Here is a 57671-nt window from a genome sequence, read left to right on the forward strand (position 1 = left end):
GGCTTACTGGTGGCGGTACCGCTCGCACTACTTGTCGGTTGCGGGGAAGCAGACGAACTGAAGACGACGGCGACGGATACGGAAGAAGTGGTAGAGGCGGAAGCGAACGTACCAGAGGAGACGACTGTTGAAGAGACGGACGTCCAAGAAAGTGAACTCGGTACGAACAAGATCTACATGAAGAATAAGGCACTCACGATCACGGAGACGATGGGTCCGATTCAATTCGCCATCGACAAAGTACAGACGTCACGCCTCACGGTCGCAGAAGCTTATAGCGACTCATTCGATGGACAAGAAGAGGTGACGGTCGTCGCGATGAACATGTTGGTCGAGAATACGGTCGACGAGACGATGAGCTTCCATCCGAACCAGGCAACACTGGTGACGAACACAGGGGAACAGGTGTCTTCGGACTTATGGTTCTCAGATGACGTCGGTGGAGAATTTTTAGGAAAGGTGAAGAAAGAAGGGAACGTCCTCTTCTTCGTGAAAGCAAAACCAGAAGAGCTGACGGACTTGAAAGTCGTCATCGATGGACCATTCAACGAGAACTTCGACAAAGTGGCAGAAGACCGCTACGAATATACACTTAACGTGACAAAATAAGAGTAGGCGTGCCGAATAAAATCGGTACGCCTAGTCTCATGGTTGATTATTACTACACAATAAGCATAGTGGTTAGCATAGAGAATATAAGAAGGGATTCTCATATTTTGAGAGTTCCTTGTATCTTAATTTTTTCATTTTGTAAAATCTTAATTCTTAATGGGTACATATAAATCGACTTTAGATTTTCCGTCGGGATCTTCAGCTGGATTGTTCAAATTGAACTCCAAGGTATTTCTAGATTCGTCCACTGAATATTCGCGTTCTAGTAACCATTCTTCAAAAATATATTTATACGTCTCACTCAGTTTTTCTGGAGTATCGTAGAAATGGTGCACGATGTATTGACCACCTTCTAGCATTTTAAATTGTATCTCCCCGTGCCCTGTTTTATCAAAGTTTTTAGGAACTGTGACACAAGCATCATGTCTACATTCATGAGGATCAACATCGTTCGGATTATCTAATGAAATACCGATAAATTGACTTGATGGAGGGTAAAGGTTGTGTTCCGTCGCCCAATGTATTAATTTCCCCTAATGTTCTTGTGGTTCAAAATAGCTACCCGTACGTCTGATAAATGCAATTTCAGTTTCAGGCAATTGCTTTAAAGTCATATCCATTTTGTAACCCCCATTAAAGTTGACTGATTCAATTGTCTTGATGTCCAAAAAAGTGCTTCATTGAAATAATATCTCGTTGAAGTGTTGCAACAGGAATTGTTATTTACGCTGATGCGGCAACGGAATCGACAACACATCCCAGTCGCTCCCGGCGAATAGCTTCGACAGATAGACGATTTGTCCGACATGATACCCATAATGCGACACTTGGCGTTCGATCGCGTCAATCACGGAATGGGCTTCCCCTCGAATCATCACGTTCTTCCCTAAGTCATCTGGTGTCAAATCAGCTAAAACATTATCCAACAGTTGCCAACGCTTGTCCCAAACCTCCATGAGCTCCGCACGGGATAGCTGCTGGTCCTCGAACTCGGCGTCCCGGTCACGGTCCGGCTTCTCGCCGTCTGTCGTCAAAAAATCGGTCCAACGCGACTTCATGTTATTCGCCATGTGCTGGATGATCAAGGCGAGCGAGAGTGTGTCCGGCGCAAGTGTCTTGTGCAGGTCCTCTTCACTCACTTGGACGAGCGCACGCTCAGCGAGTTGTTTCTGGCTTTTAAACGTAGCACGTACGGTATCGAGATATTGCGTTTCAAACATGAAAAGATCCTCCTCTTCGTATGTATCTGCTTTGAATATACCCCATATCTATCCCACTAAAAATTAAATTAATGTTATAGCAATTGAGATTCCATGGGATACATCCTGCAAGACGTCACCGCATAGTCGACATGAGGGTACTGGGTAGTCAATGTTATGTGGATCTCTTATTCATCAATTGTGCCGATTGCGTTTGAATGTGAGTGGATGAGTGCGATTTTTTGTATTCAAAAAGTGTGAGACACAAGGTCCCACACTTCTGATTAGGCGTGCTCCAATCGAAACTCTTCCCAATGATCACGGGCCTGGTTCCGGATGCGTTCCGATACTTCCTTACTGCTGAGGAGAATCCCATACCAGCGACGCGCGTCCTCGTAGTAGTCAAGCGCGGCCGACAAATCGGCAATCCGCAACATGAGCTGGTCGTACGGTAATCCGGTCCGAATCGGGTCTGTATACGCTTCTTGCACCTCATTGTATTTATCGAGCGTCCGCTGCATCCATTCCTTTTCAGACGCTGCATCCCCAATCAATCGGTACATCCATACGATTCGCATCCCGAGCATAGCGATGACAGATGGTTTTTGTCCGCTCAACTGGGCCGTCATGATGGCGAACTTATAGAGAAGGATGACGTGCTCATATGAACGGTCGCCTTTCAACACATCCGGATTCACTTGATTGAAGTAGTTCGTCTCAAGCGCTTCTCGGTTATGTTTGCGCACCTTGTCGAACGAGTCGTGAAAGACGAGGTGACAATGGTCACAGACGGTCGGTTCGTATAAATAAGGATTCGGTCCATCATACGTTGTGTAGCCATCCTTCTCAACTTCGAGTGGACGGATGTGACGTGATAAGACACGGTTCGTCTTACTTTCTTGTAAACAATACGGACATTTGACTTTCTTCAAAAACAAATGTTCTGCCATCTCGACACCTCACACATAGACATTTACGAGCAATCCGCGAATTTCACCGACTTGGTCGAGTAAGGAAAGGCGAGAGGCCTCACCCGAGATGACCTGATCTGTCAGCGCGAGGAGTTTTTGGTCGACTTGTTCGACGACCTTATAAATCTTCGCGCGCCCGCGGCGATTGAATCCGCGTTTATCTTCGAGACGGAGTGCCGCGTCAACGGCCTCTTTCATAAAGTCTTTAATCATTTGTTTGTATTCGGCAAGCGCTTCGACGGTCTGACTCTCGGCGAGCAGTTCTCCTTGTTCATGAATCGCGGCGATTTGACGTTGGAAGCGTTCATGCTCCCGGTCTTCGCGCTTCTGACCGATCACATTTTGGAAGGAGACACCGGGTTCGACTTCGGCGCGCTTTGCCTTACTTGAGCCGAGGAGCGATTGCGTCTCCATGATGCGACGAATGTCCATATGGGCAACCGTCCTTTCTTTAAGTTAGTTCAATAATTGTAACACGCCTTGCGGCAAAGCGTTCGACTGGGCAATCATCGCCATGCCGGACTGGTTCAAAATGTTTAGACGTGCGAAGTCCATCATTTCACGGGCCATGTCGGCATCACGTATTCGTGACTCAGACGCCGTTAAGTTTTCTGAGCCGATGGCGACGACGCTGACGTTCGCCTCGAGCCGGTTTTGGATGGCCCCGAGTTTTGAACGTTCGAGCGACACTTTGTTGATGGCCGCATCAAATTTCGCGATTGCTTCTCCCGCTTTGTCTGGCGTCAACACGCTCAGCGCGTAGTATGTTTCAGACGCTGTCGCCTGATCATTGTCGTGATCGACGGCAGGAAGTTCCCCACCACCTGCTGACGTCGTCGTGATGTCGAGCGCGTGCGCCCGTATGTCTTCGACGTTCAAGATGACGGCCTCGTTATTACCGGCACCGATTTGGAAGAATAACGTGTTCTTGCCTTCTTTGTATTCTCCGTTCATGATTTTCTTCGAGTTGAATTCGGTCGTTTCCGCGATGCGCGTCACTTCGGCAGTCAACGCGTTAATTTCTTCCTGGACAGCTTTGGCGTCGTCCTCACTGAGCGTCCCGTTCGCCGCTTGGACAGATAGTTCGCGCATCCGTTGGAGAAGGGCGTGTGTCTCGTTCATCCCACCTTCAAGCGTCTGCGTGAGCGAGATGCTGTCGAGCGTGTTGCGTTCTGCCATCGAGAGCGAGTCGAGGCGCATTCGCATCTTCTCGGAGATGGCGAGACCTGCCGCATCGTCAGACGCCTTGTTGATCCGAATCCCACTCGAGAGACGATCCATCGTCTTTTTCATCGATGCTTGGTTCAGTGAAAGGGAAGTATAGGCTTTTAATGCTTGAACGTTATTGGTAATTTTCATAGCGGTTTCCTCCAGTCGGGACAGGTTGTAATTTCGCACGCTCCATCGCTTCACTCCACGTTTGATCGAGATCGCTTGCGAGCGTATGTAGTTCGGCGATTTTTTGCTTGTCCTGATCGATGATCGCTTCGACACTGGCGTTCGCCATGTAGAGATAAATTTCATCGAGTTGTGCCGCGATAATCCCACCGCCGTCATGGAGTCCTTGATGGAGCTTGACTAACAGCTCACGGGCTTGACGAAGGTGGCGATTCCGTTCCGCGATCGTCGAGTCTTGGGCACGTTTGTAATGATAAACGAGCGCGTGTAACATCGCCTGCGTCAGTTCTTCAGGCCTCATTTCATATAGCTGGGTTGAATTCATCTTTGGTCTCCTTTGATTGAATCAAGTTCTTCTATTAACAACAACACTTCTGCCATCACGTCATATAGCTGGGGTGGGATGGCGTCCCCTAAGTCAAGGTCGAGCAGATGTCCGAGCAAGGAATGGTCGTTCTCGACCGCCACGCCTCGGGCACGTGCTTCCTGTAAAATCTTTTCCGCGACGGCACCGGTCCCGCGGGCGACGACGACGGGCGCTTTGTCCGTCGACTCGTCATAGCGGACGACCGCGGCCGTCTTTCGTTTCGTCAAATCCATGCGTTGGTACATCGGGACCTCCTAAATTCTAAAGTCATAACCGGTAGTCGGTGCCACCTTCGGTTCTTCGGTGACACGTTCGGCTTTCGTGAGCGGTTTGAACTGGGTCGTCACACTCTTATATCCAATCGTCTCGAGCGTCTGTTCAATCTTTCCAAGAAGTGGACGGGCGATTTGCTCGACCGTCGCATCGTCGTGTTCGAGCGTGAGTCGGAGGTTCCGATCTTTCGCTTCAAGCTTGACGCCGATTTCTCCGAGGCGCGGTGTCTCTAAACGGATGTAGAGGACGCTATTCTCCCAGTCGACGACGTCTCCTGCTTCCCGGTTTTGGATATGGACGTGGATGCCGGTGTCAATCTCTTGTACTTTAGCCGGTAGGGCGAACAAGAGCTGATGGAGCTGACCACCATCGAGGCGATTGAGCGTCTGTTGTACTTGGAAGAACGAGGCGAGTCGTTGTGCCTCGGGGTTCGTCGTATCCGCTCGTACTGACAAAGCCGATGCCGGCGCGTTAGAGGTCGTATGTGCAAGTTGTTGGGCCTGGACGCGTTGCGTCACTTCCTGCACGTGTCGACCAGACAGCGTCGAGTCGAGTTTGAGCGGAGCAACGGAAGGGATTTCTCCGGCGCGTGTCGCCCCGTGCGGGATATATTCGATGCGCACTTGGTTCGGAGCGTATCGGAAGTCGTTCAACGTCGCCCGTACTTCTTTGACGAGTGTCGCACTTTCTTGTGGCTTAGTCGCAAGTAAAGATAAAGCGAGGTCGAGCTTGGCCGTCATGGTGACGAGCTGCTTCTCTTGAGTGATATCGGTATGAAGTAGGGCGTCCGTCTTTTGGACGAGTTGCGTCAAACGGGTCGATACGGTCTCGAGGGCAGGGCGTGCCGCATGCGGGTTCGTCTCAATCAACGCGGCGACTTGTCCGAGTTGTTTCGTCACCGTTGCCTGTTCGCTTCGGAATTTGTTCGTCACCGTCGCGAGATGGCTCGTCACTTCCTTCACCATGACCTGTCGTCCGTTGACGAGAGGGAGCGTCATCGGTTCAGAACGCTCCATCTTCGGCGGTGCAGGCAGGTCGCGGATGGTACGGTCGACCGTATCTGGTGTCGGTATGACGCGTTCGCTCACGGGACGTGATAGGTTGACGAGCTCGACGTACCGCTCTTTTTGCGGGTACGGGGCGTTCTGTGCCGGTGGTGTAAGCTGTTGTCTCGCTTCATTCAAGGAGAGGACAGCGATCTCCCGTGCCATCTCACGAGGGAGGACTTGCGTGTCGAGCGTCTTCAAATGAAGGATGACGTCTCGCATGTCCCCTTTGAATGCCGTTTCGAGAAGGCGCACCGTATCCTCGTTCATCGGTAAGCGTCCGGATTGTAGCAGTCGACTGACCGCGCTTCGCACTTCCGGTGGAAGGGAAGCGAGGAGCGTCTGGATCTTCGCGTCAAGCTTTGACGACGCGGAAGCAGGTGGCGCGGATTCAAGCGTCTCTTCCTTTTGGGGAATGACGGTTGCCATCAACATGCCATCCTGTTCGGCAAGCGTCACGTGGAACGGGTTCGTTTTTGGAAGCCCATCTTTGAATGTGACCTCGACTTCTTCACCGTTGATTTTGACGATTGCGGAGTCGGGGCCGGTCTGTTTGACGAGTTCGGCCTTATACGTCCGGTTCGTCTGAATGCCTGGCAAGACCGAACTGACAGCGGTCGCTTGGGCTTGAATTTGCATGTTTGTCACCTCGACCATAATATCGACCTCTTTTTAAAAAAATGAAGCGAACAATAGAAAAAAACCTTCCGTCTTTTCGACGGAAGGTGAGTCATGATTCGAGCACGGGGCCCGCATTCATTTGTTGGAACCGGGCGACGAGTTCGCCTGTCGCTTTCAGCTGGTTCCGAAGGACGTACGGTGTTGCGTTCGTTTGGATTTGATGTCCATTCGTTGTGAGGAGTAGCCCGTTTGGCTCTTCCTCGATGTTCAGTATGTCTCGAATATGGGACCAAGCATACCATTCACAATCGTCTCGCTTCGGAGACTTCGTCGGGAAGAAGACGAGTCCGGTTGTCGGTTCGATCACGACAGGGACTTTCCCTTTTACGCCGGCGACGCGTTTGGCGATGAAGATTCTTTCCTCGATCGAGCTGTTGTACTGGCGGCAAGATAGTTGCAACAACTGGTACGGCCGGAGCGGGGTTGAAATCTCGGTGCCATCCTCGAGAATGATCCGTGACTGCTTCATGATATCAAAGCAAGGGAGAATCGCCACGGTTCGCTTTGTGATGCGATATTTTTCCTCAGAATAGTAGGAGCGCATACGCTGCACCATCCTCCTCGTATTAGATTTTCAGGATCGGCTAAAGACAAACGGCACAAACCTAAATCATCCCTTCAATGATATATCACAAAAAATGTAAATTCAATAAGGCAATATGAAAAGTAGGGAAATATAATTCCAATGAAAGCCAAATGACGAAACGTTTACAATAATTCGAGAAATTGTTTGTCACGCTTCCAAGAAGGTGGTAAGATTAGCCGTAGAGGACAAACCTCTGTATTCTCCAATGGTGAAAGGAATGGATTTACACATGGTAGGTAAAGTAAAATGGTTTAACTCAGAAAAAGGTTTTGGATTCATCGAAGTTGAAGGCGGCAAAGACGTGTTCGTACACTTCTCAGCAATCCAATCTGAAGGTTACAAATCACTTGACGAAGGTCAAGAAGTAGAGTTTGAAATCGTTGATGGCGAGCGCGGCCCACAAGCGGCTAACGTTACAAAATTATAATTTCAGACCACGAAGCCGGTTCCCTTGGGAGCCGGCTTTTTATTTTGTCTATATAATTAAAAAAGGCGTTTAAAAATGAGTGGAATGGGTATTTTCTTTCTATACCTTTCGCTCGTTCTAGGAAATGTTACATTAGGAACAAAATTGTCATTATTTTCTGATGATAACGTTTTCAAATATAGCGATTTCGGGGTATAATATTAATGAGCCACCTGATTCCACTTTCTTTTTAGAAACGAAGCAGGAGATTCCGTCTCGTTTGACGAATCAATGGTTCAAGCGGTTATTTTAAGGAGGAGTTCAGATGATTTATAACATTCGCGGCGAAAACATTGAGGTCACACCAGCAATCAAAGACTATGTCGAGAAAAAGCTGGAGAAGTTGACTCGGTATTTCACAACTCCTACGGATGCACAGACGGCTTACGTCAACTTGAAAGTGTATAACGAGAAACAAAAAGTGGAAGTGACGATCCCGATGCCGAACTTGTTGCTCCGTGCCGAGGACATCAACCTCGACATGTATGCGGCAATCGACCTCGTCGTCGATAAATTGGAACGTCAAATCCGTAAACACAAAACGAAGCTCAACCGTAAAGGACGCGGAAAAGAAGGTGGCGTCGGCGAGTACTTCAAGTCCCTCGAAGGAATTGATGATGCATCGGCCGTCTACGATGAGGACGAGGCAGAACTCGAACTCGTACGGACGAAACGTTTCACATTGAAACCGATGGACACGGAAGAGGCGATTCTTCAAATGGACATGCTCGGTCACAGCTTCTTCGTCTTCTCTGACGCAGAAACGGGCAACACGAACGTCGTCTACCGTCGTAAAGATGGAAAGTACGGCTTGATCGAACCTGAATAATGAACTTGACCTTACACGACCCTCCGGCTTCGGGGGGTCGTTTCATTTTGCCTTTCCTTGAAAGGTGGCACCACTTCGGTTAAACTGTACATTAGGGAAAAAACATGCATTTTTTAGTGAATGCAGAGGAGATATGAGTATGGCGAACTTTTTGAAAGAGTTATTTGCTCCACAGAAACGAGTGTTGAAAAAAGCAGAGAAAGCGGCCGACTTGATCGAGTCGTTCGCCGAACCAACCAAAGCATTGTCAGACGAACAGCTTCAGGCGAAGACAGAAGAGTTCCGAGCCCGTCTCGATAAAGGCGAAACGCTCGACGACATCTTGCCAGAGGCGTTCGCGGTCTGTCGTGAGGCATCAGAGCGCGTGCTCGGAATGCGTCACTACCCGGTCCAACTCATCGGGGGCTATGTGCTCCATAACGGTGACATCGCCGAAATGAAAACAGGTGAAGGGAAGACGCTCGTCGCGACACTTCCTGTCTATTTGAATGCGCTCACGGGCCGTGGCGTACACGTCGTAACGGTCAACGAATATTTGGCAAAACGAGATAAAGAACTCATGGAACCGCTCTATTTCGCTCTCGGTCTTTCGGTCGGTCTCAACGTGTCGAACATGGACCGCGTCGAAAAACAAGCGGCTTACAATTGTGATATCACGTACTCGACGAACAACGAGCTCGGATTCGACTACCTCCGTGACAATATGGTCCTCTATAAGGAAGACCGTGTTCAACGTGAACTCTATTATACGATCGTCGATGAAGTCGACTCGATTCTCGTCGATGAGGCGCGTACCCCGCTCATCATCTCGGGATCGGCACAAAAGTCGACCGAGCTCTACACACGTGCGGATGCGTTTGTTCGTACATTGAAAGAAGAAGAGGATTACACGGTCGACGTGAAGACGAAATCAGTCCTCTTGACGGACCAAGGGGTCGACCTCGCCGAGAAGTTCTTCGGTATCGATAACCTGTTCGCCATCGAACACGTCGCGGTCAACCACCATGTTGGGCTCGCGCTTCGTGCGAATGCGGTCATGCACCACGATATCGACTATATGGTGCGTGACGGACAAGTCATGATCATCGACCAGTTCACAGGGCGTGTTATGGATGGACGCCGCTACTCGGAAGGTCTTCACCAAGCGATCGAGGCAAAAGAAGGCGTCGAGATTCAACGCGAATCGATGACGCTCGCAACAATCACGTATCAGAACTACTTCCGTATGTATGAGAAGCTTGCCGGGATGACCGGTACGGCGAAGACAGAGGAAGAGGAGTTTCGTAATATCTACAACATGCAAGTCGTGACGATCCCGACGAACAAACCGATTCTTCGCGACGATAAGTCGGACCTCATCTTCAAATCGATGGAAGGGAAGTTCAAAGCCGTCGTCGAAGAGATCTCTTCAGTTCACACGACAGGACAACCGATTCTTGTCGGTACGGTCGCCGTCGAGACTTCAGAATATTTGAGCAAGCTCTTGACGAAGAAGAAGATTCGTCACGATGTCTTGAATGCGAAAAACCACGCGCGTGAGGCAGAAATCATCGAGAATGCTGGTCAAAAAGGGTCGGTCACGATCGCGACGAACATGGCCGGTCGTGGTACGGATATCAAGCTCGGAGAAGGCGTCGTCGACCTCGGTGGTCTCTACATCATCGGGACAGAGCGTCACGAGTCACGCCGGATTGACAATCAGCTCCGTGGTCGTTCAGGTCGTCAAGGGGACCCGGGTAAATCCCAGTTCTACTTGTCACTCGAAGATGAGCTCATGCGTCGTTTCGGGACGGACAGCCTCCAAAGCATGATGGAACGTCTCGGTATGGATGACACACAACCGATTGAGAGCCGCATGGTCTCAAAAGCGGTCGAATCGGCTCAGAAACGCGTCGAAGGAAACAACTACGATGCGCGTAAACAGCTTCTCGGTTACGATAACGTCATGGCCGACCAGCGGAAGGTCATGTACAAGGACCGTGCGAGCATTCTCGAGAACGAGTCGGTCACGGATATCGTCCGTTCGATGATGGCCCAGACGGTCGAACTCGGAGTCGGGCAATATACGCCGATCGAACTCGTACCGGAAGAGTGGAACATCGACGAGCTCGCGCACTGGTCAAACCAGACGCTCGCGCTTGAAAAACCGGTCGAAGGCAAAGACTTCTACGGAAAAGAACGGGAAGAAATCGTTGAACTCCTCATGGAACGTGTGAACGAGCAGTATGAAGCAAAACGTGAACTCGCACCACCTGAGCGCTTCAACGAATTCGAAAAAATCATCGTACTCCGTGCCGTTGACTCGCACTGGATGTCCCATATCGATCATATGGATCAGTTGCGTCAAGGGATTCATCTCCGCGCTTACGGGCAGAACGATCCGCTCCGTGAGTACCAAGCGGAAGGGATTAGCATGTTTGACGCGATGAACGCGGCAATTTCAGAAGAAGTGACAGGCTTCGTGCTTCGTGCCGAAGTCGGGGACAACCTCCGACGTGAGAAAGTCGTCGAAGAGGAAGTTGCCGTCTCTGGAAAGGACGATGCACCAGTCAAGAAAAAACCGGTCCGTCGTTCGAAAGAAGAGAGCATCGGCCGGAACGATCCGTGCTGGTGTGGCTCTGGTAAGAAGTTCAAGAACTGTCATGGTAGACAACAGGCTTAATTATTGAAGAGGCGGGTCCGCTCGCCTCTTTCCTACGGAAAGGTGAATCACACTATGGAAATTTCAGATATTCGGAACGAACTTGAGGCAATGGCGAAGCGCCTCGAAAATTATAGAGCTTCTCTCAACTTGACGGAGAAGGAAGCGCGCATCGCCGAGCTCGAGAATGAGATGACGTACCCTGACTTTTGGGACAACCAAGAGAAGGCACAGAAAGTCATCGATGAGTCAAACGGGCTCAAAGCGATGGTCGACAAATATCAAGACCTCGCAAGCAAACACGAGGACGGCGAAGTGACGCTTGAACTCATCAAGGAAGAGCCGGAGGCAGAGATGCAAGAAGAGCTCGGAGAAACGATTCAAGCGCTCAAAAAAGAGTTCGATGACTTCGAACTCGAAATCCTCTTGAACGGACCGTACGATGCAAACAATGCAATTCTTGAATTGCACCCGGGTGCGGGCGGTACTGAGTCACAAGACTGGGCATCGATGCTCCTTCGCATGTACCAACGTTTCGCCGATAAACAAGGCTGGAAAGTCGAGACGGTCGATTACCTTCCGGGTGAGGAAGCTGGTGTCAAATCTGTCACGCTTCGCATCATCGGACACAACGCTTACGGTTACTTGAAAGCGGAAAAAGGGATTCACCGTTTAGTCCGAATCTCTCCGTTTGACTCGTCAGGTCGTCGCCACACATCGTTCGTTTCATGTGACGTCATGCCGGAGTTCGATGACGACATTGAGATCGAAGTACGGACAGAAGACCTCCGCGTTGACACGTACCGCGCGTCAGGTGCCGGTGGACAGCACATCAACACGACAGACTCGGCTGTCCGGATTACGCACGTGCCGACGGGCGTCGTTGTCTCGTGTCAGACCGAACGCTCACAAATCAAGAACCGTGAATCGGCGATGAAGATGTTGAAAGCGAAATTGTACCAACGCGAACTCGACGAGCAGCAACGCAAACTCGACGAAATCCGTGGCGAGAAGACGGATATCGGTTGGGGTAGCCAAATCCGTTCGTACGTCTTCCATCCGTATTCGATGGTCAAAGATCACCGGACGAACCACGAAGTCGGAAATACAAGTGGTGTCATGGACGGCGACGTCATGCCGTTCATCGATGCTTACCTTCGTAAAACAAATATGTGATGCATGTGGCTCAAAGACACCTGTCTTTGGGCCATGTTGTGTGTAAAGGAGAAATTCTTTAATGAAGCAAATCGTCAAAGACTATCTGTATTTGTTGACCGGTTCGGTGTTCGTCGCCTCGGCCTTCAGCTTATTTCTATTGCCGAACAATTTGGCGTCAGGTGGGGTGAGTGGGATATCGGTTATCACGTATGAACTGTTCGGGATTTCACCGGGGGCATTTCAGCTCGTGGCGAACGTACTACTTCTCATCATTGGGTGGACCATCCTCGGTCTCGGATTCGGGGTGAAGTCGCTCGTCGGCTCCATCTTCTTACCGGGTGTCATTCTTTTCTATGAAGCGATCGATGCAGGGGCTGCCGTGAACGACACGCTCCTCGCCGCCATATTTGGCGGTGTCGGTGTTGGAGTCGGGCTAGGACTCATCTTCCGGGGACGTGCCTCGACAGGTGGAATGGACTTGATTGCGCAAATCTTACATAAGTTCACGCACATCCCGCTTTATTTATGTATCGCGCTCCTCGACGGCATGGTCGTCTTGACCGCCGCCCTCACGTTCTCGTTCTCGACCGGACTTTATGCACTGATCGCCCTATTCATCACGGTCAAGATGATCGACTTCGTCCAGCTTGGATTCACGCAGGACAAGATGGCTTATATCATCTCGGAGAAGCGGGACTTCATCGTCCGTGCCGTCTTTGAGGAGCTCGATCGTGGAGCGACCGAGATTCAAGCAATCGGGGCTTATTCTCGTCTCGATCGTCCGATGCTCATGATCGTCGTCCGTCAGAGCGAGGTGAGTCGTCTGAAAGAGATCATTCGTCGGATTGACCCCGATGCGTTCCTCGTCTTCAGTGAGGCACATGAGGTGCTCGGACAAGGGTTCACGTCGGACAAACGCTATATCAACGTTCCGTAAGTTGTGGAATCTTTGTGTACTTTTCGTGAGATTAGGTTAGAAAGTATACGTGAAAGGCTATAATGGTAAATGTAGGTCATTTCTACAACTTAGGAGGGGAACGTGGTTATGAAAAAATGGATGATGGCGATTGGCCTTGGTGCCATGCTGACACTCGGCGCATGTGGCGGCGGTGAAGAGGAAGATACGTCGAGCAACGGGGATTCGGGCTCGAACACGGCATCGGTTGACGCGGAAGCGGTGTACGCACAAAACTGTGCGGCATGTCACGGTGCGAACCTTGAAGGAATGAGTGGTCCGTCACTCGAGCAAGTCGGCGCTAATCTGTCGGCAGAAGATATTGAGAACGTCATTCGTAACGGTCAAGGTGCAATGCCTGCGAACGTCATTGAAAAAGACGAAGAAATCACGGCGGTTGCCGCTTGGCTCGCTGAAAAAAAATAAGATAGGCACCACAGGAATAGCGTTGACTATCCTGTGGTTTTTTTGATTAATTGTTGCAATTTTCTGTTTTATTGGTATGGTAATAAGAGATTACAGAAATGGAGTGATATGGTTTTGAGGACAAAATTAATAGACTGGCCAACATTTATTGGATCAGTAATCTTACTGTTAGCAGTGACGTTACCTCTTATTTTCTTCCCGGAAACAGGTAAGGCTTTAGTCGGGATGGCAAATGAGTATATGACATCAAACTTTGGAATATTATACTTAGCGCTTGGGCTTGGCGCATTCGGATTTTTGATCTACGTTGCCTTCAGTAAGAACGGGCACATTAAGTTGGGCGACGAAGATGAGGAACCTGAATTTAGTAACTTTTCATGGGCGGCGATGTTGTTCGCTGCTGGGATTGGGTCAAGTATTCTTTACTGGTCGGTGATTGAATGGGTTTACTATTACGAAGGACCACCGTTTGGTCTCACACCAGAATCAACAGAAGCCATTCAATGGTCGACGGCATATGGAATGTTCCACTGGGGACCGATTGCGTGGGCGATTTATACGCTGCCTGCACTCCCGATTGCCTATTTCTATTATGTACGACGCATATCCGTGTTGAAGGTGAGTGAAGCGGTCCGTCCGATTCTCGGTGATCGTTCAGACGGTCCACTTGGAAAAGTGATTGATATTTTATTCATCTTTGGTCTTCTTGGAGGCGCAGGGACAACACTCGCCCTCGGTACGCCGATGATTGCCGAAGGAATCAGTGAATTGACGGGAATCCCTGTATCACTCGGGATGAAAGCAGTGATTATGCTAGTCTGTACGGTTATTTTTGCAGTTAGCTCTTATGCTGGATTGAATAAAGGAATCAAATTACTGAGTGACTTGAACATTTGGCTTGCATTAGGAATTTTAACATTTGTATTTGTATTTGGACCGACACGCTTTATCTTAGAGACAACATTCAACGGTGTTGGGATTGTTATGGATAATTTCTTCCGAATGGCGACGTGGATGGAGCCATTTGGTGATTTTGGTGGCTTTACTTCAACGGGATTCCCTGAGTCGTGGACTGTATTCTACTGGGCATGGTGGCTTGTCTATGCTCCATTCGTCGGATTATTCGTGGCACGGATCTCGCGTGGTCGGACGATTCGTGGCATGATCATCGGAACGATGGTTTATGGGACGTTTGGGTGTGTACTGTTTTTCGGAGTTCTCGGAAATTATGGACTATACCTTCACCTAAGTGGAACATTAGATGTCATCTCATATATGGCTACTTACGGACCGGCCCCGACAATCATTGCGATTATTAGTCAATTGCCATTTGGAAGTGCGGTAGTTGGGGTGTTCACTGTCCTCGCCATTATCTTCTTGGCGACGACGTTCGATTCTTCGTCATATATTTTGGCATCAGTCACTCAAAAGCATGTGGAAGATGAACCACTCGTATGGAATCGACTGTTTTGGGCATTCGCACTATCGATCATGCCTCTCACACTAATGTTCCTCGGAGGACTTGAAACTTTACAAACAGCAAGTATTGTCGGTGGTTTCCCCCTCATATTTATCATGATTTTACTCGGATGGTCGTTTATGCGTGTCTCAAGCAGCGACATCCGGGCGCAAGATGAATATGAGTCACCGACGATTCATATTCAGTACCGAAAGAAAAAGCGTACCCCGTTCGATGTATTGAAAGACAAGGCAGATTGATAGAAGAAAACATCTGTATAGTGAACCGCCCCATAGAAGTTGGACATGGACATCCAGCTTCTACGGGGTGTTTTTTATCTAAATTATGCGAGAATACTCCCGCTTCTAAACGTTAAGGACAGGGCTTGCGTGAAAGTGGGAGATGAATCGCCAGCCTCTCTTTCGGGTAAAATATCTTCAAAGGGGTGAACGTCACATGGTGAAGCACAAGGGCTATAAATTCCGGATCTACCCGACGAAGGAACAGGAGGTCCTGATCGCCAAGACGATCGGCGGTTCGCGGTTCGTGTTCAACCATTTCCTGTCGAAATGGGACGCGGCCTATGAAGCGAATGGCAAGGGACTGTCGTATGACGCCTGCTCGAAAGACCTTCCCATACTCAAGCAAGAATTCAGTTGGTTGACGGAAGTGGACAGCACGGCCGTCCAGAACAGTGTCAAACACCTGGTCGACGCGTATAAGAAGTTCTTCAGGAAGGAGGGAAATCATCCCTGTTTCAAGTCGAAGCGTAACCCCGTCCAATCCTATACGGCGAACATCCAGGGGAAGTCCCAGCTCCCCGAGGTCTCGATTGTCGGGAACACACTCAAACTCCCCAAGCTGAAATGGGTGCGGTTCGCCAACTCGAGACAGGTCGAGGGTCGCATCCTGAACGCCACGATCCGACGCACGGCTTCGGGCAAATACTTCGTCTCCCTTCTCGTAGAGCTGGAGATCGGTGAACTGCCGAAGACCGGCTCATCGGTCGGCGTCGACGTCGGATTGAAGAACTTCGCCACCCTATCAAACGGAACCGTATACAAGAACGACCGTTACTTCTGCACCCTCGAGAAGAAGCTGGCACGGGAGCAACGCAAGTTGTCCCGCCGTCAGCGCATCGCCCGGAACAAGAAAGTGAGACTTTCCGAGGCGAAGAACTACCAGAAGCAGAAGCGGAAAGTCGCACGCATCCATGAGAAAATCGCCAACAGACGCACCGACTTCCTGCACAAGGTGTCGACCGAGATCGTCAAAAACCACGACGTCATCGGCATCGAGACCCTGCAGGTGAAGGACATGCGTAAGAACCGCAAGTTGAGCAAGTCGATCTCCGAGGTCAGTTGGTCGGAGTTCTTTCGCATGCTCGAGTATAAGGCCGACTGGTACGGGAAGACCGTCGTGAAGGTCGGGAAGACCTTCGCCTCGAGCCAGCTCTGTTCGAGTTGCGGCCATCGACACAAAGACGTGAAGCATCTTGGTTTGCGTGAATGGACATGCCCGAATTGCGGGGTCCACCACGACCGCGATGTGAACGCAGGACTGAACCTCAGACAAGAAGCCGAACGCATGTTGGCTTCTTTAACCGTCGGGACGACGGGGCTAGCCTGATCAGGTTCCGACTGTCAGGTCGGATGACTCAGGAATCCTCCACCTCTAAGCGAAGCGTAGGTGGGGGTAGTTCAACTGAATTTCATAATGGAGGTCAAATTGGTGCAATAGAATTTCATGACGACATTTTCCCACTGAACTCAATCGAACTGAAACAATCCTGTAATGGTGTTTTAAAAGTCGGATTGATATAATTGTAGTCGCTTCAACAATGCCCTAGATGATTTTTTGGCAAGGCGATAAACGAGAAATGACTCCTTGACAGAGAGGGGTATTTCCTGTAAAAAAGACTCTAGGCGAAATATACAGTAACTAAAACAAATGATTCCAATTCGTCATAGATGCATAAAAATATTTTAAAAAGGGTAGGGAATACGTTATGATATCGATGCAAAAAGTCAGTAAAGTATATCCAAACGGCGTCGTTGCCATGGATGACCTCGATTTAGAAATTCGCGACGGCGAGTTCCTTTATGTAGTCGGTCCTTCCGGTGCCGGAAAGTCGACATTCATGAAGATGATTTATCGCGAGGAGAAACCGACGGAAGGTCAATTATTGATTGACGGACTCGATGTCGGTAAAATCAAGGATCGTCATGTACCAAAGTTGCGCCGTCAACTCGGTGTCATCTTTCAGGACTTTAAATTACTTCCATCACTTACGGTGTATGAAAACGTTGCGTTCGCATTAGAAGTCGTTGGGGCTGACACGACGTCGATTCGTAAGCAAGTCATGGACGTGTTGAATCTTGTCGGATTGAAAAACAAGGCACGCAACTATCCAGATGAGCTTTCTGGTGGGGAGCAGCAACGGGTTTCGATTGCACGAGCGATTGTGAACAAACCGAAGCTGATTATCGCCGATGAGCCGACAGGGAACTTAGACCCGGAGACAGCATGGGGCATCATGGAAGTGTTTGAAGAAATTCACCGCCGTGGGGCAACAATTGTCATGGCGACACACAACCGTGACATCGTCGATAAGATTCGCCACCGTGTCATCGCGATTGAGAATGGAAGAGTCGTTCGCGATGAAGAGAAAGGAGCATATGGCTATGATGTTTAAGGCTGGATTGCGCCATTTGCGTGAAGGGTTCAAAGGAACGCTTCGAAATGGATGGATGTCGTTCGCGGCAATTAGTGCCGTGACGATCACCTTGTTACTTGTCGGTGTATTTGCACTCGTCATGTTCAATGTAAATGAAATCTCAGACAATGTAGAGAACGATGTCGAGATTCAAGTGTTCATCACCCGTACGGCGGATGAGAGCTCAGTCGAGAAACTCGGACAGAATATTGAACAGGTACCGGGTGTGTCGAAGGTTACGTTCAGTTCGAAAGAAGATGAATTGGCCAAGTTCCAAAACCAACTTGGGGACGATGCGGCTGCTTATGGCACGGTTGAAAAAGACAACCCGCTCCACGCCCGTTATATCGTCAAAGCCCAAGACCCAACAGAACTAGAGGAAGTTGCAAAATCGGTCGAATCATTCGATAACGTCGACGATGTGAAATACGGAAAAGACTACATTGATAAAATGTTCGCCTTCTTCAACGGGATTCGCATCGGTGGACTCGCGTTGATTGTCGGATTGACATTGATGGCGATGTTCTTGATCTCGAATACGATTAAAATGACAATTTTCTCACGTCGCCGCGAGATTGAAATCATGCGACTCGTCGGAGCGAAGAACAGCTTCATCCGCTGGCCATTTTTCATTGAAGGATTGGTTCTCGGAATGCTTGGGGCTCTTGTCCCGATTCTTGTCATTTATTTCGGATATGACGTCGCATATAGTGCTTTACAACCATCGCTTGATCAATTGAATAGTGATATATTTAAGTTGATTGATCCATCGACGCTCACAGTCCAAGTATCGCTTGTCTTACTTGCACTCGGTGCGTTCATCGGGATCTGGGGATCGACGACATCGCTCGGTCGTTTCTTGAAAATCTAACTTAAATAAGGAGGAGTTGGCGGATGAAACGTTCGCTTGCGCTAGGGTTGTGTGTATCATTACTTGCCATGCCTGTCATGGCGACAGAGAAAGACACGTTAAAAGCTCGACAAGATCGATTGTCCAATGAGTTGGAGGAATCGAAAAATGCGCAGGCTGAAACGGATGCCGAGCTTGAGGTCACAGAGGCAGAGCGTGATGCTGTAAAGACAGAAATTCACGTCGTCGATGATCGGTTGAATGATTTAAGCGAACAAATCGCGATTCAACAACACGAAGTCGACACGGCCCGTGGAGAGCTCGAGACGACCCGCCAACAACTTTCTGTTCAAGAAAAATACTTGGAAGACCAGAAGGAACTTTTAAACGAGCGCCTTCGTGTCTTGCAAGTACATGAAGATACGTCCTATCTACAAGTCATTTTTGAGTCCCGCTCTTTCGGCGATTTCGTGACACGGGTCATGACGGCCCGCACAATCGCTGAACAGGACCGGGAGCTCATACATAATTATATGAGTGAGATGGAACGCCTAGAGTCGCTTGAGTCGACGCAACGTACCCAACTCTCGTTCATCAAGCAAAAAGAGCGTGAGCTCGTCATCACGAAGCAAGACCTCGACCGTACAGCCGAGAAAAAGCGTGATCTGTTGGTCGAACTGAACGAACAAGTCGAACAACTCGAACTTGAGAAGATGACACGCAGTGAAGAACAGGCCGTCATGACCGAACAGAATCGAATCATCAGCGAACAGCTCGAAGCGATTGCCGAGCGAGAAGCCGCTGAAGCGGCCGAACGTGCCAAACAGGAAGCTGAAAAGCGTGCTGCCGAAGAACGGGCAAGAGCCGAGGCGGAAGCGCGTGACTCAGAATCGGAAGTGAAAGAGGCGCCTGAGGTGACGGTACCACCTGAAACACCGACGAACGTTTCAACGTCGAACGGATTCGTCCGCCCTGTGTCAGGATATGTGTCGAGCCCGTTTGGTCCTCGAAACAATCCTTTGACAGGTGTCTCGGAGATTCATAAGGGAATCGACCTCGTCAATGCTTCAGGGACACCGATTGTTGCGAGTGCACCAGGTGTCGTCATCAAAGCTGCACCGGCGACCGGATATGGGAATGTCGTGTTTGTTTCACATGTTATGAATGGAGAGGTTTGGACGACCGTCTACGCTCATCTGAATGCAATCACGGTCGGTGCCGGACAACAGGTAGCGGCAGGACAGACAGTCGGGACGCTCGGTAACACGGGTTGGTCGACCGGACCGCATCTCCATTTTGAGTTACATCGAGGGAAATGGGCGCCGGGACAGCCGAATGCGATTGACCCAGCCCCGTATATTGGCTATTAATTCAAGCGGACGCGTCCCAAATATGTGGAACGCGTCCGCTTTTCCTTTCGTTTTTGCTATACTAATGAAAAGACTTACAAAGAGAAATGAGGGACCAACCCGTGAAAAATTCAACCGCAGGACTACTCGCTGGCACAACGTTCGTGGCTGGGGCCGGTGCAGGCCTTGCGACGATGGCATTTACAGACACTTCTCTTCCGATTCAAACGAATGCGGAAGGCTGGGATAAAGTCGATCAAGTACGTGATTTGATTGAGGCGCATTCGTTACAAGACATCTCAGAAGATGACTTATTGACAGGCGCGCTCGACGGTATGACCGCAGCACTGAACGATCCGTACTCTGACTTCTTAGACGCAGAAGAAACATCACAATTTACCGACTCGATTGAATCGAGTTTTGAAGGAATTGGCGCAACTTTGGAGAAGAAAGGAGAAGACATCTTAATTGTCGCTCCAATCAAAGGCGCTCCGGCCGAAGAAGCAGGACTTCGCCCGGGCGACATCATCACAGCGGTCGACGGTGAGTCGATTGAGGGGATGGATGTACAGGAAGCCGTCCAGCTGATTCGAGGAGAGAAAGGGACGACGGTCACGCTGACGATTCGCCGTGGCAGTCAGACGGCGGACTATGAAATCACACGTGACACGATTCCGATTGAGACCGTGTTCTCTGAAGTGAAAGAAATAGATGGTAAAAAGATTGGCTACCTTCAAGTTACTCAATTTTCAGAACCGACAGCCGATGAGTTTCTCGAGCAACTCGAGCAACTTGAAGCAGACGACATCGATAGCTTGATTATCGACGTTCGTGGAAATCCGGGGGGGCTCTTACCTGCCGTCATCGAGATGTCTGAAGGGTTCGTCCCGACATCGAAACCGGTCGTCCAAATCGAAAATGCGGACGGGGATCGTGACGCTCAAAATGGTCGTGCCCGTGAAGCAAAACCGTATGACCTCTTCGTCTTGACGGATGAGGGCTCTGCTTCGGCATCCGAGATTTTGACAGGTGCGATGAAAGAAGGGGCCGGTGCGACAATCATTGGCACGAAGACATTCGGGAAAGGTGTCGTGCAGACGGCGTTCGATTTAGAAGACGGCAGTAACTTGAAGTTGACGACGAGCAAATGGCTCACACCGGACGGGAACTGGATCAACAAAAAAGGGATCGAGCCGGACATCGAAGTGAAGCAACCGGATTTCTTCAATGTAACCCGCGTGCTAACAGAAGAAGAGTCATTAAAAGTTGGGGACTATGGCGACTCCGTGTCGAACTTGCACAATATTTTAACTGGAATCGGCTATGAGCCAGGCGGTCAACCCGGATATTACGGCGATACGATGGCAGAGGCCGTAAAAGCGTTCCAGGCAGACCAAAATCTCACGGCTTCAGGTACAGTCGATGAAGAGACAGCCTCGGCACTCGAATCGAAGCTACTCGAGGCGATTCAAGATGAGGAAAACGATGCTCAACTGAATCGAGCGCTAGAAGAAGCCGCAAAATAACGTTGTATGAAAGAAAGGGTTGGACCGCGTGGAAGTTGTACGAATGAGTGTTACGGCTTTATTGACGTTGTTAGGTAGTCCACTGTTTTGGGTGACGCTCGTCGCCCTTACGTACATATCAATGACCCGAGTCAAACGGGAACGGGCCATGTTTCGTTCGAGACGCCGCTCACCAAAGTCGGAATGGAAGCATTTCATCTGGCCGAGTCTCCTGCTGGCGGTCCTCTCATCAACCGCAACGATTTTACTGGAGACGACCATCACATTTGAATGGGCAGTTTCGTTTACAATTCTTTACACGCTCGTCGTCTTGACGATGCATCCGCGATTCTTTAACCCAGTGTTGCCGCTCCTCATTATATTCGGTGTCGTCATGTTACGTGATATTGTCGCATATGGGGCATTCAGTGATTGGGTGAGAGAGCTTGCCCGAGTCGATTGGACGGTCTATGCATTGACGTTCGGGCTCGTCACACTCGCGGAAGCGATTCTATTACGATGGGATGGACCAAAAGAGACGTCACCGACACTAATCTTGTCCAAACGTGGGCAGTTCATCGGAGGACACGTCGTCAAACGGGTTTGGTTTTTCCCGCTCGTTGTCTTTTTACCGCCGATGTTCGGTCTTGATTTGCCGATGATCCCAATCATTCTGCCGATTCCGATTGGGGTCAGTTTACTGTCGACCGGTGCCTTGCCGGGGACACTTCTCGCACGGTTGAGTAACTATCGTGCGATGCTCGCATTGATCGCCCTTATTTTGTTCGGTATATCCTATACGTGGGAGATTCCGTATATCGACTATGTATTGATTACACTATTCGTTCTCTATGAACTCGGATTACAGTGGATCAAACGAGAAAATCGTGGCACGACACCTGTCTTTATCAATGGCAATCGCGGGGCGGTCATCGTTGACACGCTCCCGAATTCACCGGGGGAAGCGATGCAACTCATCCCGGGTGAATCCATCTACAAAGTCAATGGAACAGTCATCACGGGAGGGCATAGTTTCTATGAGGCGCTCCAGCAACATAAACCTTATATTAAGCTCGAAGTGTTGAACTTGAACGGTGATATCCGATTCGTTCAACGGGCGATGTATGAGACCGATCCGCATGAACTTGGCATCTTGTTCGTCGGGGAACCGACGAGTCCGCGTGTCCGTCTTCGCAAACTGTGAGAGTATCCGTCAAGGGTACTCTTTTTTGTACTGAAAAAGGGCACCCTTTGAGGATGCCCATTCTTCTTATACGTCAAGTTTTGATGGTTTAAATGCTGTTGTTGCTTCGACAGCGTGTTGCCAACCTTTGTAGAGTGCCTCGCGGTGAGATTCGTCCATGTTCGGCTCGAATTTCTTGTCGAGTTTCCACTGCTCTTTGACTTCAGCTTGGTCTTTCCAGAATCCAACGGCAAGACCTGCCAAGTAGGCAGCACCGAGTGCAGTCGTTTCGCTCACTTCAGGACGTTCGACTGGAACGTCGAGAATGTCTGATTGGAACTGCATGAGGAAGTTGTTGCTGACGGCCCCGCCATCGACGCGGAGTGTCTTCAAGTTGATTCCTGAGTCGTTCTCCATCGCCGTGAGGACATCACGTGTCTGATAAGCGAGTGACTCGATTGTCGCACGGACGAACTGTTCTTTTTCCGTTCCTCGTGTGAGGCCGAAGATAGCGCCACGAACGTCAGAGTTCCAATAAGGTGCACCGAGTCCAACGAAGGCTGGTACGACGTAAACCCCCTCTGTCGACTCGATCCGTGTCGCGTATTGCTCCGAGTCTTTCGCTGATTTCAACATCCGCAATCCATCACGGAGCCATTGAATCGCAGAACCGGCAACGAAAATCGATCCTTCGAGTGCATACTCGACTTTACCGTTGTAGCCCCAAGCAATCGTCGTCAAGAGACCATGGTCTGATTTGACGGCTTCTTCCCCTGTGTTCATAAGCATGAAGCAACCCGTGCCGTACGTGTTTTTCCCTTCCCCTTTTTCGAAGCACGTCTGACCGAACAAGGCAGCCTGTTGGTCACCTGCGGCTCCGGCGATTGGTACTTCAAATCCAAAGAAGTGATACGGGATTGTGTTTGCGTAGACTTCACTTGAAGCTTTGACTTCAGGGAGCATCGACTTCGGTACCGTTAAGATGTCGAGTAATTCGTCATCCCACTTCTGTTCATAGATGTTGTACATAAGTGTACGGGACGCGTTCGAGTAGTCTGTCACGTGGGCCGTTCCACCTGAAAGTTTCCAGATGAGCCACGTGTCGATTGTACCGAAGAGAAGTTCTCCGTTCTCGGCTTTTTCACGTGCGCCTTCGACGTTGTCCAAAATCCACTTGACCTTTGTCCCAGAGAAGTAAGCATCGATGAGAAGGCCCGTCTTGTCACGCACCATATCAGAATGACCGGCTGCTTTTAGTTCTTCACAAATGTCAGCGGTTTGTCGTGATTGCCAAACAACTGCGTTATATACAGGGCGTCCTGTTTCTTTCTCCCAAACGACTGCTGTTTCACGTTGGTTCGTGATTCCGATTCCTGCGATCTCGTTCGGATCGATGTCTGCCGAACCAAATGCTTCCGCCATGACGGCGAGGACAGAACCCCAAATCTCATTGGCGTTATGTTCGACCCAGCCTGGTTTTGGGAAATACTGTTTAAATTCGCGTTGTGCGACCGTGACAATTTTTCCGTCATGGTCAAAGATGATTGCCCGTGAACTTGTCGTTCCTTGGTCTAGTGCTAAAATATAACGTTTTTCTTTCGCCATATGTGATTTCCTCCTTCAAAATATTGTGTTACGAGACGAGAAGGCCATAAATGAGTGCGGCGATAATCGCGCCGATAATTGGACCGACGACCGGGATCCATGAATATCCCCAATCTGACGATCCTTTTCCTTTAATCGGAAGAAATGCGTGAGCGATACGTGGACCGAGGTCACGTGCCGGGTTAATTGCATACCCGGTCGTACCACCGAGCGAAAGACCGATCGATACGATCAAGAAGCCGACGATGAGCGGATTAAGTCCGTCCGCGAAGGTGTTTGCCCCGAATGACAATAGACCGAAGACAAGGACGAACGTTCCGATAATCTCACCAATCAAGTTGAAAGGTGTGCTTCGAATACCAGGAGCCGTCGAGAACGTCGCCAGTTTCAAACCTGGGTCGTCCGTTGCATCATAGTGCGGTTTATAGTGGATATAAACCAAACATGCCCCAATGATGGCTCCGATAAACTGAGCGAGGATGTAGAGTGGGACATCCGCCCATGGGAATTCGCCTGCTGTCGCGAGACCAATCGTGACGGCAGGGTTGATGTGTGCACCTCCGTAAATACCGGCTGCGTAGACCCCGACCATAACGGCGAGACCCCAACCCATTGTGATGACAATCCAGCCAGAGTTTTCCGCTTTGGAATGGCGGAGGACGACGCCGGCGACGACACCGTTACCGAGCAGAATCAATAGCATCGTACCAATAATTTCACTGACAAATGCTGACATGTGATACTCCCCTTTCTCCCTTATGCAATTTGACTTACCACTTCATTATATGCCCAAAATGTAAGCGTTTTAAAACAGCGTTTTTCAAAAATCATACTTTTTTCCTAAAAATGTTCACATTTACACCTGTAAACTTCATAAAAATGATGAGTAGAGAGCGGAACTAATAAGAAATAGATGATTCATCATGAAAACTGGGGGGATTTCAATTGAATAGGAATATGGTCCATTGTTTGGTCATTCGTCTCCTATGTTACAAAAGTAACCTTTACAAATTGAACAAATGGATCTTTCTGAACGATTTGAATGTTTCTTTTGAGACGGTTAAGGAAAAATATTAAGCGATGCACAAATGACGTTTCTTCTATAAAGACGTTCTCAGTAAAAGTTGAGAAGCGAATATTTGTTCGTGTATATGGTATAATTAAGACACTTATGAAATGAGAAGGTGAGGAGTATCTTATGGAATCAATTCCGTTTGCATTACAATCTGAATTTCAACCAGGAGGTGACCAACCTGAAGCGATTCGACAGCTTGTCGAAGGTTTGAATCGGGGTGAACGGTACCAGACGCTCCTCGGGGCGACCGGTACGGGGAAGACGTTCACCGTCTCGAATGTCATCCAGGAAGTGAAGAAACCGACACTCGTCCTCGCCCACAACAAGACGCTCGCCGGACAGCTCTACTCCGAGTTCAAAGAATTCTTCCCGAACAACGCCGTCGAATATTTCGTCAGCTATTACGATTACTATCAGCCAGAGGCGTACGTGCCTTCGACCGATACGTTTATCGAAAAAGATGCTTCGATTAACGATGAGATCGATAAACTTCGCCACTCGGCGACCTCGGCTCTGTTCGAGCGCGATGATGTCATCATCGTCGCTTCGGTATCGTGCATCTACGGTCTCGGTAACCCGGAAGAATATAACAGTCTCGTCTTGAGTCTTCGTGTCGGGAAAGAGATGGGGCGCGATCAAATGCTTCGCAAATTGATCGACATCCAATATGAACGGAACGACATCGACTTCCAACGGGGTCGGTTCCGTGTCCGGGGGGACGTCGTTGAAATCTTCCCGGCATCACGTGACGAGCAGTGCTTGCGTGTCGAGTTTTTCGGGGACGAGATTGATCGGATTCGCGAGATGGACCCGCTTACCGGCGAAATCATCGCCGATCGCGAGCATGTATCGATTTTCCCAGCATCCCACTTCGTCACGCGTGATGAAAAGTTACAAAAAGCGATCGTCAACATCGAGGCCGAACTCGAACAACAGCTTGAGAAGTTCCGTGAAGAAGGCAAGTTACTCGAGGCGCAACGTCTCGAGCAGCGGACGAACTACGATCTCGAGATGATGCGTGAGATGGGTTACTGTTCAGGCATCGAGAACTATTCGCGCCATTTGAACTTGACGGAGGCAGGCGCGACACCGTACACGCTCATCGATTACTTCCCGAAAGACTTCTTGCTCATCGCGGATGAGTCGCACGTGACGCTCCCGCAAGTGCGCGGGATGTATAACGGGGACCAAGCACGGAAACAAGTGCTCGTCGACCACGGTTTCCGTCTGCCGTCGGCGAAGGACAACCGGCCGCTCAAGTTCGACGAGTTCGAGAAGAAGTTGAGCCAGGCCATCTTCATCTCGGCGACACCGGGCCCGTATGAGCTCGAACATACGCCGGACATGATTGAACAGATTATCCGACCGACGGGTCTCCTCGACCCGACAATTGAGATTCATCCGATCAAAGGACAGATCGACTACTTGATGGATCAGATCCGCGAGCGCATCAAGCGAGGGGAACGTGTCCTCGTGACGACGCTCACGAAGAAAATGGCGGAAGACTTGTCTGATTACTTACGGGAGGCCGGAATCAAAGTTAACTATATGCACTCTGAGATCAAGACGCTCGAGCGGATTGAAATTATCCGTGACCTTCGTCTCGGAAAATACGACGTCCTCGTCGGAATCAACTTGCTGCGGGAAGGGCTAGACATCCCGGAAGTGAGTCTCGTCACGATTCTCGATGCCGACAAGGAAGGGTTCCTTCGTTCAGACCGGTCGCTTATCCAGACGATCGGACGGGCGGCCCGGAACTCGAACGGGCACGTCATCTTGTTCGCGGATAAGATGACCGACTCGATGACGCGCGCGATTGAAGAGACCGACCGTCGGCGAACGATTCAACAAGCTTACAATGAAGAACATGGCATCACCCCACAGACGATTCGAAAAGACGTCCGAGGGGTCATCCGAGCAACGGTCGAGGCCGAAGAAGAGGCGTTAGAGTCGCTCAGTACGATGAAGCCGGCGGAACGCGAGGCGGCAATTGCCAAGTTGGAAGAAGAAATGAAGCAAGCGGCGCGCGATCTCCAGTTCGAACGTGCGGCCGAATTGCGTGACTTAATCTTGGAGTTGAAGGTAGGGAATTAAATGGCTGAAAAGAAAAATGCGATTGTCATTAAAGGGGCACGCGTCAACAACTTGAAAAATATTGACATCGACATCCCACGTGACCAGCTCGTCGTCTTGACGGGCTTGTCCGGTTCCGGGAAGTCTTCGCTTGCGTTCGACACAATTTACGCTGAAGGACAACGACGTTACGTCGAGAGCTTGTCGGCGTATGCCCGTCAGTTTCTCGGTCAGATGGATAAGCCGGACGTCGATACGATTGAAGGACTCAGTCCGGCCATCTCGATCGACCAAAAGACGACGAGTCGTAACCCGAGGTCGACGGTCGGTACGGTGACGGAAATCTACGACTATCTCCGACTCTTATTCGCGCGAATCGGGAAGCCGGTCTGTCCTAACCACGGAATTGAAATTTCGAGTCAAACGATTTCCCAGATGGTCGATCAGGTGATGGAATTACCGGAACGGACGCGTCTTCAGATTTTGGCACCAATCGTATCGGGGCGTAAAGGAACGCATGTGAAAGTATTTGATTCGTTGAAAAAAGAAGGGTTCGTCCGTGTCCGTGTCAATGGAGAAACGATTGAATTGACAGATGAGATCGAGCTCGACAAAAATAAAAAACATTCAATTGAGGTCGTTGTCGACCGTCTCGTCGTCCGACCGGATGTCGAAGGCCGTCTTGCGGATTCACTTGAGACGGCGTTACGTCTCGCTGACGGACGTGTCATCATCGACAAGATGGATGGCACAGAGCTTCTTTTTAGCGAACATCATGCTTGCCCGATCTGTGGTTTCTCAATCGGCGAGCTCGAACCCCGTATGTTCTCGTTTAACTCACCATTCGGCGCTTGCCCGACGTGTGATGGTCTCGGGACGAAACTAGACGTCGACCCAGAACTCGTCATCCCGGACCCGTCGAAGACGTTAAAAGAAGGGGCGATTGTCGCGTGGCAACCAACGAGTTCCCAGTACTATCCGCAGCTGCTTGCAGCGATGTGTGCACATTTTAATATCGATATGGACGTGCCGTTTGAGCGTCTGTCGAAGCGTGACCAAGAGCTCGTCTTGAACGGGTCAACTGAGGAATCCTTCCTCTTCCGCTACGAGAATGATTTTGGTCAAGTCCGGACGAACACGATTTTCTTTGAAGGGGTTCTTCGCAACATTGAGCGCCGTTACAGGGAGACGACATCCGATTACATTCGTGAGCAGATGGAAATGTATATGGCGACACATGCCTGTCCGACCTGTCACGGTTATCGTTTGAAAGAAGAGTCGCTCGCCGTCAAAATCATCGGCCAGCACGTCGGACAAGTGACGGAGAAGTCGGTCGTGAACGCACTTGCTTTCTTCGAAGGGCTAAATGAACAGTTGAGTGAGAAAGATATCGCAATCGCGCGTCTCATCTTGCAGGAGATTCGAGAACGGCTCAGCTTCTTGAATAACGTCGGTCTCGACTATTTGACACTCTCTCGTGCTGCGGGAACGCTCTCGGGTGGGGAAGCACAGCGGATTCGTCTCGCCACGCAAATCGGATCGCGCCTCACGGGTGTCCTATATGTCCTAGACGAGCCGTCGATCGGTCTCCATCAACGCGATAACGACCGCTTGATCGCCACGCTCAAACAGATGCGGGACATCGGCAACACGCTCATTGTCGTCGAGCACGACGAGGATACGATGATGGAAGCGGACTACTTGATTGACATCGGACCAGGCGCCGGGGAGCATGGGGGACAGGTCATCGCTGCCGGTACACCGAAACAACTGATGAAAAACAAGAATTCGCTCACCGGACAATATCTCGCCGGGAAGAAGTTCATCCCGCTTCCCGTTGAACGCAAGATACCGGACGAACGTTTCTTAAAGATTGTCAAGGCAGAAGAGAACAACTTAAAAGACGTCGACGTGTCGATTCCACTCGGGATGTTCGTCGCAGTGACGGGTGTCTCGGGCTCTGGTAAATCGACATTGATCAATGAGATTCTCTATAAATCACTCGCCCACAATATGAACCGTGCCAAAGCGAAACCAGGGAAGCATAAGAAGATTGAAGGTCTCGATCATATCGATAAAGTCATCGATATCGACCAATCCCCAATCGGTCGTACGCCACGTTCGAACCCTGCGACCTATACAGGTGTCTTCGATGACATTCGTGACGTATTTGCCTCCACGAACGAAGCGAAGATGCGTGGATATAAGAAGGGGCGTTTTAGCTTCAACGTCAAAGGCGGTCGCTGCGAAGCGTGTCGGGGTGACGGAATCATCAAAATCGAGATGCATTTCTTACCGGACGTGTACGTGCCGTGTGAAGTCTGTCACGGGAAACGCTACAATCGGGAGACGCTCGAAGTGAAGTATAAAGGGAAGACGATTGCGGACGTGCTCGATATGACGATTGAAGAGGGTCTTGAATTCTTTGACAAAATTCCGAAAATCAAACGGAAGATTCAGACGATCTTTGACGTCGGTCTCGGCTATATGAAACTTGGACAGCCGGCGACAGAACTTTCAGGTGGGGAAGCACAACGTGTCAAACTCGCATCAGAGCTCCATAAGCGTTCGACCGGGAAGACCATCTATATTTTGGATGAACCGACGACCGGACTTCATGTCGACGACATCGCCCGTTTGTTGAAAGTGTTGCAACGTCTCGTCGAGAACGGAGACACGGTGCTCGTCATCGAACATAACCTCGATGTCATCAAGTCGGCGGATTATTTGATCGACCTCGGACCAGAGGGCGGTGACGGTGGCGGCGAGATTGTCGCGACCGGCACACCGGAAGAAGTCGCTGAAGTCGCGGCTTCTTATACCGGCAAATATTTGAAACCAGTCCTTGAACGTGATGCGGCCCGTGTGAAACCGAAAGCAGGAAAAAAGAAATAAGTATAGAAATGGTGAGAAACGGGAAGTTAATTGACGTGCAATCAAATTGAAGGGGGAAAACGAACGTGAAACAAGAAATGCGTGAACTGATTCTCCAGCAAGTGAAGGAAGGCAAGATGACGATTGAGGAGGGGATGACGCAACTCGAACGTCTCGAGCGACTCGAACCGGAACAAGTTCAAGCGCTTGAAGAACGACAGGATACGGAGAAGGTCGATGCGTACTCGGTCGAATCGCTTACGACGAAACTGACGTCTGCGATGGAAGGGCTCGTGACGAAACTTCGTGACAGTGACTTTACATTCAGCTCGAATTTCGGACCGGAAGTGACGTACTCGAAGTCGTTCCCGTTTACAGGCAGCGATATCTCACTTGATCTTTTCAACGCATCGGCGACGATTGTATCGTCTGATGCCGAAGACTGTGAACTGATTGTAACGGGACGTCCGCTTCGCCAACAAGATGCGGACAAGGCGCTCGAGCAGTTACAGTCGGCCGTCAAACATTCCGTCATCGGCGACCGTCTCGTCGTCTCGCTACGGGACAAGCTTGTCCGGGCCCATGTGGAATTGTACATCCCGCATCACCATTTTAACCATCTTCATGTCCAAACATTGAACGGGGAAGTCCGGGCCGATGGTCTCGACGTCGAGAACGTCCGTGTACAAACCGCGAACGGTCGCGTCGTGCTAAATGACGTGCATGCATCGGAACTACTGTTGAATACTGGCAACGGGACGGTCGAAATCGAAGGCGTAGAAGCGGAACTCGTTCATGTCCGTACCGGAAACGGTGCCGTCATTATCGGCGGGAAATACGACAAAGCTTCCCTTAAGACAGGGAACGGAAATATTCGTGCGGAACTGGCAACGGCTCGTCCTGCCAAGTTCGAACTCGCCTCGCTAGCCGGGAACATTCGACTCGTATTGCCACACGGTGTCGAGGTCGAAGGTGAACTAGAAACGAACTTCGGAGGTCTTCATTGCTTGCTCGATGAACTCGAGATTATCCGTGACCGCAAGGACGTCGCTCAACGTCGACTTGAATTCTTGTCTGGTCGAGGTCAAACACCTCGTATCGAAGTCGAAGCGGGAACACGTACCGGTACCATCGACTTAGAGCATGGTTCGGTGTATACACCATCGACATTCTTAGATGAAGAACAGACAGAGCCGGCTGACCCGGTCGATCCGGTCGACCCAGGCGATTTGAATAATCCGTTCCATCAACAATAAAAAAATCCCGAAGGCGCCGCCTTCGGGATTTTTTTGATTATAGATTCATTTCATACTCGATTTGTTGCCAATCCATCATCTGAGTATCATACAGCGCGAAGGCACTGACCGCGAAGACGATGAAGAGAACTGGCCCGGCAATCAAAAGGATGATTCCGAAGAGGCGCATCGACTTCGAACGAGTCCAGTAGAAGATGATGGCGACAATCATCGAGATGAGCGCACCCGATAAAAAGAATCCGATGATATTCAAGATGAACAAAAGTAAGACCGTCTCGTTTTTCGTCGCCGCATATTCTTTCCACATATCGATCAACGACTTGATGATATAAACGAGCGAACCAATCCCGATCACGATCGCAAACAAGATGGCAATACCAAATAATCCTTCCATAACTACACCTCCCATTATGCTTATACCCTTACTACGATCACAATGTATGAAAGTTTCATCAATTTTTTGACACGTTGTTCATCACTTCTCTAACCTCTCATAGAAAGAGCTATGATACAATAATGAGCGTGAAAGGGGCAGATACTGATGCAAAATATCGTACGCACAGCTCAAGTCGTTGAGCGTTTTAAACTTCAAATTATTGCGGGAGAGGAAGGACTTCATCGTCCGGTCGCAACACCCGACCTAAGTCGACCAGGTCTCGTCCTTGCTGGTTACTATACGCACTATGCGAAAAACCGCCTGCAAGTATTAGGGAAGACGGAATTGACTTTTTATGCGAGCCTATCGGAAGAAAAGCGTCGTGAGCGCGCCAAAATTTTATGTACGGAACACACACCCGGTATTTTAATCACTCGAGGTTTCGATATTCCAAAAGAAATCGAGGAAGAAGCGGAAGCAGAAAACGTTCCACTTATGCGGACGAATGCGGTGACGACTTCAATCGAATCACAAATCACGAACTTCCTCGAGATGGAGCTCGCGCCGATGACGGCGATGCACGGGGTCCTCGTCGATATCTACGGCGTCGGTGTCCTCATCAAAGGGCAAAGTGGTGTCGGGAAATCCGAGACCGCGCTTGAACTCGTCAAACGGGGGCATCGTCTCGTCGCTGATGACTCGGTTGAGATTCGTCAAACCGGCGACCAACTCCTCGTCGGGTCAGCGCCTAAACTCATTCGTCATTTACTTGAGATTCGTGGGATTGGCATCATTGATGTCATGACGTTGTTCGGGGCCGGAGCGGTTCGGTCGCATAAAAAAATCAGTCTCATCGTCAATTTGGAAAACTGGGATCCGGGCAAAGTGTACGATCGTGTCGGACTGGACCACAACGTGATGAAAATCATCGATAGTGAAGTCCCGCTCCTGACGATCCCGGTTCGCCCAGGCCGAAACTTGGCGGTCATCATTGAAGTCGCGGCGATGAACTATCGTCTCCAAAACATGGGAATCAATACGGCTGAAGAGTTTGCGGAACGTCTTGCAAACGCGATTCAGGACACTGAAGGAGACTTGTGATCATGGTAGAACCGACATTTGATCGTGTAGCATTTGAGATTGGATCTCTGCCGATTTATTGGTATGGCATGATTATCGCCTTCGGGGCGATGCTCGGACTCGTTCTTGCTTTATATGAAGCGAAACGCATCAATTACGATTCGGAGCGACTTGTGGATGTCGTCATTTGGTCGATCCCGATCAGTATCATCTTTGCGCGTATTTATTACGTGACGTTCCAGTGGGATTATTACTCAGAAAACCTTGGGCAAATCATCGATATCCGTCAAGGCGGAATTGCCATCCACGGTGCCATCTTCGGGGCACTCCTTGTCGTTATCGTATACTGTATGCGAAAATCGATGTCTTTTTGGAAAGTGACAGACATCTTGGCACCTTCCCTTCTTCTCGGACAGGCTGTCGGGCGCTGGGGGAACTTCATGAACCAAGAGGCGCATGGTGGAGAGACGACGCGTAGCTTCTTACAAGACACGCTCATGTTGCCGGACTGGATTGTCAATCAGATGTATATCGATGGGGCTTACTATATTCCAACGTTCCTATATGAGAGTGTCTGGAACATCATCGGGGTCATCTTCCTCGTCGTTTGGCGTATGGTCGGAAACCCACGACGTGGGTATATCTTCTTGTCCTACCTCGTCTGGTATTCGATTGGTCGCTACTACATCGAGGGACTTCGTACGGACAGTCTCATGTCAGGTGATTTGCGTGCGGCCCAAATGGTGTCTATCGCCTTGATCCTCTTCGGTATCGTCATGATGATTCTTCGCCGCAACGCGAAACGGTACAACGACCCATCAGAGAAAGGACTGTTTGATTAATGGATACGCTCTTATTTGACTTGGATGGAACGTTACTCGATACGAACCCGCTCATCATCGCGAGTTTCCGTCATACGTTCGAATACTATTTCCCAGAAAATACGTATCGGGATGAAGACGTCTATCGATTCATCGGACCGACGCTTGAGAAGTCGTTCCGTGAACTCAACGAACCGGAATGGAAAGAGATGCAGGCGTTCTATCGGAGTTTTAATATCGCGATGCATGATCAACTCGTCGCAGAATATCCCGGTATCATCGAGGGGTTATACCGTCTCCATGCGAAAGGCTATAAGATGGGGATCGTCACGTCGAAAGGGCGTCCTGTCGTCGAGCGGGGTCTTCGATTATTCAACATCGATCATTTGTTTGACGTTGTTGTGACGGCAGATGACGTTGAGAACGAAAAGCCTCACGCCGAACCGGTCGAGCGTGCGCTTCAGGCGCTCGATTCGTCGGCAGAACGCGCGGTCATGGTCGGCGATAACGATACCGACATCTTCAGCGGAAAGAACGCCGGGACGAAAACGGTCGCAGTCGGTTGGGCACTCAAAGGTCGTCCTTTCCTCGAATCGCTCGAGCCAGACGTCATCATTGATACGATGGAACATTTCGAGGCGTGGCTCGATGAGGTAAGCGTCCGTGCGTAAAACGAAGCGATTTCATATCGACGGACCGAATCCGCTTTGGCAGATGTATCGGACGATTCGTTTTTTACGTGTCTTCAAAAACACGGCGGTCGTGCTCGTCGGACGTTATTTTCCTTCAGTAAAGGCGAAGCGTTGGCTCTACCGGACATTTCTCGGCATGAACATCGGAGAGTATAGTGCACTTGCCCTCATGGTCACACCGGACGTCATGTTCCCGGAGAGGATCACGATTGGTCGCAACACGGTCATCGGGTTTAATTCGACGATTCTTTGTCATGAGTATCTCGTGGATGAGTATCGGATCGGGGACGTCGTCATCGGTGATGAGGTATTGATCGGAGCGAATGTGACCATCTTGCCCGGTGTGACGATTGGAGACGGTGCTGTCGTTGGCGCTGGCGCGATTGTTCATCGCGACGTGTTGCCGGGTGAACGAGTCGTCGGGGCGAAACTACAATCGCTGACACATATTTGACACAATTTTTCGCAAAAAGTTTTCGTGCATGTTTTGTATAAGAAGATGAAAGAATACTTGAGCGGTATCACTTTTTTTAAAAGAGATACCGCTTTTTAATGGAAAAAAGTACAGAAATGAAAAAAACATATTTTCGCTCAAAAATAATTTTTGAACCTAGTAAAAAATATTCATTATAGAAGGAATATAGTCGCGATTTTTTTTAACTTTTTCAGTTGCCCTCGTTGTTCGAGTGAGGTATTCTTATCCCTGCAACTAAAAAAAGATTTAAAGATGATGTGGAGGATTTAGAATATGGAAGCGAACTATGAAGCAGTAATGACGCTACCCGAACCAGAATCTCCGCTCGCTGCGGAGCTCCACTACTATAGAGGTCGTCGTGCGTTACGTGAAGGTCGCCTAGATGAAGCGACTTTTTTCATGGCTGAAGCGACAGCGGCAGCCACGCATCGCGTCGACTATCATAAACAGTACGCAGAACTGTTGTTTGAAGTAGGGGAGATCTACCACGCCAATGACGTGTGGAAGCGAGTTTTAGAGCTCGACGAGACTGCGACAGAGGCGCTTTATCACTTAGCGAGTAACTGTGCCTATGTCTCTCAATATGAAGAAGCCGCAAATTATGCATCCGAATATCTCGATCGTGACGCGAAAGGTCACTACACGGAAGCGGTGCAATCCCTTCTTGAACTGATTGAGCTCGAACAAGAGCTCGAGGACGAGGAAGAAGATGAGTTGATTACGTGGCATACAGAAGCACAGCGTCAAATCGACAAAGGACGGTTATTTGCGGCAAAGGCGACACTCGAACGCCTGATCGGGAGATATCCAGAGTTTTGGCCGGCTTATAACAATTTATCGGTCGTCAGCTTTTATCTCGGTGATGATCAAGCGGCGTTCCGGACGCTCGAATATGTACTCGATCAAAATCCTGGAAACTTGCATGCGATTTTAAATACGATTCTCTTGCTTCATGAAGCAGGACACTCGGAAGCGGCGATCCAGTTATCGACACCGCTCACACGTGTCCGTCCGCTCCATTACGACTTGCGTTATAAATTAGCGACGACACTCGCACTCGTCGGTCACTACGACCGTGCGTATGAAGAATTGCGCTTATTGAAGGACCACGGGTTTCGCGGTGACCCATTGTTCGGGCATTGGCTCAGCGTGTCTGCCTACAAGACAGGACGATTAGAAGAGGCAGCCACCTACTTGAACAATGAAGAGATGAAACGATTCGAAGAGAGGCAGAGCTTCGATATTAGGGAAAACCTTGAGTTTCGTTCGGCGCTCGTCCAGGGACTACGTCAAGAAAGCGATTTGGCTCGAGTCGAGATTATTCGTATTATCTCTAACCTTAAAGACGACGAGGCGTTCGAAGCGCTCGCGCTCACGAATGCGGTGACGGAGAACGAGACGGTCCGCGCGTTCGCGGAGATGTGCCGTGCCGACCTCTGTAGTCAATCGTTCAATGGAGACGAACGAATCAAACGTGCGTTTGACGCACTTGTCTTGGCTGAAGCACACGTTTCGGAAGCGGAACGGATGAGTCTTGAAGGTGACTTCTATGAACGTTTTGCCACACTTTTGTTGTCTGATGAACCATTCTTGGACGTAACGGCATCGGCCGCTGCGCTCGTCTGGATGTTTTATACAAAACGAGACGCGCTGATTCTCGAAGACTGTGCGAATGCCTTCCATCTTCCGGTCGATACGTTGACAGAGAAGGTACGTTCTTTCAAACGAACACTCGAACAAGCATAAAGATAGACGATACCCGTACAGGTTTCTTATACTAAAGGCAATCAATTTCTTGCAGAGGTGGAATAAACATGACAGAAGAAAAAATTTATGACGTCATTATCATCGGTGCCGGTCCTGCCGGAATGACCGCTGCGCTATATGCTTCACGTGCAAACCTTTCAACGCTTATGATCGAACGCGGAATTCCAGGTGGTCAGATGGCCAATACGGAAGACATCGAGAACTACCCGGGCTACGATAGCATCCTCGGTCCTGACTTATCGCAAAAAATGTTCGACCATTCGAAAGCGTTCGGTGCGGAGTATGCATATGGGGACGTGCAGCGCATCTCGGATGAAACAGAATACAAAGTCGTGCATGCGCACAACCGAGACTACAAAGCGCGTGCAATCATCCTCGCCTCTGGTGCTCAGTATAAGAAAATCGGCGTACCGGGTGAAGAAGAGCTCGGTGGCCGTGGTGTATCGTATTGTGCGGTATGTGATGGGGCATTCTTCAAAGGGAAAGATTTGTTCGTCATCGGTGGTGGCGACTCAGCCGTTGAGGAAGGTGTCTTCTTGACACGTTTCGCGAACAAGGTGACAATCGTTCACCGTCGCGACGAGCTCCGCGCACAAAAGATTCTTCAAAAGCGTGCGTTCGACAATGAGAAAATCGATTTCATTTGGAACCATACGGTGAAAGAAATTACAGAGAAAGACGGGAAAGTCGGTGGGGTTCGTCTCGTCAACACGGTTGACGGGACAGAGACAGACCATGAAATCGACGGCGTCTTCATCTATATCGGCATGAACCCGATTACGGGGTTCGTCCAAGACCTCGGCATCACGAACGAGCAAGGTTACATCGTCACAAACGAAGCGATGGAAACGAACATTCCAGGAATCTTCGCTGCCGGTGACGTTCGTGAGAAAACACTCCGTCAAGTCGTCACGGCGACAAACGACGGGTCGATTGCCGCTCAAAATGCTCAACACTTCATCGAGGGACTCCTCGAATCGTTGCAAGAACAAAACGCATGATTCAAGAAGCTAGGACTGCGGGGAACCGCGGTCCTTCTCTTTTTTTCGGACGTTCGTTATACTAGATGGAGAGAGCTGCACACACGGCTCGGTTGTCAATTTTAAGGGGGCGTCAGCGAGATGGAAGATTTTAAAGGATTAGAAGAATTGATCATCATCAGTGGAATGAGCGGGGCAGGGAAATCGGTCGCGATGAATAGTTTCGAGGACCTCGGCTATTTTTGTGTCGATAACTTACCGCCGGTTCTCTTGCCACAATTGATTGATGTCATCAGCTCGGTCCGGCCGAAAATCGCGGTCGCTATTGATACACGCACGAGAGATTTTATCGACAGCCTGTTCATCGTCATTGACGATTTAGAAAAGAAAAATGTACATCCACATCTATTGTACTTAGAGACAAGGGAAGACGTGCTCGTTCGTCGCTATAAAGAGACACGACGTTCACATCCGCTCGCACCTGAAGATGCGCCACTCGTTGGGATCAAGATGGAGCGCGAACTGCTAGAAGGATTCCGTGACCGTGCTCATACGCTTTATGACACGAGTGATTTGAAGCCACAGATGTTGAAGGACCGCATCCTACAACAATTTAATGAGGAACGGATTCCGTTCACGGTCAACTTCATGTCGTTTGGTTTCAAACATGGGGTGCCGCTCGATATCGACTTATTATTCGATGTCCGTTTCATTACGAACCCGTTTTATATACCTGAGCTTCGACCGCTCACGGGTCAGACGACAGAAGTGCAGGATTACGTCATGTCACATCCGGAGGCACGAGCATTTTATAAAAAGTTGATTGACATGCTCGAGTTCCTCCTTCCGCAATATAAGCGCGAAGGAAAGACACAGATTGTCGTGGCGTTCGGTTGTACGGGCGGAAAACATCGTTCAATCACATTTGCTGAGAAAGTATCGGAACACTTCGCCGAGCGATATAACGTGAAGACAGTCCACCGTGACCTCGCTCACGCGACGAAGGAGAAGTGACATGAGACGAGACCGGAAAGTAGTGGCCATCGGTGGAGGAACGGGATTGTCCACCCTCGTCCGTGGCTTAAAACATTATCCACTCGATATTACCGCAATCGTCACAGTAGGTGACGACGGCGGAAGCTCGGGGCGTCTACGCGATGAGTTTCATATGTTACCTCCAGGAGACATCCGTAACGTCATCCTGGCGTTGTCGGAAGTGGAGCCATTAATGGATAAAATTTTGCAATACCGATTCGACACGGGCTATGGCTTAGAAGGGCACTCCCTCGGAAACTTGATGCTCACGGCGGCGACGCACATTTGTGAAGGTTCATTTGTGAAAGCGATTGACGTCATGTCACAGCTCTTGAACGCACAAGGGAAGGTATTGCCGGTCACAGAGACGCTCATGACACTCGCGGCGGAGTTCGAAGACGGAACGATTGTCAAAGGGGAATCCAAGATTCCGCTCCAAGAGCAGCCGATTAAACGCCTGTTCTTACTCGAGGACGGCATCAAGCCGGCACCCGGGGTCGTTGAGGCAATTGAAGAAGCAGACGTCATCGTCCTCGGCCCAGGAAGTCTCTATACGAGCATCATCCCGAACTTACTCATCCCGGCCGTACGGGAAGAAATCATCCGCTCGAAAGTCCCGGTCGTCTACATTTGTAACGTTATGACACAACCGGGGGAGACGAAAGGTTATGACGCGATGAAACATTTGAAAGTCGTCGAGTCGTACCTCGGAAAGGCATCAATTGACACGATTGTTGTCAATAACGAGCCGATTGCTGAAGACTATTTAGAGCGCTATCTTGAAGATGGATCAGAAGAAGTCCGTTTCGACCGGAAAAAGCTCCGACACTACGGGACGAACGTCCTCGCAGGGGATATCGTCGACTATAACCGTGATTATATCCGTCATGACTCTGATGCCATCGCCGGACTTGTCATGCAACGGGTGCTTCGGATTAAGAAACCTCGTTCGTTTCAGGAGTTGGAATTGAAATAAAGATTGTTTGAAAGATAGAAAGGAGGGGGACTCGATGAGCTTTGCATCAGATGTGAAGAAAGAACTCACCCAGCTCGAAGCAAACGATGCCGAGGCGAAAGCTGAATTGTCGGCACTCGTTCGGATGAATGGAGTCATCTCGCTTGCACTAGGACGAGGTATGACCCTAGATGTCTCGACGGAGAACGCCTCGATTGCCCGGCGGATGTATTCATTGATGAAGCGGCTTTACGACCATCCGCTCGATTTGTTTGTACGGAAGAAAATGCGTCTGAAAAAGAACAACGTCTATATCGTCCGTGTATCACAACATGCAGAGACGATGCTTCGGGACCTCGAGATTCTCGGAGAGAATTATGAGATGATCCGGACACTGAACTCGGATATGACACGGGACGAGAACTTGGCACGTGCCTATTTACGTGGGGCGTTTCTTGCGGGTGGGTCGATCAACCATCCGAAGACGTCATCGTATCACCTCGAAGTGTATAGTTTGTATGAAAATCATAATCAGGCGCTACGTGATTTGGCGAACCGCTTTGATTTGAACGCAAAGACGCTCGAACGGAAAAAAGGACATATCCTTTACATGAAAGAGAGCGAGAAAATCTCAGATTTCCTCAAATTGATTGGCGCCACACGAGGGATGCTGGAATTTGAAGATGCACGCATCATCAAAGATATGCGTAACTCCGTCAACCGTCTCGTCAACTGTGAGACAGCGAACTTGAACAAAACGGTCGGTGCGGCATTGCGTCAGGTTGAGAATATCAAATTCTTAGAACGGACAGTCGGACTCGATGTCTTGCCGAAAAAACTGCGGGAGATCGCCGAACTGCGTGTCACGCATCAAGACGTCTCCTTGCAGGAGCTCGGGGAAATGCTCGAGTCCGGACCAATATCGAAGTCAGGAATCAACCATAGACTTCGTAAAATTGATCAAATTGCCGAGCGTGTGCGCAGCGGTGGCGAGATTGCATCTTCGTGATGCGGTTGCACCAAAACCATTCTTCCTATATAATAAGCAATTGTGTATAGGTTTTATGAAAAGCGAATTAAAGGAGCTTCATCATTATGTCGAATGAAAAGAAAAGATTATCGCTCACGATCGACGCTAAGCTCGATCAAGTCATCACAGAGCGTGCAAAAGAAATCGGGATTCCGAAAAGTGCACTCGTCACGTTTGCAACGAGCCTCTTCTTGAACCAGCTTCGTGCAGAAGAGTTGTTGAACGGAGATAAGAATGCAATCTACGAAGTCATTCGTAAAGACTACGAGTTGCTCACGAGCGTAAAGAATCTAGATAACTAAGTGAAAGGTTGACTTCGGTCAGCCTTTTTTAGTTGCATCTCTCCAGAAAATTTGGAATAGTTGAGGTACTGAATAAAGAGGAGGGCAAATGTATGGGACAAGCAAGTCAATTGCTACTTATTTTATTGTTACAATTAATCTTCGTGCCGGTTCTGACCCTTCGAACGATTATGCTTGTTAAAGGCAAAACAATGATTGCAGCGATGTTTGGTACGCTAGAAACATTAATTTATATCTTCGCGCTCGGTATTGTATTCCAGGATTTGACGACGCTCGGAATGATCGTCTATGCGGTCGGGTTCGGACTCGGGATTTTACTCGGTGGCTTCGTCGAACGGAAACTCGCAATCGGCTACAACATGATTCAAGTTCACACGAAAGAGTACCCGGCCGAGCTCATTCAACAGATGCGCGACAATGGATACGGTGTGACACATTACCAAGGTCAAGGACGTGACGGAATCCGTTATCGTCTTGACGTATTGGCGGCCCGGACACGGATGAAGGAACTTCGTGAACTTGTCGAGAAACATGAACCGAAGGCGTTTCTCGTCGCATTTGACCCGATTGATTTCAAAGGCGGCTATATGATGAAAGGGCTACGTCGCCCGAAATGACGCACGAGACTCACGTAAGTGGGTCTTTTTTTGTTGGAGTAGGAATTTTACTACGCGATAGGGAACTAGTGAGAGAAGGAGATGAGACCGTGAAGAGCAATCGACGTTTTTGGATTGTCTTATTATTCTTGCTTGTCGGTGTTGGCATCATCTATTTTGCCGTGACGCTGTTAGGCAACGGAGAAGACACCGTCAAACCACCACTCCCGACTGTCCGCGTCGGTTCGGTGACGGCGGAAGTAGAACAATCGACGTACTGTTGGGAGGCCGGCAATCAAGCGACATGCGCCGACTATGGTTTGCCGGAAGAGGATGACCTGCAACTGATTACGGTCAAACCGGGAGACCGAATCGACGTCGTCTATCATGCGGAACCGAAGGCATCGAGTTTTCATCGAATCGAGGACGGCGAACTCGTCCCGGCAGACGCAATCGTCCCGGATGAGCCGGGCACCTATCTCTATGAAGTCGGCGGGGAATGGACGCAAGGCGATAGTCGGTACGTATTCGGCGTCAAGGTGTCCGAAAAGTGACAAAAACCATATTAAAAGACGTTTCCCGATAGAAATGGGAAACGTCTTTTGTATGATTAGCGTGTCATGACTTTGTCGATGAGACCGTAGTCTTTCGCTTGGTCAGCTGCCATGAAGTAGTCGCGCTCTGTGTCGCGTTCGATGACTTCAAGTGGCTGTCCAGTGTTTTCTGCCATGATTTGGTTCAACTTCTCACGCATTTTGATGATGCGTTCTGCGTGAATTTTAATGTCTGACGCTTGGCCTTGTGTGCCACCGAGCGGTTGGTGAATCATAATCTCCGCGTTTGGCAATGCGAAGCGTTTACCTTTTTCACCGGCTTGGAGCAAGAAGGCACCCATCGATGCAGCCATTCCGATACAAATCGTCGACACGTTCGGCTTGATGAAGTTCATCGTGTCATAGATCGCCATACCTGCTGTAATCGAACCACCTGGGCTGTTGATGTAGAGCGAGATGTCCTTTTCTGGATCCTCAGCTGCAAGGAAGAGGAGCTGTGCGACGATGGAGTTCGCGACGTTGTCGTCAATCGCACTACCGAGAAGGATGATACGGTCTTTGAGCAAGCGTGAGTAGATGTCATACGCACGCTCCCCACGGCCTGTTTGTTCGATAACTGTTGGAATTAACATTGAATCTGCCTCCTTTATGTAGGTTGTAATTTCATCATACCTGTATAGTCAATGTTGGTCAAACAGAAACCCTCTCTACTGGTTATTCCACGACCCGCGATGTGTAAAACGTCTCAAGTGCTCACGTTATTCTATTCGGAAGCGGGGTGGTTTGAAATTGTAGGTGAAAATATACAAAAAGGACGAAAACCAACTAAGGTCTTCGTCCTTTATTTCTGATACACCCGGAGAGATTCGAACTCCCGACACCTGGCACCGGAAACCAGTGCTCTATCCCCTGAGCTACGGGTGCATATGTGTGACACGAATTTATTATACATTTGTTTTATTGAAAAAGCAATCCTGTTCATTTACCTTTTTTGAGCGCGAGTGGAGCGGGTTCGTTACAATAGAGAAGAGGGGGGAGAACGATGCAACGGCAAGAACAAAAACAAGTGCAACAGCAACAGATGACGCAAGACCTCGTGCAACGGCTACCGGTGCTCGAAGCGGATCGTCTGGCGCTCATATTTCGTCTTGCACGGCTAGCCCGACATAACGCGAACATCCATCTTGGAAGCGGGGGTGTCGAATGGATCGAGGATGTGGCGAGCGCGTTTGAAGAGAAACTGTTCACCCAAATTCGAGAAGGGGGCGGTAGTGAGGCGGATAAAGAGCTTAGACGAAAGCTCGTCCTCTTGCTCGACCATCGGGGATTATTGCCGGACACGAATGAAGTGTTGGCGGAGCGTCTTCAAGTCGATGTCGCTCAAATCGAACAAGCGAGACAGGCGCTCTTGTTTCTTGAACCGACGGGGATCGGGGCGAGAACAGAAAGAGAGTGTCAATATCGACATGCGATCGAACATGATGACCCTCGTGTCGTCGATGTGTTCGACGCAATCGAGAATGGTGTGAGTCATCAACAGATGGCAATCGTGCTTGCCGTCTCAGAGGAAGAGCTTGCCGGTCTAGAACGTATTGTGGCGACGCTTCCGAAACGTCCTAATTTATATGAAGAAACTAGTCAAATTTTTCCGGAAGTCGAGGTGAGCTATGAAGACGAAAAACTCGTCACGACATGGCTCAGCCCTGAGCTCGACTCGACACGAGTCGGCAATGATCGTGAGGCGAGATGGTGGATGACATCCCTTGCGATGCGGAATGAGACGTTGCGTGAGATTTGGGGCGTCATCGAATCACGTCAGACGGAATGGCTCAAGGGAAAACTTGTCCTCAATCCGTTGACCCGTCGGACGGTCGCGCACTTGATCGGAAAACATGAATCGACGGTCGGGCGTGCCATCCAAGGGAAATTTGCCAAGACTGAGAACGGGATTATGGAGTGGAGACACTTTTTTGTCCGGTCGACGAGTCATGGTCATTCACCGTTTATGATCAAACGTACGCTCGCTGAACTGATTCAACAAGAGACAGCACCACAAAGTGACCAGACGCTCGCCCATGAGCTGGCTCGATACGGTTATCAAGTGACACGTCGGACGGTGACGAACTACCGGGAAGAACTAGGGTTCGGTAACTCACGGGAGCGTGAGCGGCAGTTGTGGAAAGGGTGACTCAGATGAAATTGACATTATATAAACGTGAGAATTGCTCGCTTTGTGACGAGGCGGTCGTCATGCTCGAATGGCTTCAAGAAGACTATCCGATTGAAATCGAACAAATTGATATCACAGGGGACGAGGTACTCGAAGAAAAGTACCTCTTCGAAATCCCCGTTCTTATACACGAGGGAGAGGTCATCAGTCAAGGGCGATATGATGACAACAAAGTTGAAGATTTTGTTAAGTATACGCTTACATTGAAAAAAAACGTTTGAAGGGGTTGTCAGACGGAAAAGTGATTGATAAGATGAACTCGTAGCGGTGGGACGCAAATAAAAAAGTGGGACGAAAATTGTCCACACTTAAAGTCGAGGGGGTATGAGCATGATCCAGCAACTGATTCACGTTCAGAAGCAAATTGTCCCTGACCTGCTCGATACGCTCCGACATCGTTACGATATCTTACATTACGTCCGCTTGATGCAGCCAATTGGCCGCAGGACACTCGCAACGAGTTTGGGATTGACCGAACGAGTACTCAGGCGAGAGGTTGACTTTTTGAAAGATCAAGGTCTCCTTTACGTCGCTACTCAAGGAATTTCCCTCAGTGAGACGGGACGAAACGTCTTGCGAGACTTGCATGAGATTATGGGAGAACTTCTTGGAATCTCAGAAGTGGCAAGAGAGCTTGAAGAAAAGTTAGGGGTTCGCCAAGTCGTCATCGTGCCGGGTGATTCAGATGAAACATTCTGGGTCCAACGCGATATCGGACGGGCAGCGGTCACGCAATTAAAAGCGCGGCTCGCACCGGATGATAACGTGATCGCGGTAACAGGTGGAACGACGATGGCATCGGTTGCGGCCATGATGTCGCCCGATAAAAAAGAACGCCCGATGCATTTTGTGCCGGCACGTGGAGGTCTGGGAGAAACGCTTGAACTTCAAGCAAACACCGTCTGTTCGCGCATGGCGGACCGGGCCCACGCAGACTATCATCTTCTACATATTCCGGATGAAGTATCACAAGAAACGTTCGACCGGATGGTGGAGGAACCTAGCATAAAAAATGTGCTGGAAATGATTAGAGCGGCGCAAATAGTGGTACATGGAATTGGTGAGGCAGAAACGATGGCAAAACGTCGTCACGCATCGCCGGAGCATTTGCGGATGATTGAACGGCATGATGCCGTCGCCGAGGCATTCGGATATTATTTCAATGCTGAAGGTGAGATCGTCCATCGCGTCAAGACGGTTGGGATTCAACTCGAAGAGCTGGATGACATGGATACCGTCATTGCGGTTGCTGGAGGAAAGTCGAAGGCGCAGGCGATCGCCGCTTATGCGAAACACACGTCGAACATCATCCTCGTCACAGACGAAGGTGCGGCGAAAGAATTATTAACTTGTTATTAAAGAGTTGACCCCGTTGGCTCTTCAATAAATAGCTTCTACCCTAAGGAGGAAATTAACATGGCAGTAAAAGTTGGTATTAACGGATTTGGACGTATCGGTCGTTTGGCATTCCGCGAGATCATCAAAAACGAAGGAATCGAAGTTGTTGCAATCAACGACTTGACAGACACGAAGATGCTTGCACACCTTCTCAAATATGACACGACTCAAGGTCGTTTCGACGGAGAAGTTGAAGTACACGACGATCACTTCCTCGTAAACGGAGAGAAAGTTATCACGCTCGCTAACCGTAACCCTGAAGAACTTCCATGGGGAGACCTCGGTGTAGACATCGTTCTCGAATGTACTGGATTCTTCACTTCAAAAGAAAAAGCTGAGCTTCACTTGAAAGCTGGCGCGAAGAAAGTTGTTATCTCAGCTCCTGCTACAGGTGACATGAAAACTGTTGTTTACAACACAAACCACGAAATCCTTGATGGTTCTGAAACAGTCATCTCAGGTGCTTCTTGTACAACAAACTGCTTGGCACCAATGGCTAAAGTTCTTCAAGATCAGTTCGGAATCGTTGAAGGTCTCATGACTACGATTCACGCTTACACTGGTGACCAAAACACGCTTGACGCTCCACACCCTAAAGGTGACTTCCGTCGTGCACGTGCAGCTGCAGCGAACATCGTTCCTAACACAACAGGTGCTGCTAAAGCAATCGGTCTTGTAATTCCTGAACTTCAAGGAAAACTTGACGGTGCTGCACAACGTGTACCAGTTGCTACAGGTTCACTCACTGAGCTCGTAACTGTACTCGACAAGCAAGTATCTGTCGACGAAGTAAACGCAGCAATGAAAGCAGCGGCGAACGAGTCATTCGGTTACACTGAAGACCAAATCGTTTCTTCTGACATCGTTGGAATCACATACGGTTCACTCTTCGATGCGACTCAAACTAAAGTGATGACAGTTGGCGACAAGCAACTCGTTAAGACGGTTTCTTGGTACGACAACGAAATGTCTTACACTGCACAATTGGTTCGCACAGTTAAGCACTTCGCTAACATCGCGAAGTAAGTTCGTGAACTAAATAGAATCAAATAGGAGCGGAAACAAGAGATTGTTCTCCGCTCTATTTATGAAATAACACGCACGACATATGGAGGCGAAAGTTATGAACAAACAGTCTATTCGTGACATCGATGTAAAAGGGAAACGCGTCTTTTGCCGCGTTGACTTCAACGTTCCACTCAAAGATGGCGTCATCCAAGATGAAACTCGGATCCAAGCCGCACTTCCAACGATCAAGCACTTGCTTGACGGTGGTGCGAAACTCGTCCTTGCGAGCCACCTCGGCCGTCCAAAAGGCGAGAAGAATCCTGAATTCTCACTTGCTCCGGTAGCAAAGCGTCTCGCTGAGCTCCTCGGAAAAGATGTACCGCTCGTCGAAGAAGCATACGGTCCTGTTGCAGAAGAAGCGGTCGCTAAACTCTCTGAAGGCGATGTCGTCGTTTTAGAGAATGTTCGTTTCTACCCAGGAGAAACGAAAAACGATCCTGAGCTTGCAAAAGGATTTGCAGCACTTGCTGACGTATACGTCAACGACGCATTCGGCGCGGCTCACCGTGCGCACGCTTCAACTGAAGGGGTTGCACACCACGTGGATACAGCCGTTTCGGGTCTATTGATGGAAAAAGAACTTGAAGTTCTCGGTAAAGCTCTTTCTAACCCGGATCGTCCGTTCACGGCGATTATCGGCGGATCGAAAGTAGCTGACAAGATTGGGGTCATCGACCACCTTCTTGACATCGTTGACACACTCATCATCGGTGGTGGACTCTCGTACACGTTCTCGAAAGCACTCGGGCACGAAGTCGGGAATTCACTCCTTGAAGAGGATAAGCTTGACCTCGCTCGTCAATTCATGAAGAAAGCAGAAGACAAAGGCGTGAAATTCTTGATGCCTGTCGACTGCGTCATCGCGAAAGAATTCGGCGAAGAAACGTATGTCGGCCCAGTCGATATCGACTCGATCCCAGCGGATCACATGGGTCTCGATATCGGACCGAAGACAGTCGAACTTTACGCGGACGCGATTCGCGAATCGAAACTTGTCGTATGGAACGGACCGATGGGCGTATTCGAACTTGATAAATACGCAGACGGAACGAAAGGTGTCGCTCAAGCACTTGCGGACAGCGATGCATACTCAATCATCGGTGGTGGCGACTCAGCCGCTGCGGCAGCCAAGTTTGGTCTTGCTGACAAGATGAGTCACATCTCAACTGGTGGCGGCGCGTCACTCGAATTCATGGAAGGCAAAAAACTTCCAGGTGTCGAGGCGTTGAACGACAAGTAATTTAGAGGAGGGTTATCGATGCGTAAACCGATTATTGCAGGTAACTGGAAAATGAACAAAACACTCTCGGAAGCTGTCGCTTTCGTAGAGGAAGTAAAAAACAACATCCCATCTACTGATAAAGTAGATGCAGCGATTGGTGCTCCGGCACTTTTCCTCGCACCGATGGTAGAAGCAGCTAAAGGGTCAAACTTAATGCTCGGTGCACAAAACATGTACGACAAAGATAGCGGTGCCTACACTGGCGAAATCAGCCCAGTGATGGTCGCTGACCTTGGTGTGACGTACGTCATCCTCGGTCACTCAGAACGTCGCGAGTACTTTGGCGAATCAGATGCGTTCATCAACAGCAAAACGAAAAAAGCGTTTGAACACGGTCTTACGCCAATCGTTTGTGTCGGTGAAACACTCGAGGAGCGCGAAGGCGACAAGTTCGAAGAAGTCATCAAAACACAAGTCGAAGGCGGTCTTGCTGACCTCTCTGCTGACCAAGTCAAACAACTCGTCATTGCGTACGAGCCAGTTTGGGCAATCGGTACAGGTAAATCAGCGGACGAAGCTGACGCACAAAGCTCTTGTAAGTATGTTCGTGACGTTGTGAAAGGTCTTTACGGCGAAGACGTAGCGGCTGCAGTACGCATCCAATACGGTGGATCTGTCAAACCTGAGAACATCAAAGAGTACATGGCACAAGAAGACATCGACGGCGCACTCGTCGGCGGTGCTTCACTTGAAGCCGCTTCGTTCCTCAAATTGTTGGAGGCGATTTAAATGGCTAGACCAGTCGCACTCATCATCTTAGATGGTTTCGGGATGCGTGACGAATCGTTCGGTAACGCGGTCATGGCCGCGGACAAACCGAACTTCGACCGCTACTGGGAGCAGTATCCACATACGCTCTTAAACGCAAAAGGCGAGTACGTCGGTCTTCCAGAAGGACAGATGGGGAACTCAGAAGTCGGTCACTTGAACATCGGTGCCGGCCGGGTCGTCTATCAGTCACTCTCACGCGTCAACAACGCAATCAAAGACCGTTCGTTATTCGATCGTCAAGCGATGAACCATTTGGCAGGACATGTGAAGAAACATGACTCGAGCCTCCACATCATGGGCCTCGTGTCAGATGGCGGGATTCACTCGCACATCAACCACATGTTTGCCATCGTTGAGTTCGCAAAACTACACGGCATCGAAAAAGTGTACATTCACGCGTTCACGGACGGCCGTGACTGTGATCCGAAGTCAGGAGCTGGTTTCCTCAAGGAAACAGAAGAGAAGCTTGCTGAACTCGGTGTCGGTCAAGTCGCTAGCGTGTCTGGTCGCTACTATGCCATGGACCGCGACAACCGTTGGGAGCGCGTCGAGAAAGTATACGACGTTCTTGTAAACGGCAAAGGCGAAGTCGGCACGGACCCAGTCGAGGTTCTCAAGAAGTCTTACGAGAACGATTTGACGGATGAGTTCGTCTTACCGACCGTCATCGAAAAAGATGGCAAGCCGGTCGCGACAATCCAAGACAATGATGCCATCATGTTCTTCAACTTCCGTCCGGACCGGGCGATTCAGTTGTCGAAAGTGTTCAAAGAGAAAGCCGGATTCGAAGGCTTCAAACTCTCGGACAACCATCCTGAGAACCTTCTCCTCGTTTCGATGACGAAGTACTCGGATGTGATTGACACAGATATCGTCTTCCCACCAGAAGATTTGAAGAACACACTCGGGGAAACACTCTCTGCGCAAGGATACAAGCAACTCCGCGCCGCAGAAACAGAGAAGTACCCACACGTCACGTTCTTCTTGAACGGACAACAAGAGAAGCCGTTCGAAGGTGAGGATCGTCTCCTCGTACCTTCACCGAAAGTCGCGACGTACGATCTTCAACCAGAAATGAGCGCATATGAACTCACAGACGGTTTGCTCGAACGTATCGAGTCGGATGAGTATGATGCATACATCATCAACTTCGCGAACCCGGATATGGTCGGACACTCAGGTAAGCTTGAGCCGACGAAGAAAGCGATCGAAGTGGTCGACGAATGCCTCGGTAAAGTAGTGGACGCATTACTTGCTAAAGGTGGCGCGGCCATCATCACAGCGGACCACGGGAACGCGGACATCGTCACGAACCCAGATGGTTCACCGATGACGGCACACACGACGGAACCTGTTCCATGTATCGTCACAAAAGAGGGAGTCGAACTGAAACCAGTTCTCGAAGGCGCACTTTGCGACCTCGCCCCAACGCTTCTCGACCTTCTCGGTGGAGAGCAGCCAGCTGAAATGACTGGTTCATCAATCGTTACAAAATAAAACAACTATTTTTCAAACGAAAAGGAGCGATTTTTCATGTCAATGATTACAGAAATTTACGCACGCGAAATTTTAGATTCACGCGGTAACCCATCAGTAGAAGTAGAAGTCTTCACAGAAGACGGCGGTTTCGGCCGTGCCCTCGTCCCATCAGGCGCATCAACTGGTGAGCACGAAGCAGTTGAACTCCGTGATGGCGACAAGTCACGTTACCTTGGTAAAGGCGTACTCAAAGCCGTTGCGAACGTAAACGACACAATCGCACCAGAACTCATCGGCTACGATGTATTCGACCAAAACGCACTCGATGCGAAAATGATCGAGCTCGACGGTACGAAAAACAAAGGTAAACTCGGCGCGAACGCGATCCTCGGTGTCTCAATGGCAGCAGCACACGCAGCAGCAGACGAGCTTGGCCTTCCACTTTACACATACCTCGGTGGATTCAACGCGAAGACGCTTCCGACTCCAATGATGAACATCATCAACGGTGGTTCGCACGCTGACAACAACGTTGACTTCCAAGAGTTCATGATCATGCCTGTTGGCGCGCCAACGTTCCGTGAAGCGCTCCGCATGGGTGCAGAAGTATTCCACGCCCTCAAATCAGTTCTTTCTGGTATGGGTCTCAACACGGCTGTTGGTGACGAAGGTGGTTTCGCACCAAACTTGAAGTCAAACGAAGAAGCGATCACAGTTATCCTTGAAGCGATCGAAAAAGCTGGTTACAAAGCTGGAGAAGACATCTACCTCGCAATGGACGTTGCGTCTTCAGAATTCTATGACAAGTCAACTGGCAAGTACGAACTCGCTGGTGAAGGCAAAACGATGACAACTGCTGAGCTTGTAGACTTCTACGCTGAGCTCGTCGACAAGTACCCAATCATCTCAATCGAAGACGGTTGCGACGAAAACGACTGGGACGGCTTCAAATTGCTTACTGACAAAATCGGTAACAAAGTTCAGCTCGTTGGGGATGACCTCTTCGTAACGAACACTGAGAAACTTGCTGAAGGTATCGAAAAAGGAATCTCAAACTCGATCCTCATCAAAGTTAACCAAATCGGTACGCTCACAGAAACATTCGACGCAATCGAAATGGCTAAAAAAGCTGGCTACACAGCAGTTATCTCACACCGTTCTGGTGAAACAGAAGATGCGACAATCGCGGACATCGCTGTTGCGACAAACGCTGGTCAAATCAAAACTGGTTCACTTTCACGTACTGACCGTATCGCGAAATACAACCAACTTCTCCGCATCGAAGACATGCTCGGCGATGTTGCGAAATACGACGGCATCAAGTCGTTCTATAACCTCAAAAAATAAGTAATTGTTTTCAGGCTCGCTTCGTGCGGGCCTGTTTTTTTTATGTGGAATATCCGTTCAATCGACGGGCACGAACGCTCTGTGTTGGAACTCCTCGTCATCGACATCCCGTGTTGCTGTATACTGAACGTGACTGATGAAGAGTAGGGAGGGATTGGATGGACCAATCGAATGAACAAGAAGAACGATTAAGCGGGGGAAACGTATCAATCGTTCATCGAAACGGGGACTATGTCTATCGTTCACAAAAAGAGGGAAATGAACGCATTCATCGCTTCTTGAAGCATTTGGAAGCAAAGCGACTTTCCGGAGTGCCACGCTTTGTTGGAATCGATGAATCTGGAAGAGAGGTGCTCACTTACATCGAAGGGGAAACGGCAGACTATCCTCTCAAATCATATATGTGGTCCGATGAGGCGATTCAAGACGCTGCACGACTGTTGAGACGTCTGCATGATGCGTCGATCGATTTTGAATTGTCATCGGAATGGGCGCCGATCGATCACACGCCACAACCGTTCGAGGTCATCTGTCATAACGACTTCGCCGTCTACAATACGATTTTTCACGAGGGGAAAGTTGCGGGAGTCATCGATTTTGATTTGGCCGCACCGGGACCGCGGGCTTGGGATATCGTCTATGCACTTTATACGTTCGTTCCACTCAGTCGTCGCCATCAAGCGGGAACAGGGGAAGTCATCTATTATGATGCCAATCGAAACGATGCGATCTATAACAAGCGGGTATCCTTGTTTCTCGAAGCCTATGGTTGGGAGCAAGCGGAGGTCGACTTATTCGACATGTTGCAACGACGCATTGAAGCGCTCTGTCTCTTGATGAAACGAAAAGCCGGTGAAGGAGATGTCGCCTTCCAAAAGATGATAGACGACGGGCACTATAAGCATTATCAAGAGGAACTTCGCTTCATTCGAACGCATGGACGGAAGTGGTTCTGAAACGATGTATGCCGGGAATAAAATGAGTGTAGAATGAATGGGGAGGCATTTCTCATGAGGATGATCGGACTTCTTCTTGTCATGAGTGTGATTGGATTCGGCATTTGGTACGTTCTAAAATCGAAGCGCGTTGACGATTGGTCATGACAACATTGTCACGACCTCTATTTTGTGTCAGAACACACAAAATTTGGGTATACTCTCTACATAACGAGTAAAGGAGCCACTGCTTATGACACGAGTACGAAAAGCCATCATCCCAGCCGCCGGTCTCGGCACCCGCTTCCTTCCTGCCACGAAAGCCATGCCAAAAGAAATGTTGCCAATCGTCAATAAGCCGACGATCCAGTTCATCGTCGAGGAGGCCGTCGCCTCAGGGATTGAGGACATCATCATCGTCACAGGTAAGAATAAACGGGCGATTGAAGACCACTTCGACCGTGCGCTCGAATTGGAGCAGAACCTCGAATCGAAAGGGAAGACCCGCTTGCTCGAATCGGTCCGTCACTCCTCAAACTTGGCGAACATTCACTACATACGCCAACAGGAGCCAAAAGGTCTCGGTCACGCGATTTGGTGCGCCCGAAAGTTTATCGGGGATGAGCCGTTCGCTGTCTTACTCGGAGACGATATCATCGAATCCGACGTACCGGCTACGAAGCAATTGATTGATCAATATGAGGAGCATGAACGTTCCATCATCGGGGTACAGCGTGTCCCGTATGAAATGACGAACCGATATGGTATAATTGACCCGCTTGCCGTCGAAGGGAAGCTCATCCCGGTGCGGACGTTCGTCGAGAAGCCGCCCGTCGATGAGGCCCCGTCTAACTTCGCCATCCTCGGTCGATACATCTTGAAACCGGACGTCTTCGAGGCGCTATCGGGGCAAGAAGCGGGTGCCGGAGGCGAGATACAATTGACGGATGCGATTGCACGCTTGAATGAGGCAGAAACGGTCTTCGCTTATGAATTTGATGGTCGACGCTATGATGTCGGAGAGCCAATCGGGTTCGTCGAAACGACGATTTGCCATGCACTCAGCGATCCTGATTTAAAAGATGACGTCCACGCCTTATTGAAACGGCTCGTGGACGAACTTGATCAACAGTAAGGTGTGTTATTTTTGAAAACAATGCTCATGGTGTGCCAAAACTATTATCCGGAAATCGGCAGTGCCGGTAACCGGATGCAAAACATTACGCATTTGATGAAACAGCGCGGGTATGAAGTCGAGGTCGTTACCGCTTCCCCTTCGTACCCGAGCTTTGATATGTATCAGGACGACCGTTTCTGGAACGACCGCGAGCTGAACGACCAGCCGTTCATCAAACGGCTCATCACGAAGAAACGGAAACATACGTCCAATATGGTCAGCCGTCTCTTTTTATTCCTCGAACAAATGGTAAAAGGGATTGGAGCTGTCCGCCAGTTAAAATTGAAGCCTGACGTCGTGTTTGCGACGACCCCTTCTTTTTTTATGGCGTTTGTCGGAGTATATGCGAAGCGAAAGTATCGCGTCCCACTGATTCTAGACGTTCGCGACCTTTGGCCGGAATCGGTAAAAGGGGTCGGGGTATTCAAACATGACTGGGTGCTCGCGCCAGCGTTTTGGCTCGAGAAGCGATTGTATCGTTCCGCAGATGAAGTGATCATCAACTCGGAAGGATTCCGCAGCTATCTTCGTCAGCGCGGTGTCCCGAATGAGATAATCCACTATATGCCGAACTCGATTCGGGAAGCGGAGCGCACGCTCGAGCGGACGATTCCACCGGACGACCGGATGGAGATTTTATACGCCGGAAATATGGGTCTTGCCCAGGACGTGTCTCTGTTGCTCGAACTCGCCGAACGGTTCCGGGACGAGCCACGGGTTCATTTCAAATTGATTGGCTACGGATATCGGAAAGAAGAGTTGAAGCAGACGATTAAAGATCGCGGTTTCCAAAACTTCTTGTTCCTCGAGGCGATGCCAAGGACGGAGGCGTTCCAGGCGATTAAAAATGCAGATGTCGCGTTCGTCAGCCTGATCGAGCAAGAAGTGTTCGATACGGTCATCCCTGGGAAACTGATCGACTATATGGCGGTCGGCAAACCGATTGTCGCAGCAGTGTCAGGCCATGCGGCGAATGTCATTGAAGCGGCGGAAGTCGGCTACGTGTCACGGAAGCGTGACATCGATGAGATCGAACGGATTCTACGGAAGCTCCTCGACCGACCAGACCTACGGGAGGCACTCGGGGCAAACGGGATTCGTTACGTCAAAGAGAATTTATGTTGGGAAGAGAATATCGACGTGCTAGATCAAGTCGTACAACAGTTAGTGATGGAGGAAAGACAATGAAGTCAGTATGTATGTTTGTATGGAACCATTTTACGAATGATGCGCGCGTCCTTCGTGAGTGCTCAGCACTTGCCGAGGCAGGTTATGAAGTCGATTTGATTGCGCTTCAAGATCCTAAAAATAAAGAGCTTTCAAAAGAAGAGATGCGTCCGGAAGGCTTCCGTGTCATCCGCGTGAAGCGACAACCCTCGATTCTCGTCAACGCGCTCAAATTCGCGAAGAAGACATACCAATGGGTGAGCGAGAAGCGGACCCGTCAAATCGGTGCGGGACTCGTCGGTGCCGGGTTGGTCTTACTCGCTCCGTTGACGATGCTCGCGCTCGGTGCAGCCGTCGGAACGGTCTTGTTACCACAAGTACGTAAGCAGATCGTCAACGCGAGTGCGATGCTCGAGATGGTGTTCGCTTCGACGAAAAAATCGTATGACTTTTACCATGCGAATGATTTGAACACACTCCCGCAGGCACTCCTCGCTGGAAAAGTGTTCAACAAAGGCAGAATCGTCTATGATTCGCACGAAGTACAGACGGACCGTACCGGCTACGGCTACATTCAAAGTAACCTCGAAGGATGGCTCTTGCCGTTCGTCGATACGATGATGGTCGAGAACCATACACGTGCGGCACATAACGAAGAGTTGTACGGGTTCTATCCGTATGTGCTCCACAACTATCCGTTTTATCGTCCGCTCGACTTCTCGCTCCGTAAGGATTTGCATGCACTCCTCGATTTGCCGAAAGACGAGAAGATCCTCTTATACCAAGGTGGGGTTCAAGCCGGACGCGGCCTCGAACAGCTCGTGCTCGCGGCGAAAGACTTCAAAGAAGGTACGCTCGTCATGATCGGGGACGGGAAGCTCAAACCGACGATTCAACAGTTGATCGAGACGGAAGGGGTCGGCGACCGCGTCAAGATGATTGACAAAGTACCGGTCGAAGCGTTACCTTACTATACGATGAACGCCTACTTAGGCTTCCAAGTATTGAACAACGTCTGCTTCAACCATTACTCGGCCTCATCTAATAAATTGTTTGAGTATTTGATGGCTGAAGTACCGGTCGTCTCATGTGACTTCCCTGAAATCGAACGGGTCGTTGCGGGAAATGACGTCGGGGTGCTCGTCGATTCGCATGATCCACAATCGATTGCGGACGGCGTCAACCGATTGATTGAAGATCAAGCACTCTACGCGCGTGTCAAAGAGAACACGAAGACCGCGCGTGAGAAATATAACTGGGATTTGGAAAAAGAGGCACTCTTGAACGTCTACGCAAATGCAGCGGAGCGCAAGTTGCCGATTATGAAAGACGGTGCGCCAAAGCCAGTACAATCTTAAGACTGCGGCTTTTGCCGCGGTCTTTTTTATGTGGAAGGAGGACATGTATGAAACGTCAACAGCAACATCTATTGCGCCAACAAGTATGGCGCAAGCTACAAACCATCTCGGTGAAGGACATCGCCTGGATCATCGCGGGCTCATTCATTCTCTCGTTCGGGGTCAACTACTTCACCGTACCGAACGATTTCTCGGAAGGTGGCCTGCTCGGGGTCACGATCATCTTGTACTACGTGTTCGGTTGGGACCTCGGGCTCACGTCGATCATCGGGAACGGGATTCTCTTTATCATCGGCTATAAGCTGCTTGACCGCCGGACAATGGTCTATTCGGTCATCGCGGTCGTCGCGACATCGTTCTTTCTCAGTCTGACGCATAACTGGGGCAGCCCGGCTGAGGACAAACTGCTCGCGGCCGTCTATGCCGGAATCATGATCGGGGTCGGGATCGGCATGGTGCTCCGTGTCGGCGGTACGACCGGCGGGGGTGTCATCATCGCCCGTCTCATGGAGCGCTATCTCCATTTGAGCGTCGCCGTCTCGATGTTCATCATCGACGCGATCGTCGTCGCGACATCCGGCTTCTTCTTAGGGGAGCAGGTCGTCCTGTATACGCTCATCGCCATCATCATCGGCTCATGGGTCATCGACCTCGTCGCGGAAGGACTCAACATCCGCAAGGCCGTCACGATCATCAGTGACAAACATGAAGAGCTCGCCGTCGTCTTGACGGAAACGCTCGGCCGCTCGGCAACGATCATTCATGGACATGGCTACTATACGAAGCAAGATAAGAACATGTTGTATATGATCGTCGACAAACGTCAGATCGCGCCGCTCAAAAAAATCGTCCAAGTGACGGACGACCGGGCCTTCGTCGTCATCCACCAAGTGAAGGAAGTCATCGGGGAAGGATTCAGTTACCCGTCCCGATAATTTGAATGCTGGTGTTTTATTGATAACTTCTATATAATAAAAGGCGTGTAAATAGAAGGAGGAACTGACTACTATGCAAACGATCGCTACAATCAGCCTACTTGTCGTGGCTGTCTTATTGATTGTCGTCGTACTGCTCATGTCAGGTCGGTCGCAAGGTCTTGGAGCGATTGCAGGTGGCGCGGAGCAGTTGTTCGGACGCCAGAAAGCACGCGGCTTCGATGCTGTTTTGAACCGAACTGCAGCTGTACTAGGCACTTTGTTTTTCATTTTAGGATTACTAGTCGCATCATTATGATGATAAGGCT

Annotated in this window: 55 protein-coding genes, 1 tRNA gene and 1 pseudogene (1 of these 57 only partly in view); 43 read left to right on the forward strand and 14 right to left on the reverse strand. The window is 49.7% G+C overall.

Annotation, left to right across the window (positions count from 1 at the left end; all coding sequences use genetic code 11):
* Positions 1 to 609, forward strand: the 3' portion of a protein-coding gene (locus tag KNO96_RS08875; protein WP_078147330.1) for a hypothetical protein. 18 nt of this gene lie to the left of the window's left edge; 609 of the gene's 627 nt are visible here — the last part of the coding sequence; the start codon falls outside the window, past its left edge; its stop codon occupies positions 607 to 609.
* A 149-nt stretch (positions 610 to 758) separates the two neighbouring features.
* Here the strand turns inward: KNO96_RS08875 and KNO96_RS08880 are convergent.
* From KNO96_RS08880 to KNO96_RS08920, 9 genes and pseudogenes are all read right to left on the reverse strand, one after another.
* Positions 759 to 1232: pseudogene (locus KNO96_RS08880) on the reverse strand (AraC family transcriptional regulator).
* A 99-nt stretch (positions 1233 to 1331) separates the two neighbouring features.
* Positions 1332 to 1832 (reverse strand): DUF1572 family protein, encoded by a 501-nt coding sequence (locus tag KNO96_RS08885; protein ID WP_214703405.1) that lies wholly within the window; start codon positions 1830 to 1832, stop codon positions 1332 to 1334.
* A gap of 263 nt (positions 1833 to 2095) precedes the next feature.
* Positions 2096 to 2761 (reverse strand): DUF2225 domain-containing protein, encoded by a 666-nt coding sequence (locus KNO96_RS08890; RefSeq protein ID WP_214703406.1) that lies wholly within the window; start codon positions 2759 to 2761, stop codon positions 2096 to 2098.
* A 9-nt stretch (positions 2762 to 2770) separates the two neighbouring features.
* Complete coding sequence (locus KNO96_RS08895) at positions 2771 to 3214, reverse strand: YaaR family protein (RefSeq protein ID WP_074036246.1); 444 nt, start codon at positions 3212 to 3214, stop codon at positions 2771 to 2773.
* Positions 3215 to 3238: 24 nt separating this feature from the next.
* Positions 3239 to 4141 (reverse strand): flagellin N-terminal helical domain-containing protein, encoded by a 903-nt coding sequence (locus KNO96_RS08900; protein WP_214703407.1) that lies wholly within the window; start codon positions 4139 to 4141, stop codon positions 3239 to 3241.
* Positions 4125 to 4505 (reverse strand): flagellar protein FliS, encoded by a 381-nt coding sequence (locus KNO96_RS08905; protein ID WP_214703408.1) that lies wholly within the window; start codon positions 4503 to 4505, stop codon positions 4125 to 4127. The genes KNO96_RS08900 and KNO96_RS08905 overlap by 17 nt, the downstream gene beginning before the upstream one ends.
* Positions 4502 to 4792: an EscU/YscU/HrcU family type III secretion system export apparatus switch protein gene (locus KNO96_RS08910; RefSeq protein ID WP_026825407.1), complete on the reverse strand. Its 291-nt coding sequence runs from the start codon at positions 4790 to 4792 to the stop codon at positions 4502 to 4504. The genes KNO96_RS08905 and KNO96_RS08910 overlap by 4 nt, the downstream gene beginning before the upstream one ends.
* A 9-nt stretch (positions 4793 to 4801) precedes the next feature.
* Positions 4802 to 6523, reverse strand: coding sequence for a hypothetical protein (locus KNO96_RS08915; protein ID WP_214703409.1), 1722 nt, complete (start codon positions 6521 to 6523; stop codon positions 4802 to 4804).
* 73 nt (positions 6524 to 6596) lie between these two features.
* Entirely contained in the window at positions 6597 to 7091 is a 495-nt protein-coding gene (locus KNO96_RS08920; RefSeq protein ID WP_026825409.1) for a competence protein ComK, read from the reverse strand.
* A gap of 271 nt (positions 7092 to 7362) precedes the next feature.
* Here KNO96_RS08920 and cspD point away from each other — a divergent pair, with 271 nt between their 5' ends.
* The 13 genes from cspD to KNO96_RS08985 all read left to right on the forward strand — a co-directional run bounded on the left by cspD (position 7363) and on the right by KNO96_RS08985 (position 22691).
* Entirely contained in the window at positions 7363 to 7560 is a 198-nt protein-coding gene (cspD, locus tag KNO96_RS08925; RefSeq protein ID WP_026825410.1) for a cold-shock protein CspD, read from the forward strand.
* 304 nt (positions 7561 to 7864) lie between these two features.
* Positions 7865 to 8428: a ribosome hibernation-promoting factor, HPF/YfiA family gene (gene hpf / locus KNO96_RS08930; RefSeq protein WP_026825411.1), complete on the forward strand. Its 564-nt coding sequence runs from the start codon at positions 7865 to 7867 to the stop codon at positions 8426 to 8428.
* A gap of 139 nt (positions 8429 to 8567) precedes the next feature.
* Positions 8568 to 11090, forward strand: a complete 2523-nt coding sequence (gene secA / locus KNO96_RS08935; RefSeq protein ID WP_026825412.1) for a preprotein translocase subunit SecA — start codon at positions 8568 to 8570, stop codon at positions 11088 to 11090.
* A gap of 54 nt (positions 11091 to 11144) precedes the next feature.
* Positions 11145 to 12245 (forward strand): peptide chain release factor 2, encoded by a 1101-nt coding sequence (prfB, locus tag KNO96_RS08940; protein ID WP_026825413.1) that lies wholly within the window; start codon positions 11145 to 11147, stop codon positions 12243 to 12245.
* A gap of 61 nt (positions 12246 to 12306) precedes the next feature.
* Positions 12307 to 13164 carry a YitT family protein gene (locus KNO96_RS08945; protein WP_026825414.1) on the forward strand — a complete coding sequence of 286 codons (858 nt, stop codon included), beginning with the start codon at positions 12307 to 12309 and terminating at the stop codon, positions 13162 to 13164.
* Positions 13165 to 13272: 108 nt separating this feature from the next.
* Positions 13273 to 13608 carry a cytochrome c551 gene (gene cccB, locus KNO96_RS08950; protein ID WP_026825415.1) on the forward strand — a complete coding sequence of 112 codons (336 nt, stop codon included), beginning with the start codon at positions 13273 to 13275 and terminating at the stop codon, positions 13606 to 13608.
* Between the two features lie 114 nt (positions 13609 to 13722).
* Entirely contained in the window at positions 13723 to 15327 is a 1605-nt protein-coding gene (locus KNO96_RS08955) for a BCCT family transporter (protein WP_214703410.1), read from the forward strand.
* A 196-nt stretch (positions 15328 to 15523) separates the two neighbouring features.
* Complete coding sequence (gene tnpB, locus KNO96_RS08960) at positions 15524 to 16696, forward strand: IS200/IS605 family element RNA-guided endonuclease TnpB (RefSeq protein ID WP_214703411.1); 1173 nt, start codon at positions 15524 to 15526, stop codon at positions 16694 to 16696.
* Positions 16697 to 17075: 379 nt separating this feature from the next.
* Complete coding sequence (gene ftsE / locus KNO96_RS08965) at positions 17076 to 17762, forward strand: cell division ATP-binding protein FtsE (protein WP_214699510.1); 687 nt, start codon at positions 17076 to 17078, stop codon at positions 17760 to 17762.
* Positions 17752 to 18654, forward strand: coding sequence for a permease-like cell division protein FtsX (gene ftsX / locus KNO96_RS08970; protein WP_026825418.1), 903 nt, complete (start codon positions 17752 to 17754; stop codon positions 18652 to 18654). The genes ftsE and ftsX overlap by 11 nt, the downstream gene beginning before the upstream one ends.
* Positions 18655 to 18677: 23 nt before the next feature.
* The gene (locus tag KNO96_RS08975) at positions 18678 to 20003 is read left to right on the forward strand and encodes a murein hydrolase activator EnvC family protein (protein WP_214703412.1); all 1326 of its coding nucleotides are present in this window, start codon (positions 18678 to 18680) and stop codon (positions 20001 to 20003) included.
* Between the two features lie 101 nt (positions 20004 to 20104).
* Positions 20105 to 21508, forward strand: a complete 1404-nt coding sequence (locus tag KNO96_RS08980; protein ID WP_026825420.1) for a S41 family peptidase — start codon at positions 20105 to 20107, stop codon at positions 21506 to 21508.
* Positions 21509 to 21551: 43 nt separating this feature from the next.
* Entirely contained in the window at positions 21552 to 22691 is a 1140-nt protein-coding gene (locus tag KNO96_RS08985) for a PDZ domain-containing protein (RefSeq protein WP_214703413.1), read from the forward strand.
* 66 nt (positions 22692 to 22757) lie between these two features.
* On the opposite strand, the gene glpK is transcribed toward KNO96_RS08985, so the two are convergent.
* Together glpK and KNO96_RS08995 are read right to left on the reverse strand one after the other, a co-directional pair.
* On the reverse strand, positions 22758 to 24275 hold the full coding sequence (gene glpK / locus KNO96_RS08990) for a glycerol kinase GlpK (RefSeq protein ID WP_026825422.1): 1518 nt from the start codon (positions 24273 to 24275) through the stop codon (positions 22758 to 22760).
* Positions 24276 to 24303: 28 nt separating this feature from the next.
* On the reverse strand, positions 24304 to 25011 hold the full coding sequence (locus KNO96_RS08995) for an MIP/aquaporin family protein (RefSeq protein WP_026825423.1): 708 nt from the start codon (positions 25009 to 25011) through the stop codon (positions 24304 to 24306).
* 462 nt (positions 25012 to 25473) lie between these two features.
* On the opposite strand from KNO96_RS08995, the gene uvrB reads away from it, so the two are divergent.
* The 3 genes from uvrB (at position 25474) to KNO96_RS09010 (ending at position 31553) form a co-directional block, all read left to right on the forward strand.
* The gene (gene uvrB / locus KNO96_RS09000; protein ID WP_026825424.1) at positions 25474 to 27444 is read left to right on the forward strand and encodes an excinuclease ABC subunit UvrB; all 1971 of its coding nucleotides are present in this window, start codon (positions 25474 to 25476) and stop codon (positions 27442 to 27444) included.
* Positions 27445 to 30318 (forward strand): excinuclease ABC subunit UvrA, encoded by a 2874-nt coding sequence (uvrA, locus tag KNO96_RS09005; protein WP_214703414.1) that lies wholly within the window; start codon positions 27445 to 27447, stop codon positions 30316 to 30318. It abuts the gene before it with no gap.
* A 65-nt stretch (positions 30319 to 30383) separates the two neighbouring features.
* Positions 30384 to 31553: a DUF4097 family beta strand repeat-containing protein gene (locus KNO96_RS09010; RefSeq protein ID WP_026825426.1), complete on the forward strand. Its 1170-nt coding sequence runs from the start codon at positions 30384 to 30386 to the stop codon at positions 31551 to 31553.
* A gap of 37 nt (positions 31554 to 31590) precedes the next feature.
* On the opposite strand, the gene KNO96_RS09015 is transcribed toward KNO96_RS09010, so the two are convergent.
* Complete coding sequence (locus KNO96_RS09015) at positions 31591 to 31947, reverse strand: hypothetical protein (protein ID WP_214699480.1); 357 nt, start codon at positions 31945 to 31947, stop codon at positions 31591 to 31593.
* A 147-nt stretch (positions 31948 to 32094) separates the two neighbouring features.
* On the opposite strand from KNO96_RS09015, the gene hprK reads away from it, so the two are divergent.
* The 12 genes from hprK (at position 32095) to KNO96_RS09075 (ending at position 42216) form a co-directional block, all read left to right on the forward strand.
* On the forward strand, positions 32095 to 33030 hold the full coding sequence (hprK, locus tag KNO96_RS09020) for an HPr(Ser) kinase/phosphatase (RefSeq protein WP_026825428.1): 936 nt from the start codon (positions 32095 to 32097) through the stop codon (positions 33028 to 33030).
* Between the two features lie 2 nt (positions 33031 to 33032).
* A complete protein-coding gene (lgt, locus tag KNO96_RS09025; RefSeq protein WP_214703415.1) occupies positions 33033 to 33851 on the forward strand; it encodes a prolipoprotein diacylglyceryl transferase in 819 nt (272 codons plus the stop codon).
* Positions 33851 to 34501 carry a pyrophosphatase PpaX gene (ppaX, locus tag KNO96_RS09030; RefSeq protein ID WP_214703416.1) on the forward strand — a complete coding sequence of 217 codons (651 nt, stop codon included), beginning with the start codon at positions 33851 to 33853 and terminating at the stop codon, positions 34499 to 34501. The genes lgt and ppaX overlap by 1 nt, the downstream gene beginning before the upstream one ends.
* A complete protein-coding gene (locus tag KNO96_RS09035; protein ID WP_026825431.1) occupies positions 34494 to 34976 on the forward strand; it encodes an acyltransferase in 483 nt (160 codons plus the stop codon). The genes ppaX and KNO96_RS09035 overlap by 8 nt, the downstream gene beginning before the upstream one ends.
* Positions 34977 to 35270: 294 nt before the next feature.
* A complete protein-coding gene (locus KNO96_RS09040; protein ID WP_214703417.1) occupies positions 35271 to 36743 on the forward strand; it encodes a tetratricopeptide repeat protein in 1473 nt (490 codons plus the stop codon).
* Between the two features lie 68 nt (positions 36744 to 36811).
* Positions 36812 to 37765 (forward strand): thioredoxin-disulfide reductase, encoded by a 954-nt coding sequence (trxB, locus tag KNO96_RS09045; protein WP_026825433.1) that lies wholly within the window; start codon positions 36812 to 36814, stop codon positions 37763 to 37765.
* A gap of 120 nt (positions 37766 to 37885) precedes the next feature.
* Positions 37886 to 38758, forward strand: coding sequence for an RNase adapter RapZ (gene rapZ / locus KNO96_RS09050; RefSeq protein ID WP_214703418.1), 873 nt, complete (start codon positions 37886 to 37888; stop codon positions 38756 to 38758).
* A gap of 1 nt (position 38759) precedes the next feature.
* The gene (locus KNO96_RS09055; RefSeq protein ID WP_026825435.1) at positions 38760 to 39755 is read left to right on the forward strand and encodes a gluconeogenesis factor YvcK family protein; all 996 of its coding nucleotides are present in this window, start codon (positions 38760 to 38762) and stop codon (positions 39753 to 39755) included.
* Positions 39756 to 39789: 34 nt separating this feature from the next.
* The gene (gene whiA / locus KNO96_RS09060; protein WP_026825436.1) at positions 39790 to 40743 is read left to right on the forward strand and encodes a DNA-binding protein WhiA; all 954 of its coding nucleotides are present in this window, start codon (positions 39790 to 39792) and stop codon (positions 40741 to 40743) included.
* An 86-nt stretch (positions 40744 to 40829) separates the two neighbouring features.
* A complete protein-coding gene (locus KNO96_RS09065; protein ID WP_012726920.1) occupies positions 40830 to 41066 on the forward strand; it encodes a hypothetical protein in 237 nt (78 codons plus the stop codon).
* 92 nt (positions 41067 to 41158) lie between these two features.
* Complete coding sequence (locus tag KNO96_RS09070; RefSeq protein WP_026825437.1) at positions 41159 to 41683, forward strand: DUF2179 domain-containing protein; 525 nt, start codon at positions 41159 to 41161, stop codon at positions 41681 to 41683.
* 89 nt (positions 41684 to 41772) lie between these two features.
* Positions 41773 to 42216: a hypothetical protein gene (locus tag KNO96_RS09075; RefSeq protein WP_353047584.1), complete on the forward strand. Its 444-nt coding sequence runs from the start codon at positions 41773 to 41775 to the stop codon at positions 42214 to 42216.
* A 56-nt stretch (positions 42217 to 42272) separates the two neighbouring features.
* On the opposite strand, the gene clpP is transcribed toward KNO96_RS09075, so the two are convergent.
* Together clpP and KNO96_RS09085 are read right to left on the reverse strand one after the other, a co-directional pair.
* Entirely contained in the window at positions 42273 to 42848 is a 576-nt protein-coding gene (clpP, locus tag KNO96_RS09080; protein WP_012726916.1) for an ATP-dependent Clp endopeptidase proteolytic subunit ClpP, read from the reverse strand.
* A gap of 219 nt (positions 42849 to 43067) precedes the next feature.
* Positions 43068 to 43140: transfer RNA gene (locus KNO96_RS09085), tRNA-Arg, on the reverse strand.
* A gap of 118 nt (positions 43141 to 43258) precedes the next feature.
* Here KNO96_RS09085 and KNO96_RS09090 point away from each other — a divergent pair.
* From KNO96_RS09090 to secG, 14 genes are all read left to right on the forward strand, one after another.
* Positions 43259 to 44404, forward strand: coding sequence for an RNA polymerase factor sigma-54 (locus KNO96_RS09090; protein ID WP_214703420.1), 1146 nt, complete (start codon positions 43259 to 43261; stop codon positions 44402 to 44404).
* A gap of 5 nt (positions 44405 to 44409) precedes the next feature.
* The gene (locus KNO96_RS09095) at positions 44410 to 44667 is read left to right on the forward strand and encodes a glutaredoxin family protein (RefSeq protein ID WP_034770922.1); all 258 of its coding nucleotides are present in this window, start codon (positions 44410 to 44412) and stop codon (positions 44665 to 44667) included.
* Between the two features lie 112 nt (positions 44668 to 44779).
* Positions 44780 to 45805, forward strand: coding sequence for a sugar-binding transcriptional regulator (locus KNO96_RS09100; RefSeq protein ID WP_026825441.1), 1026 nt, complete (start codon positions 44780 to 44782; stop codon positions 45803 to 45805).
* Between the two features lie 57 nt (positions 45806 to 45862).
* Positions 45863 to 46870 (forward strand): type I glyceraldehyde-3-phosphate dehydrogenase, encoded by a 1008-nt coding sequence (gene gap, locus KNO96_RS09105; protein ID WP_214703421.1) that lies wholly within the window; start codon positions 45863 to 45865, stop codon positions 46868 to 46870.
* Positions 46871 to 46967: 97 nt separating this feature from the next.
* Positions 46968 to 48152: a phosphoglycerate kinase gene (locus KNO96_RS09110; protein WP_214703422.1), complete on the forward strand. Its 1185-nt coding sequence runs from the start codon at positions 46968 to 46970 to the stop codon at positions 48150 to 48152.
* Between the two features lie 18 nt (positions 48153 to 48170).
* Positions 48171 to 48923, forward strand: coding sequence for a triose-phosphate isomerase (tpiA, locus tag KNO96_RS09115; protein ID WP_026825444.1), 753 nt, complete (start codon positions 48171 to 48173; stop codon positions 48921 to 48923).
* Positions 48924 to 50462, forward strand: coding sequence for a 2,3-bisphosphoglycerate-independent phosphoglycerate mutase (gene gpmI / locus KNO96_RS09120; RefSeq protein WP_214703423.1), 1539 nt, complete (start codon positions 48924 to 48926; stop codon positions 50460 to 50462).
* A gap of 36 nt (positions 50463 to 50498) precedes the next feature.
* Positions 50499 to 51791, forward strand: coding sequence for a phosphopyruvate hydratase (gene eno / locus KNO96_RS09125; protein ID WP_214699443.1), 1293 nt, complete (start codon positions 50499 to 50501; stop codon positions 51789 to 51791).
* A 158-nt stretch (positions 51792 to 51949) separates the two neighbouring features.
* Positions 51950 to 52747: an aminoglycoside phosphotransferase family protein gene (locus KNO96_RS09130; protein ID WP_214703424.1), complete on the forward strand. Its 798-nt coding sequence runs from the start codon at positions 51950 to 51952 to the stop codon at positions 52745 to 52747.
* 232 nt (positions 52748 to 52979) lie between these two features.
* Entirely contained in the window at positions 52980 to 53861 is an 882-nt protein-coding gene (gene galU, locus KNO96_RS09135) for a UTP--glucose-1-phosphate uridylyltransferase GalU (RefSeq protein WP_026825448.1), read from the forward strand.
* A gap of 21 nt (positions 53862 to 53882) precedes the next feature.
* Positions 53883 to 55091 (forward strand): glycosyltransferase family 4 protein, encoded by a 1209-nt coding sequence (locus KNO96_RS09140; RefSeq protein WP_251125117.1) that lies wholly within the window; start codon positions 53883 to 53885, stop codon positions 55089 to 55091.
* Positions 55088 to 56428, forward strand: coding sequence for a glycosyltransferase (locus tag KNO96_RS09145; protein WP_214703426.1), 1341 nt, complete (start codon positions 55088 to 55090; stop codon positions 56426 to 56428). Before KNO96_RS09140 ends, KNO96_RS09145 begins: the two co-directional genes overlap by 4 nt.
* Positions 56429 to 56475: 47 nt before the next feature.
* Complete coding sequence (locus KNO96_RS09150) at positions 56476 to 57363, forward strand: YitT family protein (protein WP_051545959.1); 888 nt, start codon at positions 56476 to 56478, stop codon at positions 57361 to 57363.
* 73 nt (positions 57364 to 57436) lie between these two features.
* Complete coding sequence (secG, locus tag KNO96_RS09155) at positions 57437 to 57661, forward strand: preprotein translocase subunit SecG (RefSeq protein ID WP_012726902.1); 225 nt, start codon at positions 57437 to 57439, stop codon at positions 57659 to 57661.
* Positions 57662 to 57671 lie beyond the last annotated feature (10 nt).

This window comes from Exiguobacterium sp. s89 (assembly GCF_018617735.1).
GTDB classification, from domain to species: Bacteria; Bacillota; Bacilli; order Exiguobacteriales; family Exiguobacteriaceae; genus Exiguobacterium; species Exiguobacterium marinum.

Bases quoted from the DNA above. Each gene is read 5' to 3' on its own strand.
- KNO96_RS08885 (WP_214703405.1), bottom strand. From the start codon at position 1,832: ATGTTTGAAACGCAATATCTCGATACCGTACGTGCTACGTTTAAAAGC.
- KNO96_RS08890 (WP_214703406.1), bottom strand. From the start codon at position 2,761: ATGGCAGAACATTTGTTTTTGAAGAAAGTCAAATGTCCGTATTGTTTA.
- KNO96_RS08895 (WP_074036246.1), bottom strand. From the start codon at position 3,214: ATGGACATTCGTCGCATCATGGAGACGCAATCGCTCCTCGGCTCAAGT.
- KNO96_RS08900 (WP_214703407.1), bottom strand. From the start codon at position 4,141: ATGAAAATTACCAATAACGTTCAAGCATTAAAAGCCTATACTTCCCTT.
- KNO96_RS08905 (WP_214703408.1), bottom strand. From the start codon at position 4,505: ATGAATTCAACCCAGCTATATGAAATGAGGCCTGAAGAACTGACGCAG.
- KNO96_RS08910 (WP_026825407.1), bottom strand. From the start codon at position 4,792: ATGTACCAACGCATGGATTTGACGAAACGAAAGACGGCCGCGGTCGTC.
- KNO96_RS08915 (WP_214703409.1), bottom strand. From the start codon at position 6,523: ATGGTCGAGGTGACAAACATGCAAATTCAAGCCCAAGCGACCGCTGTC.
- KNO96_RS08920 (WP_026825409.1), bottom strand. From the start codon at position 7,091: ATGCGCTCCTACTATTCTGAGGAAAAATATCGCATCACAAAGCGAACC.
- cspD (WP_026825410.1), top strand. From the start codon at position 7,363: ATGGTAGGTAAAGTAAAATGGTTTAACTCAGAAAAAGGTTTTGGATTC.
- hpf (WP_026825411.1), top strand. From the start codon at position 7,865: ATGATTTATAACATTCGCGGCGAAAACATTGAGGTCACACCAGCAATC.
- secA (WP_026825412.1), top strand. From the start codon at position 8,568: ATGGCGAACTTTTTGAAAGAGTTATTTGCTCCACAGAAACGAGTGTTG.
- prfB (WP_026825413.1), top strand. From the start codon at position 11,145: ATGGAAATTTCAGATATTCGGAACGAACTTGAGGCAATGGCGAAGCGC.
- KNO96_RS08945 (WP_026825414.1), top strand. From the start codon at position 12,307: ATGAAGCAAATCGTCAAAGACTATCTGTATTTGTTGACCGGTTCGGTG.
- cccB (WP_026825415.1), top strand. From the start codon at position 13,273: ATGAAAAAATGGATGATGGCGATTGGCCTTGGTGCCATGCTGACACTC.
- tnpB (WP_214703411.1), top strand. From the start codon at position 15,524: ATGGTGAAGCACAAGGGCTATAAATTCCGGATCTACCCGACGAAGGAA.
- ftsE (WP_214699510.1), top strand. From the start codon at position 17,076: ATGATATCGATGCAAAAAGTCAGTAAAGTATATCCAAACGGCGTCGTT.
- ftsX (WP_026825418.1), top strand. From the start codon at position 17,752: ATGATGTTTAAGGCTGGATTGCGCCATTTGCGTGAAGGGTTCAAAGGA.
- KNO96_RS08975 (WP_214703412.1), top strand. From the start codon at position 18,678: ATGAAACGTTCGCTTGCGCTAGGGTTGTGTGTATCATTACTTGCCATG.
- KNO96_RS08985 (WP_214703413.1), top strand. From the start codon at position 21,552: ATGAGTGTTACGGCTTTATTGACGTTGTTAGGTAGTCCACTGTTTTGG.
- glpK (WP_026825422.1), bottom strand. From the start codon at position 24,275: ATGGCGAAAGAAAAACGTTATATTTTAGCACTAGACCAAGGAACGACA.
- KNO96_RS08995 (WP_026825423.1), bottom strand. From the start codon at position 25,011: ATGTCAGCATTTGTCAGTGAAATTATTGGTACGATGCTATTGATTCTG.
- uvrB (WP_026825424.1), top strand. From the start codon at position 25,474: ATGGAATCAATTCCGTTTGCATTACAATCTGAATTTCAACCAGGAGGT.
- uvrA (WP_214703414.1), top strand. From the start codon at position 27,445: ATGGCTGAAAAGAAAAATGCGATTGTCATTAAAGGGGCACGCGTCAAC.
- KNO96_RS09015 (WP_214699480.1), bottom strand. From the start codon at position 31,947: ATGGAAGGATTATTTGGTATTGCCATCTTGTTTGCGATCGTGATCGGG.
- hprK (WP_026825428.1), top strand. From the start codon at position 32,095: ATGCAAAATATCGTACGCACAGCTCAAGTCGTTGAGCGTTTTAAACTT.
- lgt (WP_214703415.1), top strand. From the start codon at position 33,033: ATGGTAGAACCGACATTTGATCGTGTAGCATTTGAGATTGGATCTCTG.
- ppaX (WP_214703416.1), top strand. From the start codon at position 33,851: ATGGATACGCTCTTATTTGACTTGGATGGAACGTTACTCGATACGAAC.
- KNO96_RS09040 (WP_214703417.1), top strand. From the start codon at position 35,271: ATGGAAGCGAACTATGAAGCAGTAATGACGCTACCCGAACCAGAATCT.
- trxB (WP_026825433.1), top strand. From the start codon at position 36,812: ATGACAGAAGAAAAAATTTATGACGTCATTATCATCGGTGCCGGTCCT.
- rapZ (WP_214703418.1), top strand. From the start codon at position 37,886: ATGGAAGATTTTAAAGGATTAGAAGAATTGATCATCATCAGTGGAATG.
- KNO96_RS09055 (WP_026825435.1), top strand. From the start codon at position 38,760: ATGAGACGAGACCGGAAAGTAGTGGCCATCGGTGGAGGAACGGGATTG.
- whiA (WP_026825436.1), top strand. From the start codon at position 39,790: ATGAGCTTTGCATCAGATGTGAAGAAAGAACTCACCCAGCTCGAAGCA.
- KNO96_RS09065 (WP_012726920.1), top strand. From the start codon at position 40,830: ATGTCGAATGAAAAGAAAAGATTATCGCTCACGATCGACGCTAAGCTC.
- KNO96_RS09070 (WP_026825437.1), top strand. From the start codon at position 41,159: ATGGGACAAGCAAGTCAATTGCTACTTATTTTATTGTTACAATTAATC.
- clpP (WP_012726916.1), bottom strand. From the start codon at position 42,848: ATGTTAATTCCAACAGTTATCGAACAAACAGGCCGTGGGGAGCGTGCG.
- KNO96_RS09090 (WP_214703420.1), top strand. From the start codon at position 43,259: ATGCAACGGCAAGAACAAAAACAAGTGCAACAGCAACAGATGACGCAA.
- KNO96_RS09095 (WP_034770922.1), top strand. From the start codon at position 44,410: ATGAAATTGACATTATATAAACGTGAGAATTGCTCGCTTTGTGACGAG.
- gap (WP_214703421.1), top strand. From the start codon at position 45,863: ATGGCAGTAAAAGTTGGTATTAACGGATTTGGACGTATCGGTCGTTTG.
- KNO96_RS09110 (WP_214703422.1), top strand. From the start codon at position 46,968: ATGAACAAACAGTCTATTCGTGACATCGATGTAAAAGGGAAACGCGTC.
- tpiA (WP_026825444.1), top strand. From the start codon at position 48,171: ATGCGTAAACCGATTATTGCAGGTAACTGGAAAATGAACAAAACACTC.
- gpmI (WP_214703423.1), top strand. From the start codon at position 48,924: ATGGCTAGACCAGTCGCACTCATCATCTTAGATGGTTTCGGGATGCGT.
- eno (WP_214699443.1), top strand. From the start codon at position 50,499: ATGTCAATGATTACAGAAATTTACGCACGCGAAATTTTAGATTCACGC.
- KNO96_RS09130 (WP_214703424.1), top strand. From the start codon at position 51,950: ATGGACCAATCGAATGAACAAGAAGAACGATTAAGCGGGGGAAACGTA.
- galU (WP_026825448.1), top strand. From the start codon at position 52,980: ATGACACGAGTACGAAAAGCCATCATCCCAGCCGCCGGTCTCGGCACC.
- KNO96_RS09140 (WP_251125117.1), top strand. From the start codon at position 53,883: ATGCTCATGGTGTGCCAAAACTATTATCCGGAAATCGGCAGTGCCGGT.
- KNO96_RS09145 (WP_214703426.1), top strand. From the start codon at position 55,088: ATGAAGTCAGTATGTATGTTTGTATGGAACCATTTTACGAATGATGCG.
- KNO96_RS09150 (WP_051545959.1), top strand. From the start codon at position 56,476: ATGAAACGTCAACAGCAACATCTATTGCGCCAACAAGTATGGCGCAAG.
- secG (WP_012726902.1), top strand. From the start codon at position 57,437: ATGCAAACGATCGCTACAATCAGCCTACTTGTCGTGGCTGTCTTATTG.